This is a genomic window from Duganella sp. GW822-FHT06D06, from assembly GCF_058799615.1.
The window spans coordinates 505,276-561,987 of the sequence record NZ_JBXALQ010000001.1 but is presented as its reverse complement, the minus strand read 5'-3'; the positions used below and the strand labels follow the sequence as shown (position 1 = coordinate 561,987).

Genomic DNA, 56,712 nt, shown 5'->3' with positions numbered 1-56,712 from the left:
GCAGCGGATCGTCCTGGCGTTCGATCGGGTGGCGGAACACGGTGTTGAAACCCTTCTCGTCGCCCAGCAGGCCCGGCAGCAGGAAGTGGAATTGCGACCACAGCTCGCCCAGGTGGTTTTCCAGCGGCGTGCCGGACAGGCACAGCCGGTGGCGCGCGCGCAACAGGCCGGCGCTTTGCGCGGCCTTGCTGCGGGTGTTCTTGATGTAGTGCGATTCGTCCAGGATGACCAGGTGGAAATCATGTTCGCGCAGTTTTTCCTCGTCGCGCGGCAGCAGCGCGTAGGTGGTCAGCACCAGGTCGGCTTCGTCGATCTGGTCGAACTGGACCATGCGGTCCTTGCCTTGCAACAGCAACACGCGCAGGCCGGGGGCGAAGCGCGCCGCCTCTTCCTGCCAGTTGCCCATCAGGCTGGTCGGCGCGATCACCAGCGCCGGCGCGGTCAGGCGGCCGGCTTCCTTCTCGACCAGGATGTGCGCCAGGGTCTGCACGGTCTTGCCCAGGCCCATATCGTCGGCCAGGATGCCGGCGAAGCCGTACTCGCGCAGGAACTGCATCCACGACAGGCCGTCGGTCTGGTAGTCGCGCAGCGTCGCCTGCAGGCCGGCCGGGGTGGCGACACGCTTGACGGCGCCGAACTGGTTCAGGCGCGCGCCCATGTCGCGCAGCTCGGCGCCGCCGGTCCAGTTCAGCTCGACGTTGCGGGCCAGGTCGTCCAGGCGCGCCGCGTCCAGCGTGGCCATGCGCAGCGAGGTCTTGATCTTGTCGCTGAAGTACAGCTCGCCCAGCGTGGTCAGGATGGGCTTGACGCGTCCCCATGGCAGGGCGACGCGGCTGCCGTCCGGCAAGGTGGCCAGCATCTGGTCGTCGTCGCCGTGCAGGGCGATGGTCTTCGGATTGAAGTCGTTCGGCGCGCTGCGTATCATCTGCACCAGCACCGGCAGCAGCGGCACGCGGTCCTGGTCGACCATGATGCCCAGTTCCAGCTCGAACCAGGCGTGGCCGCCGTCGGCCGGGTCTTCCACCACGTCGGCATACCAGTCGCCGACATCGCTGACGTCGTAGCGGTACTTGACGGTTTTCTCGACTTTCCAGCCGGCTTGCTCCAGCGCCTCGATGCCATCGCGGGCGAAGCGCAGCCATTCGGCCTGGGTGGGCAGCAGCAAGCCGCCCTTGACGCTGCTCAACGGCAAGGTCGCGGGCGGCAGGAAGTGGCGTTCGCTCAACAGCGACAGGGCCAGCTCTTCGGCGGCGCTGTCGCGCTGGATGATCTCGGTGACTTCGCCCTTCTGGCGCACCACGCGCTGCGACGGGTCGAAGGAGACGCGCTCGCCGTCGTAGTCGAAGGACAATACGGCGAAGTCGTGCCAGCGTTGCAGCGAGCCGTCGGCCAGCATGGCGGCGTCCAGCGTCAGCACCGGACGCGGCTTGACGTCGTCGCGCACGCGCTGCGGCAGCGGCTGCGGCAGCGGCATCAGCTGCTGCAGGCCGTGGGCCAGCAGCAGTTGCGAGACGCGCATCTTGTCGTTATTGGTCAGCAGCGGGGCTTGCGCCACCAGCGCCTGCAAATCGGCCAGCGGGATCGACGCGCCGCCCTGGTTCAGCAGCAGCACGCCGCAGGAAAGATTGTCGATATACCAAGGCGGATCGGTCGGCAGCATGTAGTCGACCTGGTCGGCGCCGACATGCTTGGCGTTCGGCGCCGCCTGCACCTGCCAGCCCAGACGCAAGCCCTTGCCTTCTTCGCGCCAGGCCAGGTTGGCTTCACGCATCACGCCGCCCTTGAGCGGGTAGACCAGGCCATTGCCGACATCGGCCCAGGAGTTTGCCCAAAGCAATTTATCCTGTTCGGCCAGCATGCTCAGCAGGGCCGCGCCGATCTTGCCGCGCGGCTCGGTGGCGGAGCCGGTCTGGGAATTCTGTCCGCTGCGCATGGCAACGAAGAAACGGATCAAGTCCTCGTCGCCGGCCGCGAGGAAGCTCGGCGGCGCCGACAGCAGCGAAAACACTTCGCTCACCGGGCTGGCCGCGGCGACGTCGCCGTTCGAGCGCAGCCGCGCCTTGTACAGGCACAGCGCCACATGGCGGCCGCCGCTGGTGGGCGCCATCACGTAGATCAGCTTGTATTGGGTTTGTTGCTTCGGATCGGTATCGACCGGCGGCGCGTTCAGTTTGGCTTTGGGATGCGCTGCCGCATCCACACGCTGCAGCCAGGTGGCTACGGCGTACGACAATTGATTCGCGGGCGGCGCAGGGCGGGCAGGAGATGTTGGGGCGGCCGGAGCAGCTGGCTTGGCGGGAACATCGTCGGTGGCGTCGTCGCGGGTAAAATCCATAGGTCGCATTGTTGGTCAAAGATGGTTCAAAAACGGCAACAGGCGATATTATCCGCCATACACGCGTTCGTGTTTGCGGATTCTTCATAAAACCCGCATGTAAACGTGTTACTTGCGTGTTACTTGCATATTACTTGCGCGTTCCAAAGCCGCGCACAGTCCTTTTGGACTGTCAAGACTGGCACATTCGCGCCGATTGCGTATGATTCCGGGCTTGACTGCTTAGGAATCGCCCACATGTTGCCTTCAATCGAACAACGTCTTGCCCTGGAACTGATTTGCAAACCGGTACAGGTTGCCGCCGCCATCGCCCTGCTGGACGAAGGCGCCACGGTGCCCTTCATCGCCCGCTACCGGAAAGAAGCCACCGGCGGCCTGGACGACATTCAACTGCGCCTGCTCGAAGAACGCCTGCGCTACCTGCGCGAGCTGGAGGACCGCCGCGCCGCGATTGTGGCATCGATCACCGAGCAGAATAAGATGACGCCGGAACTGCTAGATGCTGTCATGCACGCGGAAGACAAGACCCGTCTTGAAGACTTATACCTTCCTTACAAGCAAAAACGCCGCACCAAAGCGCAAATCGCCATCGAAGCGGGCCTGGCGCCACTGGCCGACGGCCTGCTGGACAACCCGGACCTGAACCCGGAGATGGAAGCCAACAAATTCCTGCGCGACGCCTTCACCACCGCCGAGGGCAACAATCCCGGCGTGGCCGACATCAAGGCCGCGCTGGACGGCGCCCGCCAGATCCTGATGGAACGCTTTGCCGAAGATGCAACGTTGCTGCAATCCTTGCGCGAATACGTACTGGATCATGGCATTGTCGAATCCAAGGTTATTGAAGGTAAGCAAGACGAAGGCGAAAAATTCGCCGATTACTTCGACTATTCCGAAACCATAGCCACCGTGCCGTCGCACCGCGCGCTGGCGCTGTTGCGCGGCCGCCGCGAAGGCATCCTGGATGTCGCGCTGCGGCTGGACACCGAAGCCGAAAAACCGAAGTGGGACGCGCCGCACAATCCGTGCGAAGGCCGCATCGCCGCCCGTTTCGGCATCAAGAACCAGGGCCGTCCGGCCGACAAATGGCTGGGCGACACCGCCCGCTGGACCTGGCGCGTGAAGAGCTTCATGCACCTGGAAACCGAACTGATGGGCGCGCTGCGCGAGCGTTCCGAGCTGGACGCGATCAATGTCTTCGCCACCAACCTGAAGGCGCTGCTGCTGGCCGCGCCGGCCGGCCAGCGCGCCACCATGGGCCTGGACCCGGGTCTGCGCACCGGCGTCAAGGTGGCGGTGGTGGACGCCACCGGCAAGGTGGTCGACACCGCCGTGATCTACCCGCACCAGCCGAAGAACGACTGGGACGGCTCGCTGCACACCCTGGGCAAGCTGGCCGCCAAGCACAATGTGTCGCTGATCTCGATCGGCAACGGCACCGCCTCGCGCGAAACCGACAAGCTGGCGCAGGATTTGATCAAGCAATTCCCCGATCAGAAAATGACCAAGATCGTCGTCTCGGAGGCGGGCGCATCGGTGTACTCGGCGTCGGAATTCGCTTCGCGCGAACTGCCGGACATGGACGTGTCGCTGCGCGGCGCGGTGTCGATCGCCCGCCGCTTGCAGGATCCGCTGGCCGAGCTGGTCAAGATCGATCCGAAATCGATCGGCGTCGGCCAGTACCAGCACGACGTTTCGCAGACCCAGCTGGCCCGCTCGCTGGACGCGGTGGTCGAGGATTGCGTGAACGCGGTCGGCGTCGATGTGAACACCGCCTCGGCGCCGCTGCTGGCGCGGGTGTCGGGCCTGTCGGCTTCGGTGGCGCAAGCCATCGTGTCCTACCGCGACATCAAGGGCGCGTTCACCTCGCGCGCGGGGTTGAAGGCGGTGCCGCGCCTGGGCGACAAGACCTTCGAACAGGCGGCCGGCTTCCTGCGCGTGATGGGCGGCGAGAACCCGCTGGACGCGTCGGCGGTGCACCCGGAATCGTATCCGCTGGTGGAGAAAATCCTCAGCGACATCAAGAAGGACATCAAGGCCGTCATCGGCGAGACCGCGCTGATCAAGACGCTCAATCCCGCCAAGTACGCCGACGACAAGTTCGGCGTGCCGACCATCAGCGACATCCTGAAGGAGCTGGAGAAGCCGGGCCGCGATCCGCGTCCCGAGTTCACCACCGCCACCTTCAAGGACGGCGTGGAAGAGATCCGCGACCTGCGCCCGGACATGATCCTGGAAGGCGTGGTCACCAACGTGGCCGCGTTCGGCGCGTTTGTCGACATCGGCGTGCACCAGGACGGCCTGGTGCACATCTCGGCCTTGTCGAACACCTTCGTCAAGGATCCGCACACGGTGGTCAAGGCCGGCCAGGTGGTCAAGGTCAAGGTGCTGGAAGTGGACGAGAAGCGCAAGCGCATCGCCCTGACCATGCGCCTGAGCGACAGCGCGCCGCAAGCCGGCTCGCAGCCGCAGCAGCGCGGCGATCGCAACGACCGCAAGAGCATGGGCCAGCACCAGAAGCAGGCCGCCAAGTCCGAGCCGGTCGGCGGCAGCATGGCGGCCGCCTTCGCCAAGCTGCGCGGCTGACCTTCCGGCAGTAAAAATACCGCTGCCGGCGTTTTCTTATAAAATGACGGCATCTATTTACATCTTTTCACTGAGGCAGCTATGAGCGACGTACAAACCTGGATCAAAGAAACCGTGACCAGCACCCCTGTGGTGCTCTTCATGAAGGGCACCGCCCAGTTCCCACAATGCGGCTTTTCCGGCCGCGCCATCCAGATCCTGAAAGCCTGCGGCGTTGAGAACATTGCAACCGTGAACGTGCTGGAAGATCCTGAAATCCGCCAGGGCATCAAGGACTATTCGAACTGGCCTACCATTCCTCAGCTCTACGTCAAGGGCGAGTTCATCGGCGGTTCGGACATCATGAACGAGATGTTCGAGTCCGGCGAACTGAAGGCCCTGCTGGATGCCTGATCGTCCGCGGCCTCTCGTGGCCCGGCGGATTATTATCGCCATCACCGGCGCCACCGGCGCGGTGTATGGCGTGCGTCTGCTGCAACAGTTGCAACATACCTCCGGCATAGAGACGCATCTGATCGTCTCGGATGCCGCGGTCCTCACGCTGCACCAGGAAACCGGCTTGCAGCGGCGCGAAGTCGAAGCGCTGGCCCACGCGGTGCACAAGGTGCGCGACGTCGGCGCCTCGATCGCCAGCGGTTCTTTCCAGTCGGATGGGATGATCGTCGCGCCATGCTCGATGAAGACGCTGGCGTCGGTGGCGCATGGCCTGTCGGACAACCTGATCGCGCGCGCGGCCGACGTGGTGCTCAAGGAGCGCCGCCGGCTGGTGCTGATGGTGAGGGAAACGCCGTTCAACCTGGCGCATTTGCGCAATATGACGGCGGTGACGGAAATGGGCGGGATCATCTTTCCGCCGCTGCCCAGCTTTTATCACAACCCGCAAAGCATTGCGGAGATGGTCGACCACACGGTCGGCCGGGTCATCGATTTGTTCGGCATCGAGCACACGCTGGCCCCGCGCTGGAACGGCATGAAGCCGACCAGCGATTCCAACTAAGACCTGCGGTACCGCACCTGCTCCCCCAGCCTAGCGTTTATCGAACTGCGATCCGCTGGCTTTCTTCAGATCCCGTGCTTCCTCGACCATGCGGCGGTGGGCAATGCGCTTGCGCATCACTTCCGCGTGCTGGGCGGCGGTCATCGGGGGGACGGTCATCAAATCTTTTAACTGCGCGACGTTGCTGTAGTTACTTTTCATAAGACGGCTCAAAAGCTTGGCTCCCGAAGTAAATGCTGCGGCTCAGCGATGGCTGATTGCCTATTGTGCCTCAAATCCGTGTCGAAACTATGACAATTCGTAAAGCCCCCGAAAATAAAAAGGGCGCCCCCTGAGGGACGCCCTATCCGAACAAAAACCGGCCAAACCGTGAAACTAGTTTCACACGGAAACACTTTCGGTCTCAGCCACAAACGGTCAAAATAACTCCGTAGTAGTACTTAAAATGACTACTTTTGGTAATTAACCCGCACCAGCATGCGAATAAATTCGCGTGCAATCTGGCGGTGATGTTCGTCCAGGCGTTGCAAATCCGCGATCAGCTTGACGTCGGCCGACTCGAAACGCGACAGGCCGTTGCCGCCTTCGCCAGTGGGCGCGTCCGCTTCGGCGCCGCCAAAGCGCAGCCATTCGGCCGGCACGCCCAGCCAGTGGGCGATCATGCGCAGCTTTTCCTGGGTCGGAATCGCCTCGCCTACCAGCCATTTGCGGGCGGCGTGGACGGTGATCGGTCGACCATCGAAGCGTATATTGAATTCCCGCGCCAATCGAGTCGGGCTGTCGGGGGAGTAGTGGGCGTTTTTGAGAGCCTGTTGCAAGCGCTGGCTAAAGCTTTCGCGTTCATTAGAAGAATTCATAATTGCACTATTTCACGTTGCGTCATGAAAGTCAGTCTCTTGTTTTTAAGATCTGATTGTGACGTGATGGGATTTTATAATTAACACTTTATCCTCTGTAAGTGCAAGCACGGGCAAGAACCTGTGCCGAACTTTATTCGGTTTCCCGCTGTCAAACGAGCCGATGCCCCGGAGCCGTTTTCAGTGGAAATAGTGAAGTTATTACAATAACACCACTACTAGTTTACGGCCACCCTTTCGACGCTACGCAAGGCGGAAACGTATGATGCCGTCCGCTCCTGTTTCACGGCGCACGATACCGTCGTGCCACAATTTGTGCAAATGCGCCAGCGCCTCGCCCAGCGCAAAGCCAAGCTGGTGGGCGTCTAACGGCCGTTTGAACATCATCGGCACGATGTCGGCCGCCGATTGCCAGTCGCGGCAGGCATCGACCACCTCGGCCAGCCGCTCGACGTGGTGCTGGCGCAACTGGGCTATGCGGGTATGCAGCCCCCGGAACGGTTTGCCGTGCGAAGGCAGCACCAATACATCGTTCGGCAAGTCAACAAACTTGCCCAATGAGTCAAGATACAGCGTCAGCGAGTTGGCTTCCGGTTCCACCGCAAAAACCGACACATTGGTGGAGATGCGCGGCAGCACCATATCGCCGGCGATCAGCACGTTCAGTGTCTCGCAATACAGCGAAGCGTGCTCGGGGGCATGGCCGAAGCCGGTGATCACCCGCCAGCGATGGTCGCCAATAACAACCAACTGTCCATCCTGGATGCGGGTGTAGGCGGCCGGCACCGACGGCACCAGGGTCGGATAGTAGTTTTTTCGGCTTGCCATCTTTTCCAGCATTTCCGGTTGCTGCAGGCCGTGGCGCTGGAAATGCGGCAGCGCCGCCGAACCGTCCACGCCCGGCAGCGCTGCCGACATCATGCGCGCGAACGCATATTCGCCGGTGGTGGTCCACAGCGGCGCATCCCAGCGGCGGCATAGCCAGTCGGCCAGGCCGATGTGGTCGGGATGGCAGTGGGTGGCGAACACGCGCCCGATCGGCAAGCCGTCCAGGCCGTTTTCGAAGATGGCTTCCCAGGCTGCGCGGGTGGCGTCGCCGGCGACGCCGCAGTCGACCACGCTCCAGCCGTCGCCGTCGCGCAGCAGCCACAGATTGATATGATCCAGCGCAAACGGCAGCGGCATGCGCAGCCAGCGCAGGCCGGGGACGATCGGGTGCACGGCGCCGGTGGCCGGGATGGTGTCGCCCAGCGGGTAGTCCAGTTGCAGTTCGAGCGGGTTCATTTTTATACTTTCGGGAAGTCAGGCGCGCTACAATGTGCTTGACGTTGACGTAAACGGAAATTGTACGACTTTACCGCAAACCCAGAGATGCCCAACACTTACACCATCACCGAACTGTCCCGTGAGTTCGACATCACGGCGCGCGCCATCCGCTTTTACGAAGACCAGGGCCTGCTGAGCCCGTCCCGCGAAGGCGCGGGCGGCCGCAACCGCGTCTACACGCCGCGCGACCGCACCCGCCTCAAGCTGACCCTGCGCGGCAAGCGCCTGGGGCTGTCGCTGTCGGAGATCAAGAGCCTGGTCGACATGTACGAATCGCCGAAGGACACCAGCGCCCAGATGAACCGCTTCCTGGGCGTGCTGGCGCAGCACCGCGAAACGCTGGAACAGCAGCGCGAGGACATCGAAATGTCGCTGGCCGAAATCACCGCCCACGAGGACGAATGCAAGCGCCTGCTGGCCGCCATCGGCGAACCCCGGCCGGCCACCATCTGACAAAAATAACAATATTGCGTGGCGGTCCACCGCCACCGCTGCTTTACGTTTACGTTAACGTCACACCGGCGTATTATTGACGCTTCCATCAAAACACAAGAATGAGGACGACATGCTCCATCTCCCAGGCCTGACCTTTGACCACGGCGAAGACATCGCCGCCCTGCGCGAAGCCGTGCAACAGTTCGCCGCCGCCGAAATCGCGCCGCGCGCCGCTGAAATCGACCGCAGCGACCAGTTCCCGATGGACCTGTGGCGCAAGATGGGCGATCTGGGCGTGCTCGGCATCACCGTCGGCGAGGAATACGGCGGCGCCAACATGGGCTACCTGGCCCACATCGTCGCGATGGAAGAAATCTCGCGCGCCTCGGCCTCGGTCGGCCTGTCCTACGGCGCCCACTCGAATCTGTGCGTCAACCAGATCAAGCGCAACGGCACCGAAGAGCAAAAACAAAAATACCTGCCGAAGCTGATCTCCGGCGAACACGTCGGCGCACTGGCCATGTCCGAGCCGAACGCCGGTTCCGACGTGGTCAGCATGAAGCTGCGCGCCGACTTCAAGGGCGACCGCTGGGTGCTCAACGGCACCAAGATGTGGATCACCAACGGCCCCGACGCCGACGTGCTGGTGGTCTACGCCAAGAGCGACCTGGAAGCCGGCCCGAAAGGCATGACCGCCTTCCTGATCGAGAAAGACTTCAAGGGCTTCTCCGTGGCCCAGAAACTCGACAAGCTGGGCATGCGCGGCTCGCACACCGGCGAGCTGGTGTTCGACAACTGCGAAGTGCCGGCCGAAAACGTGCTGGGCGGCCTGGGCAAGGGCGTCAACGTGCTGATGTCCGGCCTGGACTTCGAGCGCACCGTGCTGTCCGGCGGCCCGCTGGGCATCATGCAGGCTTGCATGGACGCGGTGGTGCCGTACATCCACGACCGCAAGCAATTCGGCCAGCCGATCGGCGAATTCCAGCTGATGCAGGGTAAGATTGCGGATATGTACTCGACCATGATGGCGTGCAAGGCATATGTGTACGCCGTCGGTCAGGCCTGCGACCGGGCCAAAACCCCGGAAGCGGTCCGCCAGTTGCGCAAGGATGCAGCGGGAGCCATTTTGTATAGCGCAGAAAAAGCGACCTGGATGGCCGGCGAGGCGATCCAGACGCTGGGCGGCAACGGCTACATCAACGAGTATCCGGTCGGCCGCCTGTGGCGCGACGCCAAATTGTATGAAATTGGCGCCGGCACCAGCGAAATCCGCCGCATGCTGATCGGTCGCGAACTGTTCGCGGAAACCAAGTAAGCATCGCGTGTGCGTGCGCTGGCCCGGCGGCCGTATTCCGCTGATAGCCAGCTAACGCACACCAGGGCTGACCCATGATCCAGGCTGCTTTCCCCAAACTGCTGCGCTCGCAGATCGCGTTCGACATCGCCCGCACCATCCGCGACGGTTTCGACAAGCACTACCGCTTGTTCCGGCTCACCAGCCAGCAGGCCAAGCAGCATTTCGAGCAGGGCGCCTGGCGCACCGCGCAGCAGGCCGCGCGCGAACGCATCGACTTCTACGACCGCCGCGTGCAGGAATGCGTGCAGATGCTGGAAGACGAATACGACCCGGCCGAGCTGACCGACGAAGTGTGGCGCGAACTCAAGCTGCACTTCATCGGCATGCTGTCCGACCACAAGCAGCCCGAGCTGGCCGAGACCTTCTTCAACTCGGTCTGCTGCAACATCCTGCACCGCCGCTACTTCCACAACGAATTCATCTTCGTGCGCCCGGTGGTCTCCACCGAGTACATCGAAACCGAGGAAATCGCGCCGACCTACCGCGTCTACTATCCCGGCACCGATGGCCTGCACTACACGCTCAAGCGCATCATCACCAACTTCCAGCTGGCCACCAAGTTCACCAACCTGACGCGCGACGTGGCGCAGATCGAAGGCCGGCTGCGCACGCTGTTCGGCGGCATCAAGCTCGAGCCCAACCACCAGATCCATGTGCTGTCGAGTCTGTTCTTCCGCAACAAGGGCGCCTACATCGTCGGCAAGGGCATCAACGGCAACAAGGAATATCCCTTCGTCGTGCCCATCCTGCACAACAAGCACGGCGAGCTGATACTCGACACCGTGCTGTTCGACCACGAGCAGATCACGGTCCTGTTCTCGTTCACGCGCGCCTACTTCCTGGTCGACATGGAAGTGCCGTCGGCCTACGTGCAGTTCCTGCGCACGCTGCTGCCGCGCAAGCCGCGCAGCGAGATCTACACCATCCTCGGCCTGCAAAAGCAGGGCAAGACGCTGTTCTACCGCGACTACCTGCAGCACCTCAAGCATTCGTCCGACCTGTTCGACATCGCGCCCGGCATCCGCGGCCTGGTGATGCTGGTGTTCGCGCTGCCGTCGTTCCCGTATGTGTTCAAGGTCATCAAGGATTTCTTCCCGGCGCCCAAGGAAACCACGCGCGCGCTGATCAAGGAAAAATACCTGCTGGTCAAACACCACGACCGCGTCGGCCGCATGGCCGACACGCTGGAATATTCCAACGTCGCCTTCCCGCGCCACCGCTTCAGCGAAGAGCTGATCGCCGAGCTCAAGCATTTCGTGCCGTCGCTGCTGGAAGAGGACGGCGACCAGCTCGTCATCAAGCACCTGTACATCGAGCGCCGCATGGTGCCGCTCAATATGTGGCTGACCAACGCCGACAACGACAATGACGAAGTCCAGATCGAGCACGGCGTGCTGGAGTACGGCAACGCCATCAAGGAGCTGGTGGCCGCCAACATCTTCCCCGGCGACATGCTGTACAAGAACTTCGGCGTCACCCGCCACCAGCGCGTGGTGTTCTACGATTACGACGAAATCGAATACATCACCGACTGCAATTTCCGCGTGATCCCGGAAGCCCGCACGGAGGAAGAGGAAATGGCCTCCGAGCCGTGGTACCCGATCGGCAAGTACGACGTCTTCCCCGAGCAGTTCGGCCGCTTCCTGCTGGGGAACGCCAAGATCCGAAAATATTTCATGAAGCACCACAGCGATCTGCTGACGCAAGCCTGGTGGCAGGCGCGCAAGCAGCGCATCCTCGAAGGCCATGTGGAAGACGTATTCCCGTACCCGCAGCACATCCGTTTTTGCAATCAACACACCACCCCACCGGCGGCAATCCAGCCGCCATTTATGGAGACTCTAGAAAATGAATGATCCTATCGTAATCGTCGGTGCAGCCCGCACCCCCATGGGCGCCTTCCAGGGCGACTTCTCCGGCAAGGTCGCGCACGATCTGGGCGCCGTCGCGATCCAGGCCGCCGTCGAACGCTCCGGCATCGATGGCAAGCTGGTCGAGCACGTCTACTTCGGCAACTGCCTGATGGCGGGCCAGGGCCAGGCGCCGGCGCGCCAGGCTCTGTTGAAAGCCGGCCTGCCGACCTCGACCGGCGCGGTCACGCTGTCCAAGATGTGCGGCTCGGCCATGCAGGCCGCGATCTTCGCGCACGACCAGCTGGTCGCGGGCAGCGCCGAGGTGGTGATCGCCGGTGGCATGGAATCGATGACCAACGCGCCCTACCTGGTGCCGAAGGCGCGCGGCGGCTACCGCATCGGCCACGGCATGCTGTTCGACCACATGATGTACGACGGCCTGGAAGACGCCTACTCGCGCAACGAGAAAACCGGCGAAGGCCGCTCGATGGGCACCTTCGCCGAAGAGTGCTCGGCCAAGTACGAGTTCACCCGCGAAGCGCAGGACAACTTCGCCATCGAATCGGTCAAGCGCGCGCAGGTCGCCACTAACGAAGGCTGGTTCAAATGGGAAATCGCGCCGGTCACCGTGACCAGCCGCGCCGGCGACACCGTCATCGACAAGGATGAAGGCCCGCTCAAGGCCAAGATCGACAAGATCCCGACCCTGCGCGCCGCGTTCAAGAAAGACGGCACCATCACCGCCGCCTCGTCGTCGTCGATCAACGACGGCGCCGCCGCGCTGGTGATGATGCGCGAATCGACCGCCAAGAAACTGGGCCTGACCGTGATCGCCAAGATCCACGGCCACGCCACCTTCGCGCAGGAGCCCAACCTGTTCACCACCGCGCCGATCGGCGCGGTCGAAAAGCTGTACAAGAAGATCGGCTGGGGCAGCAAGGACGTCGACCTGTTCGAGATCAACGAAGCGTTCGCCGCCGTGCCGATGGCCGCCATGCGCGACCTCGACATCCCGCACGACAAGGTCAACATCCACGGCGGCGCCTGCGCGCTGGGCCACCCGATCGGCGCCTCCGGCGCGCGCATCATCGTCACCCTGATCGGCGCGTTGAAGCGCACCGGCGGCAAGAAGGGCGTGGCGGCGCTGTGCATCGGCGGCGGCGAAGCGACCGCCATGGCCATCGAACTGGCCTAAGCGGATGGCGACGGCACTGATCATCGGCGCCTCGCGCGGCATCGGCCTGGAACTGGTGCGCCAGTACCTGGCCGACGGCTGGCGCGTGATCGCCACCGCGCGCAAGGCGGAAGACATCGACGCGCTGGCCGCGATGGGCGCCGAGGCCCACGGGCTGGACGTGACCAACGTCGAAGCCGTGGCGGGCCTGGGCTGGAAGCTGGACGGCGAGGAGCTCAACGTGGCCATCCTCAACGCCGGCGTGTACGGCCCGCGCCACGACGGCTTCCCGCTGCAGACGGACTTCGACACGGTGATGCACACCAACGTGCTGGCGGCGATGCGGCTGCTGCCGATCGTCGCGCCGATGGTGTGCGCGACGCGCGGCAAGCTGGCGGTGCTGTCGTCGAAGATGGGTTCGCTCAGCGAGCGTGCCAATCCCACCGGCTCGCTGTACCGGGCCAGCAAGGCGGCGCTCAATTCGGTGCTGATCGACACGGCGCTCAGCTTCGGCAAGCAGGGCGCCACCTGCGTCGCCCTGCATCCGGGCTGGGTGCGCACCGACATGGGAGGCGGCGACGCCGATCTCCCGGTGGAACAAAGCGCGGCAGGCATACGCGCAACGCTGGCGGCGCTACCCGCGTCCGAGCAGGCGGTGTATCGCAACTACGATGGCACAAGCATCGGCTGGTGATTCAATAACGATAAACGAGACAATATGATACTGAGCGAAGAACACGAAATGATACGCGACGCCCTGCGCACGTTTGCGCGGGAGCGCCTGGCGCCCAACGCCGCCCGCTGGGACAAGGAGCACCACTTCCCGAAAGAGGAGTTGAAGGAGCTGGCCGCGCTGGGCGCGTTCGGCGTCGCGGTGCCGGAGGCGCTGGGCGGCGCCGGCATGGACTACGTGTCGCTCGCGCTGGTATTGGAAGAGATCGCGGCGGGCGATGGCGGCACCTCCACCATCATCTCCGTCAACAACTGCCCGGTGTGCAGCATCGCGATGATGTACGCCAACGACAAGCAAAAAGAACAGTGGCTGCGTCCGCTGGCACAGGGCGAGATGCTGGGCGCCTTCTGCCTGACCGAACCGCACACCGGCAGCGACGCCGCCGCCCTGCGCACCACCGCCACGCGCGATGGCGACGAGTATGTGATCAACGGCGTCAAGCAGTTCATCACCAGCGGCAAGTACGCGGACGTGGCGATCGTCATGGCGGTCACCGACAAGGCGGCCGGCAAGAAGGGCATCAGCGCGTTCTGGGTGCCGACCTCGGCGCAGGGCTACATCGTGGCGGGGCTGGAGCAGAAGATGGGCCAGCACTCGTCGGACACGGCGCAGATCCTGTTCGAGAACTGCCGCATCCCGGCGGAGAACCTGATCGGCGAAGAAGGCCAGGGCTACAAGATCGCCTTGTCCGGCCTGGAGGGCGGCCGCATCGGCATCGCCTCGCAGGCGGTGGGGATGGCGCGCGCCGCGTATGAAGCGGCGCTGGCCTATGCACGCGAGCGCGAAAGCTTCGGCAAGCCGATCTTCGAACACCAGGCGGTGCAGTTCCGGCTATCGGACATGGCGACGCAGATCGAAGCGGCGCGCCAGCTGATCCGCCATGCGGCCTCGATGAAGGACGCCGGCTTGCCGTGCCTGAAGGAAGCGGCGATGGCCAAGCTGTTCGCGTCCGAAATGGCGGAGAAAGTCTGCTCCGACGCCATCCAGGTACACGGCGGCTACGGCTACGTGTCGGACTTCCCGGTGGAGCGCATCTACCGCGACGTGCGCGTGTGCCAGATCTACGAAGGCACCAGCGACATCCAGAAACTGCTGATCGCCCGCGCGCTGTAAAAGCCCGGGGTCAAGTCTGACATTCGGACACGAGCTCTGCCGTAAGCGACGCTTACGGCAGAGCTCGTGTCCGAATGTCAGACTTGACCCCCATGTTAAATCTTCCCCAGTTGTCGGTTGATCGCCTTCACCGAACGCTCGTTGCGTTCGCTGTAGCGGTCGGTCAGGTAGTCGGTGCGGCCGCGCAGGAGCAAGGTCATCTTGTACAGCTCCTCCATCACGTCCACCACCCGCTCATAGTAGCCGGAAGGACGCATGCGACCGGCGTCGTCGAATTCCTTGTACGCCATCGGCACCGACGACTGGTTGGGGATGGTGAACATGCGCATCCAGCGCCCCAGCAGTCGCAGCGTGTTGACCACGTTGAACGATTGCGATCCGCCGCATACCTGCATCACGGCCAGCGTGCGTCCCTGGCTGGGACGCAGCGCGCCTTGCTCCAGCGGTATCCAGTCGATCTGGTTCTTCATCACCGCCGTGATGGCGCCGTGCCGCTCCGGGCTGCACCAAACCTGGCCTTCGGACCACAACGACAAGGCGCGCAACTCCTGCACCTTGGGATGGTCTTCCGAAACGCTGCCCGCCATCGGCAACTCGGTCGGATCGAAAATTTTCACCTCGGCGCCGAAGTGCTCAAGGATGCGCGCCGCCTCCTCGGTCAGGAAGCGGCTGAACGAGCGCTCGCGCAGCGAGCCATACAGCATCAGGATGCGCGGCGGATGATCGAAGTTGCCGACCGGCGCCAGCTGCTCCAGGGTCGGCGTCTCCAGCAGCGCCGGATTGATGTTGGGCAGATCCATATTTTTCCCCTCTCAGTTCAAACGCACAGCCAGCGCCGCCAGCGTGACCAGCAGCACCGGCAAGGTCAGGCAGATGCCGACGCGGAAGTAGTAGCCCCACGAAATCTTGATGCCCTTGTTTTCCAACACGTGCAGCCACAGCAGCGTGGCCAGGCTGCCGATCGGCGTGATCTTCGGTCCCAGGTCGCTGCCGATCACATTGGCGTAGACCATGGCCTCGCGCACCACGCCCTGCGCACTGGACGCATCGATCGACAACGCGCCGATCAGCACCGTCGGCAGGTTGTTCATGATCGACGACAGGATCGCCGTGATGAAGCCGGTACCCAGCGCCGCGCCCCACACACCATGCTGCGCGCAGGCGTTGAGCGCCGCCGTCAGGTAGTCGGTCAGGCCGGCGTTGCGCAGGCCGTACACCACCAGGTACATGCCCAGCGAGAACACCACGATCTGCCACGGCGCATTGCCGATCACCTCGCGCGTCGAGATGCGATGGCCGCGCGCCGCCACCAGCAACAGCATGGCCGCGCCGACGGCGGAAGTGGCGCTGATCGGCACGCCCAGATCTTCCAGCCAGAAGAAGCCGATCAACAACAAACCCAGCACCCACCAGCCGGTCACGAAGGTCGCGCGGTCGTGGATCGCGTCTTCGGGCCGCTTGACCTGCGCCAGATCGTAGTCCGCCGGAATGTCGCGGCGGAAGAACCACAGCAGCACCGCCAGCGTGGCCGCCACGGCGACAAAGTTCACCGGCACCATCACCGCCGCATAACGGGCGAAGCTGACGTTGAAGTAATCCGCCGACACGATGTTGACCAGGTTGGACACCACCAGCGGCAAGCTGGCCGTGTCGGCGACGAAGCCGGCCGCCATCACGAACGCCAGCATGGCCTTGCCGGAGAATTTCAGCTCGCGCAGCATGGCGATGACGATGGGCGTGAGGATCAGCGCCGCGCCGTCATTGGCGAATAGCGCCGACACCGCAGCGCCCAGCAGCACGAACATCGCAAACAGCAGCTTGCCGCTGCCGCGCCCCCAGCGCGCCACGTGCAGCGCGGCCCATTCGAAGAAGCCGGCCTTGTCCAGCAACAGGCTGATGATGATGATCGCCACGAAGGTGCCGGTGGCGTTCCATACGATGTGCCACACCACGGGGATATCGGCGACATGGATCACGCCGGCCAGCAGCGCCACGCAGGCCCCGGCCACCGCGCTCCAGCCTATGCCCAGGCCGCGCGGCTGCCAGATGACGAGGGTCAGCGTCGCCAGGAAGATCAGGAAGGCGACCAGCATCAGGCCACGCTCAGGCCGCCGATGCGGTCCAGCTCCAGCTTGAATGCAGCCTGGTCCGCCGCCAGCTGCGCCAGCGGCAATGCCAGGAAGGCTTCGATGCGGGCGCGGATGATGCGGTAAGCCAGTTCGAACGCGGTCTCGATTTCTTCCTCGGTGCCGACCACATGGCTGGGATCGTCCACGCCCCAATGCGCGCGCAGCACCTGGCCCAGATAGGCAGGGCAGGTCTCGCCGGCCGCGCTGCCGCAGACGGTGATGACGATATCCGGCGTCACCGGCAAATCATTCCACGATTTGCTGTAATAGCCCTCGGTGGAAATCCCCTTGCGGGTCAGCAGCGCCACCGCGCGCGGATGCAAGGCACCCGCCGGCTGGCTGCCGGCGCTGAGCGCGCGCCAGCCCTCGGGCGCCAGATGATTGAAGACACCTTCGCTCAACACCGAGCGGCAGGAATTACCGGTACAGAGAAACAGAACATTCATGGGGAGCACTCATTGACGCCGCAGGGCAGGCCGCCGCAGCAGTTTTCGGTCAGGAATCCGATCAGGCCGTTCATTGCGCCCACATCGGCCGTATAGATAACGAAGCGGCCATCCTGGCGCGAGCCGACCATGCCGGCATGGCTCAGCTCCTTCAAGTGGAAGGACAGCGACGACGGCGAAATCTCGAGCCGTTCGGCGATTTTGCTGGCCGCCATGCCTTCCGGCCCCACCTGCACCAGCAGGCGGAACACGGCCAACCGGCTATCCTGGGCCAGCGACGACAGGGCCGCCAGAGCTTGTTTAGTATCCATGCGCCCATGCTAGCGTAAACGATTCGATATTTCAAATAATATTGAAATGAATCGTCTATAAAAAAAAGCCCGCATCTCAGCGGGCTTTGTTCCAATGTATTACCAATGCTTTAATCGTATGCCGGTGTCCAGTGCTATCTGCAAAGTGACTCCAGAGTCTCGGGCGCCCATGCTATCTGCGTGGTGCCCCCAACGTGTAAATCGACCATCGTATTCGGAATTACAACTCCAGGGCTTGCGTCAACTGCGGTTCGGTCTTACACATATCGAACTGCGGCGCTCCTCTTGGACGTGGGACTGTTCTCCGGGATTCCTCCCCTACAACCTCAACCACGAACGTAGTGTAACACAGATATTTGTGCGGCGCACAAATTATTTTACTTCTGTAGCTTGGGTGGTCATCGGCGTCGGTTCCCTCAGCGTGCGGTGGCGGCCGACCCGCTCGAATTCGGAAATGACCTGGGCGCCGAACAGCAGCAAGGTAGCGCCGATTTCCAGGCTGAACATGACGATGATGGCGGTGGTCATCGAGCCGTACACCACGTTCACCTGCGACAAGGTTGAAAAATACCAAACCAGGATGTGGCGCGCCAGTTCCCACAGCAGCGCCGCCGTCACGCCGCCGATCAGCGCGTGCGACAGCGACAGCCGGCCCACCGGCATCACCAGGTAGATCGACGTCAGCACCAGCACCTCGCCGCCCAGGCCCAGCAGGTAAAGCAGCACGCCGGAAATGCCGTGCAGCGACCAGCTGTAGCCGAGGAATTGCACGCTTTCCTCGCCCATCACCTGCAAGCTGCCCGCCACCAGAGTCACCAGCAGCATGCCGACGCCCAGCGACAGGATGTAGCAGTAGGGCATGATCGCCGAGATCATGAAATGCCGGCGCCGTATCTCGACCCGGTGCTTGAAGATGACGCACATGGCGTTCTCCAGCACCGTGAACGCCAGCGAGCTGAAGAAAATCATGCTGACCACCAGCACGCCGCCCATCAAGTCGCGGTGATCGAGGAAATGTCCGACCTCGGTCACGATGGGCCTGGCTTGTCCCGGCACCAGCCAGTTCAGGTAGCGGCCCAATGTCGCCAGCAATTCGTCCTGCGCGATGAAATGCGACAGCGCCACCACCACCAGCATCACCAGCGGCACGATCGACAACAAGGAGTAGTAGGCGACCGCCCCCGCCAGCAGCAAGCCTTGGTTGGCGCGAAAGCCCTTCAGGCATTGCACCAGGAAGTCCATCGGGTGCGCGCTGACGTGCAGCAGCGCCCTGCGGTTAAATAGTCTCATGCGACCATTGTACGCATGGATCAGCGCGAGTTATGTGCGCCTACGTCCAGATAGCGCCAGTTGGTCAGTTCCACCGGATGACGCTGGTAATGCTTCAGCCAAGGCTGCTGCAGGTCGGCGGAAATCGGGTGCGTCAGCAACACCCACGGCGTGTAGGCGTGGATCAACTGCGCCATTTCATCGTACAGCGCGGTGCGCTGCGGCGAGTCGCCCATGCTGCGGCTCTGCTCGTAGCGCTGGTTGTAGGCGGGCAGGTTGAAGCGCGAATAGTTGGCGCGGCCGCTGTTGGGCCCGTACAGCAGCTGGTAGAAGTTCTCGCCGTCGGGAAAGTCGGCGACCCAGTTGGTTTCAAACATCATCACCGAGCCCAGGCGCGAAGCCTTGATGATCTCGGTTTTCTTGTCGCTCTTGAAGGTCACCTTCAGGCCGATGGCGTTCAGGTTCTTGCGCCACAGCTCGTCGCGCAGGCGGCCGACGGTGGACGATTCGCTGTGCATCACCAAGGTCAGCGGCTTGCCGTCGGGCCGGGTGCGGAAGCCGTCGGCGCCCTTGCGGTAGCCGTAGCGTTCCAGCAGCGCGTTGGCCAGCGCCGGATCGTAGGCGACCGGGCTGCGGTAGGCCGGATCGTAGCCCAGCACGTTCGGCGGCAGCGGCGTGGCGGCCGGCAGCGCCAGGCCCTTCTTCATCAACGCCACATCCTCGCCGCTGTTGTAGCCCAGCGCGATGGCGCGCCGCAAGGCCAGCTTCTCCTTGCCGTAGCCGCCGATCAGCGGATCGTCCATGTTCATCCACATGTAGTACGTTTGCAGCACGGGGAAGGGCGACAGCACCATGCCCTGCCTGGCCAGCGCCGGTTTCAGGGTCGGCTTGGCGTCGTCGGTCAGCACCATGTCCTTCATCGATTCCGGCAGTTGTTCGAGGAAATCGAATTCGCCGTTCAGGAAACCGAGCACGCGCGACTGGTATTCCTCGACGATCTTGATGTCGACCTGGTCCAGCAGCGGCAGGCGCCGGCCCTGGAACATCGTCGGCCGGAAGTCGCGGTTGGCCAGCAGCGTGATCTGGTCGCTGTGCTTCCAGCGGCCCATCATGAAGGGGCCGGTGCCGATTGGATGGTTGCCGGCTTGCGCGCCGTAGGCCTGCATCACCTCGCGCGCGACCACGCCGGTGGACGGCGTCGCCAGGTAGAACAGGAAATTGGGATCGGCCGCGTTGAGTTTGATGCGCAGGGTGAACTTGTCCAGCGCTTGCAGGCCGGCGATGTTGCTGTCGTAGCTGAACCTGGTCTTCAGCGCTTCGTCGCCGGCGATCTTGCCTTCCAACAGAAACAGCCACGGCGATTTCAGCGTCGGATCGTACAGGCGCTTCAGGCTGTAGACGTAGTCCTGCGCGGTCACTTGGCGATGCACGCCCTTGAAGGCCGGATCGGGCGTGAAGTAGATGTCCTGGCGCAGATGGAAGGTGTAGCTCAGGCCGTTGTCGTCGACGGTCGGCATGGCGCTCAGCGTGTTGGCTTGCAGTTTGACGGGGCGGGCCAGGTAGTCGTAGCGCAGCAGCGGATCGAACAGGTTTTCCAGCAGGCTGAGGCTGGCGATATCGGACGCCACCGCCGGATCGAGGCCGGTTTCGCCGGTGCTGAGAAAGGCGTGCAGGACCTTGGGCGCTGCCGCGGCAGGCGGCTCGGCAGCGGCGAGGCCAGAGGATAACGCCAGCGCCAGCAGGGCTGCGGCATAACTTTTGGGCATCAGGTCCATTCCACATCGCATACGTAAAGCGGCAGCTTATAACTTTTTTGGCAGGCTTACCCGCTATACTTTGCAAATCGCCCACTGCTTTCAGGAAAATTTCTAGATATGTCGCTCAATTACATCTGGTCCGGCTTCTTCCTGGTCGGCTTTGCGGCCGCACTGGCGCAGTTCCTCCTGACGGGCGACACCGAAATCTTCAAGCGCATCATCGACGGCACCTTCGACTCCGCCAGGGCCGGCGTGATGGACATCGCGCTGCCGCTGGCCGGCGTGATGACGCTGTGGCTGGGCATCATGAACATCGGCGAAAAAGCCGGCGCCATCGACCTGCTGGCGCGGCTGATCGCGCCGTTCTTCTCGCGCATCTTTCCCGGCGTGCCAAAGAACCATCCGGCCACCGGCCACATGGTGATGAACTTCTCGGCCAACCTGCTGGGCCTGGACAACGCCGCCACGCCGTTCGGCCTGAAGGCCATGGAAAGCCTGCAAACCCTCAACCCCAGCAAGGACGAGCCGACCGACGCCCAGATCATGTTCCTGGTGCTGCACACCTCCGGCCTGACCTTGATCCCGCTGGCGATCATGGCGCAGCGCTCGATCCTGGGCGCGGCCGATCCGTCCGACATCTTCATTCCCTGCATGATCGCGACCTACGTCGCGACCGTGACCGGCATCATCGCCGTCGCCATCCGCCAGCGCATCAATCTGTTCAACGGCGTGGTGCTGAGCTGGCTGGGCGGCATGACGGCCGCCATCGCCGGCATGGTCTTTTACTTCACCCACTACCTGACCAAGATCGAGATCGAACTGTTCTCCAAGGTCTTCAGCAACCTGGTGCTGATGGTGGTGATCGGCGGCTTCATCATCGGCGCGCTGCGGCGCAAGGTCAACGTCTACGAGGCCTTTATCGAAGGCGCCAAGGGCGGCATCCAGACCTCGATCACCGTGATTCCCTACCTGGTCGGCATGCTGGTGGCGATCAGCGTGATCCGCAACGCCGGCGTGTTCGCCTATGTGGTGGACGGCTTCAGCTGGCTGTTCGGCCACCTGGGCATCAACACCGATTTCGTGCCGTCGCTGCCGACCGCGCTGATGAAGCCGCTCAGCGGCAGCGCCGCCAAGGCCATGATGATCGACACCATGCGCACCTACGGCGTGGATTCGTTTGTCGGCCGCCTGGCCTGCGTGTTCAACGGCTCGGCCGACACCACCTTCTACATCGTCGCGCTGTATTTCGGCTCGGTAGGCATACGCAAGACGCGCTACGCGATTTCCTGCGGCCTGATCGCCGACCTGGCCGGCGTCATCGCCGCCATCTTCGTCTCCTACATCTTCTTCCATTGAACAAGGTCGCCATGTTCCGTCGCCTCATCCTCGCCGCGCTGCTTGCTACCAGCATCGCCCACGCCGCCGACCTGCCGGAACCGATCAGCGCCCTGCTGCAAGCGGCGCAAATTCCGCTGGAAGGCGCCGGCATCGTTGTGATGCGAGGCGATACGATGCTGGTTTCGCACAACGCGCAGCAGAGCATGCAGCCGGCCTCCACCATGAAGCTGTTCACCACGATGACGGCGCTGGAGCAGTTGGGGCCGGCCTTCCGTGGCCGCACCGAGTTCCGCACCAGCGCCGAGCTGGTCAACGGCGTGCTGCAAGGCGACTTGATCCTGCGTGGCGGTGGCGATGTCGACCTCAACGAGGACGTGCTGCTGCACATGCTGCAAGCGCTGCGCAACCAGGGCATCCGCAAGATCAAGGGCGACGTGATCCTGGACCGTCAACTGTTCCAGCCGGCGCGGCCGGACGTGGGCCAGCCGCCGTTCGACGAATTCCCGTGGGCCTACTACAACGTGATCCCCGATGCGCTGCTGACCAACACCAATCTGCTGAAAGTGGAAATGCGCTCGACCGGCAACAAGGTCGGCCTGGTGATGATGCCGGAGATGGACAAGGTCAGCATCCGCTCGGACATGAAGCTCAGCGATGCGCCGTGCGCGTCGTGGGAGCAGGGCTGGCGTTCGCCGGACATTGCGCGCCGCGGCGACAGGATCGAGGTGGTGCTGCACGGCAGCTACCCCAAGAATTGCATCAAGTCGACCAGCGTCGATGTGCTGGACCATCACGACTATCTGGAGCGCCTGTTGCGCGCCACCTGGCGCAAGCTGGGCGGCAGCATCGTCGGCGAGGTGCGCGAGGCCGGCGTGCCAGCGGCCACGCCAACCGCCAACGTGACCACCCCGGCCACCGCGAGCGACGCAGCGTCCGAGACCACGTCTGCCGACGCGCCAACGCCGACCGCGGCCCCGGCCACACGCCTGCTGGCCGAACACGTCTCCCGTCCGCTGCCGGAAATGCTACGCGACATCAACAAATTCTCGGACAACACGCTGGCCCGCACAGTCTTCCTGATGCTGGGCAGCCTGCAAGCCGATCCCGTGCTGGGCAGCCGCCCGATCGCGCCCGACGGCAGCCAGGCCAGCACGCCGATGCGCGCCGAAACCGCGATCCGCGGCTGGCTGCACAACCAGCGCATCGACGCCAACGGCCTGGTCTTCGACAACGGCTCCGGCCTGTCGCGCACCGAGCGCGCCACGCCGGCGCAACTGGCCGGCGTGCTGCAAGCCGGCCTGAAAAGCCTGTGGATGCCCGAGTTCCTGTCCAGCCTGCCGATCGCCGCCACCGACGGCACCATGCGCAAGCGCCTCAAGGACAGCCCGGCCGCACTGCGCGCCCGCATCAAGACCGGCAGTCTGAAAAGCGTGATCGCCATCGCCGGCTACGTCACCGACGCCAACAACCAGCCCTGCATCGTGGTCGCCATCCTGAACGACGAGCACGTCGCCAACGGCGCCGGCCGCACCGTGCTGGACGGCGTGATCGACTGGGTGGCCCGCTCCAGATAAGCTTGGCTGAAATCCGCGTAGAATGAATTGAACATCGCGCAGCGGCGAAAATTGCAAGATGTGCTTATCTTCTGGCAGTTACCACCAACATGAATATCGCCTGTCATTACGCCATTGTTCGCTTTACCCCGTTCATCGAGACGGGGGAGTTTGCCAATGTCGGCTTGGTGATGCTGGCACCTGGCATACGCTTCTTTGGGTTTAAGCTTTTGCTCAATCGATATGCTCGCGTTACCAATTTCTTTGAAGGGCTCGACCCCAGGGTTTTCAAAGCTTCGATCGGCGATCTGAACGAAGAAATGAAACGGCTCGATTTGATATTGAACCAGACTGGCAGCTACGACAAAGAAGCTCTGCTGCGCATTTGGACAGAGCTGATTAAGCCCCGTGAGACCAGTTACGCTTTAGCGAACCACGCCTGGTCTTGGCCAAGGACTGCACGTCGAAATTGCAGGAGCTCTATGACTACTATGTCGGGCACAACTTCGCGAACAAGGAATATCAGGAAAAGCTGCTGGAACGCGATGTCAGCGGATGGCTGCGTGATGCCGGGCTCCAAAACAAGTTCCATGCGGCGCGCATAGGCAACGAGGAATATCACGCGCATTTTCCTTTCGTGGCAGGGCCGGAAGAGCATCCTGAAAAAATCATCAAGCCACTCAACCTCAATTACACTGACGCCGCGAAAATCATCGACCACGGCGGCCAATGGCTCTACCGTATTGATTCGCTGAAAAAGCGCGATTTGTTACCACCTCAAGTCCTCTTTGCCGTCAAAGGGCCCGAGGCCAACGAGCCTACGCCGCGCGGCCGCGCCCAAAGGGAGATTGTCGCTGAGTTGAAAGCAAAGAACGTGATCGTGGTTGGCCACGACAACGTTGCGCCGATCTTGGCGTTTGCCCGCTCCCGGTAATCACGTCCCCGGCAATCCTTCCTCCACCAGATAGTCGATAAACGCCCGCACCTTCAACGCCAGGTGCGGGCCAGGCATGTAGACCGCGTGCACCGTGCCGGCATACGGCTCGTCGAAAATCCACTCGGGCAGCACCTGCCGTACCCGCTGCTGCGCCAGCGCCGGGCGCGCCGTGAAGTCCGGCACCAGGCCGATGCCGCCGCCCGCCTCCACCACCGCCATCAGGGCCGCGCTGTTGTTGATCGTCAGCCGCGACGGCACGTTGATACTGGCCGTCTCGCTGCCGCGCCGCAAGCTCCACGCATCGCCGAAGCGCGCGTAGCCCAGGTAGCTGCACTGATGCGCCGGCAGCTCCTGCGGCGATTGCGGCTCGCCATGCGCGTCCAGATACTGCTGCGACGCCACCAGCACATAGCTCACCGGCCCCAGCGTGCGCGCCGCCAGTCCCGGCGCCAGTTCGGTCGCGATGCGGATCGCCAGGTCCATGCCTTCCTCGATCAAATCGATCTTGCGGTCCATCAGCTGCAGCTCGACATTGACCTCCGGATAGCGCGCCAGGAAGCCGGGCAGCTTGGGAGCCAGCCACACCTGTCCCAGCACGATGGGCGCGCTGACGCGGATGGTGCCGTTCGGCCGCGCGCTATAGCTGCCAGCCAGCGCATGCACCTCGCGCGCCGTGCTCACCATGCGCACGCAGGCCGCGTGCACCTGCTGGCCCAGCTCGGTCAGCGACAGCGAGCGCGTGGTCCGATGCAACAGCCGTCCGCCCATGTGCGCCTCCAGCCGCGACACGTGGCGGCTGACCGCCGACGTGGTCAGTTCCAGCTGCCGCGCCGCCGCCGAGAAACCACCGCTATCGACCACCTGTGCAAAGATGGCCATTTCCTTCAACATTTCCATCGCATCGCTCCACCGTTGCAGCTGCATCAACAATGCTTTGCATTGTAAGCGGATTGTGTATTTTTTGTGCAGCGTCGATACTAAAAGCACCACAACACGCAGGATTCATCATGAAACAACGCACTTTAGGCAGCCAGGGTCTGACGGTATCGGCGCAGGGTTTGGGCTGCATGGGCATGAGCAATACCTACGGGCCGGCCGACCAGACCGAGGCGGTCGCCACGCTGCACCGGGCGCTGGAACTGGGCGTCAACTTCTTCGACACGGCCGAGCAGTACGGCCCCTACGACAATGAGGCGCTGCTGGGCCGCGCCTTCACCGGCCGCCGCAGCGAGGTCATCCTCGCCACCAAGTTCGGCTTCGACATCCGCGACGGCAAGACCGTCGGCGTGACCAGCGATCCGGCCCATATCCGCGAACGGGTCGAGGGCTCGCTGCGCCGCCTGAACACCGACTACATCGACCTGCTGTACCAGCACCGCATCGATCCGCTGGTGCCGATCGAGGACGTGGTGGGCGTAATGGCCGACCTGGTCCGCGAGGGCAAGGTGCGCTACCTGGGCCTGTCCGAGGCGGGCGTGGCCAACATCCGCCGCGCCCATGCGGTGCATCCGATCAGCGTGCTGCAAAGCGAGTATTCGCTGTGGGAGCGCAACCTGGAAGCCGACGTGCTGCCGGCGCTGCGCGAACTGGGCATCGGCCTGGTGGCGTTCAGCCCGCTGGGACGGGGTTTCCTGGCCGGCACCGCCAAGCGCGCGGAAGAGTATCCGCCCAGCGACTTCCGCCATCTGGATCCGCGTCTGCAGGGCGAGAACTTCGACCGCAACATGGAAGCGGCCGCCATCGTGCGCGAGCTGGCCGATCATCGACTGGTCACGCCGGGACAGATCGCGCTGGCCTGGGCCATGCACCGGGGCGACGATATCGTGACCATCCCCGGCACGCGCCGTCGTACCTTCCTGGAGCAGAACGTGGCGGCGGCGGAGATCACTCTGGATGAAACCGAGATGGCGGTGCTGAATAACGCGCTGAAACAGGTGTCCGGCCTGCGTTACAGCAAGGAACGCATGGCGATGGTGGATCGCTGAAATTTAGTTACATCCGGGGCCGGATGCACACAGTAATCGTTATAGCACTGACATATATCAAGCAAAATTTAACCAATTAACAATTGATGATTGTATTATGAAAATTAATACCTGTAGTTCCTAGTCGAACCGACAGTCACAGAAGTGACGAGGTGCCTATGGCCGCCAATGCATTAAAAACTATAAAGCCCGCGACTTCGACCAGTAGCTTGTTCAGTACGGGCACTAGTACCACAGCGATGATTACCTCGACTCATACCGAAGAGCTGGTAATCGCCCTGTGCGGCCCGATAGGATCCCCTCTGCACGACGTGGGTGAAGCCGTACGAACCATGCTGTTAGATTCGTTCGGCTACACCGAGTGCACCTACTTGAAACTGAGCGACTTCATCGTCGATCACGCTGCGGGGGTAAGCCTCGCGATACCCTCCCCTCATGGATTTCAGCGAATCAATGCTCTCATAGAGGCTGGCAATAAACTGAGAGAAAAGTACGGAAACGGTATCCTCGCCGAGCTGGCAATTCATAAAATTCGACTCGATCGCGAGCAGCAGAAAACCGCCACCGAGAGCACTAAGTACGCGCCCAGAAGGGTAGTTCATATAATTGACTCCATCAAGAACAAGGAAGAGCTGGCACTTCTACGCCTGGTTTATCGCGACATGCTGTACGTAGTAGGAGTCTTCGCTCCACTACAAACCCGTGAAGCAAACTTGAAGGAGTTTGGCCTCGGTACTGCGCAGATTTACACCTTGGTAGACCGCGACTCTGGCGAGGAGTCGGAGGCGGGGCAGACCGTGAGCGATACCTTCCCGAATTGCGATTTCTTCCTGCGCACCGGTGACGGCACGGATTCCGAACTGAAGGCCAGAGTAGAAAGGTTTCTTCACTTGGTGCTGGGCACAAAAGTCATCACACCGACCTTTGCAGAAACCGCCATGTACTCTGCCGCAATGGCGAGCGCCAATTCAGCGTGCCTGTCCAGACAAGTCGGCGCGTCCGTTACCGATCACGACGGCGACATTCTCAGCATTGGATGGAACGACGTGCCTGCCACCGGCGGGGGGCTCTACGGCCGAAGCGATCACGATCACCGCTGCTGGAATATTTCCGGCGGCAAGTGCTTCAACGATGCGGAAAAGGACAAGCTGGCGCAGGAGATGGTCGATGCCCTCGCTGAAGTGATCGCGCCCGAACATCTTGACCGCGCCAAGACCATACTCAGAGGGGCCAGCAAATTAAAGGGCCTGATTGAATTTTCTCGGGCAATCCACGCAGAAATGCACGCCATTTTGAATGCCGGGAAAACCTCGGGCATGAGAATCGAAGGAGGTAAATTATTCGTCACTACTTATCCTTGCCATTCTTGTGCGCGTCACATCGTCGCCGCAGGGATCAGCGAGGTCTACTACATCGAACCATATCGTAAAAGCCTGGCGATCAAGCTGCATGGAGACGCGATCTCCGAGCAGGAAGTTGACAAGGACAAAGTACGGATACTGGCGTACGACGGCGTGGCGCCCTCCCAGTATTTGGCGCTGTTCCGCGTTCCGCCAAATTCGCGCAAAAAAGATGGAAAACTGATTACAATGGCTTTGAAGGAGTCGACTCCGCGTCTTGAAAAAAGCATGGAGGCACTCCCCGCTCTAGAGGGACTTGTCGTAAAATCCCTGCTCGAAAAAAACCTCCTCGCTGAAAGGGGACCACAACATGACGGACTATCACCGCTCCCAGGAACAACTGAGTCTTGATCTGGAACCAGCGACACAGTCAGTTGTTGATAAAGCAACAGTCGCGCACGCGTTTGCCACTAAGGAACTTCCTGCTACGCCGTCGGCTGCCGTGTACCGCTTCCCTGATGCAAGATCTTCCGCCATACAAAACAATACGGCGCGGCTTTACGCACAAATAATTGAGTCAATCAGCCATATTGGTTGATGATACAGGCCCGTAGCTGTCAAAGTACGCGGATATAGTCGCGGCGCACCTGCACGCGGTCGCCGCAATCGAAGTGCCACCATTCGCTGTTGATGCCGACCCAGCCGGCCTGGAACATGGCGTCGCGCAGCAGCTGGCGGTTGGCGATCTGTTGCGCGGTCAACTCGCCGCGCGCCAGCAGCTTGGCCTCCAGCGCGGGGTGCGAGCGTTCGGACAAGTCATCGAAGCCGGTGCCCATGTCCAGCTCGCGGCCTTGCGCGTCGAGCAAGGTCAGGTCCAGCGCCATGCCGAAGGAATGGATCGAGCCGCGCGCGGGATCGGCGATGTAGCCCAGCAGCTCCGTGCCTTGCAGCGCCAGCCACAGCTGCTCCTGCACGCGCTGCGGACGCAGCGCGTCCAACACCAGCACCTTGCAATCTGGCCGCCGTTCGGCCAGCCATGCGACCACCTTCTCCAGCGCCGCCGCCGCGTTGTTGTGCAGCCAGGCGCAATCGAGCGGCGAGTACAAATCGCGGCCGACAAAATTGTCCGGCGTGGCGTAGCGCAGCTCGACGGCGATGCCATCCAGGCTGTCGAGGCGCCGGAAATCGGGATGGCCGGCAATTTCTTCACAGGTGATGGTGAAAGCCATGCGGCGCTCCCAACGGATTATTCGGTCGGCACCGTGCCTGGCGCCGGTTGCGGCGGCGGCATCACGGTCGGCGGGATCGCCATCTGCATGACCGGCAGCGGGCTGGTCAGCACATCGAGGATGGCGGCCGATTCCGCATCCGGCACGCCGTCATACAGCGACTGGCGATACTTGGACTGGAACACCACCAGCACATTGCTGGTGGCCAGGTCCAGCTCGCCCGTCTGCGGCACCGCGTAGCCGTGCTGGGCCAGCTTGCGCTGGAACCATGCGATATCCGGCAACTGCTGCTGGAAGCCCGGCAGGCGCGCCGCCACGCGGCTCGCTTCCGGCCACGCGACCAGGCCGGCGTCGGCCAGCTGCTTCCACGGGAACATCGGACCGGGATCCTGCTTGCGCTGCGGCGCGATATCGTTGTGGCCGAGGATGTTTTCCGGCTTGATGTCGTGGCGCGCGACGATCTGCTTCAACAGCAAAATCAGCTGGTCGATCTGCGCCTGCGGGAACGGCGCGTACACGCGGCCCTGCGGCGTTTCGACAAAGCCCGGATTGACGATCTCGATGCCGATCGACGCCGAGTTGAGCTGGTTGTAGATCTTCCAGCTGCTCAGGCCGGCGTGGTTGGCCTGGCGCGACTCGTCCACCAGCGTGTAGAAGAAGGGCTGCTCCGTATCGGTCAGCAGGTAGTGCGCGCTGACTTCCTGCTGGGTCAGGATCTTGATCGAACGCGGCAGGTCGCTGACCGTGTAGTGGATGATGATGTACTTGACGCGGTCGCTCTGGCTGCGCGCGCTCAGCGTGGTATCGAGGCGCGGTCCGGCGGGCGGTGCGGTGGCGCAACCGGCCAGCAGGGCGACGGCGGTGGACAGGGCGGCAAGCGGAAGGATCTTCATCATTGGCGTTCTCGGCAGCGGTTCAATTCCGTGAGTGTAGAGCAATGCGGGCCGCAGCGTGGTGCGACTGCGCTTCTTTTTGCCGCAGCGACAGTTCCGGCGGCAGCGCCGCGCGCATCGCCTGCGCGATCAGCGGATGCAGCATGGCGGCCCGGCCGCTCAGCACCAGCGGCCGCGGACCGTAGCGGCCCACCAGCGCCAGCGCGATGCGCGCCAACTCCTGGCCGGCCCGTTCGAGAATGGCGCGCGCCACCGGATCGGCATCGGCGCTGGCGGCCACGGCCAAGGCCAGGCGGCCGATGGCGCCCCGGTCCTGGCCGTAGATGAACTGGCGCGACAAGGCCCAGTCGCTGCCGCCGACCTGCTCGAACACCGCGCGCGCCATCGGCGATCGCCGCCACGCGTCGGGTTGCTCGTCCTCCAGCCGCCAGATGTGGCGCATCGCTTCGCGCGCGATCCAGAAGCCGCCGCCGCCGTCGTCCAACGTGACGCCGCGTCCGCCGGCGCGGTGGAACTCGCCGTCCTCGGCGATCCAGGCGGCGATGGAGCCGGTGCCGGCGTAGACCAGGTAGCCTTCGCCGGGCGCGAAGCTGTCGAGGTAGGCGATCTCCACGTCGTTGCGCAGCATGACCGCCGGCGGCGCGACTTGCAGCAGTTCCGCCAGCCATTGCGCGGGCAGCGTGGCCATGCCGTCAAAGCCGGTCAGGCCGGCGCACACGCCGTACGGCTTGCCCACCGCCAGCACCTGCGTCGCCAGCATCGAGAAGATGCCGCGCACCGCATCGCGGCCGGCGGTGTTGCCCATCTGCGTGGCGGACATGCCGGCCACCGCGCCTTCGGCCACGATCGCACCTGCCGCGTCGGCCAATGCCCAGCGGGTTTGCGTGCCGCCCGCGTCGATGCCCAGTCCCAGCTCGCCCATGTTTCGCTCCGTAATGGTCAATGACGGTCAGCGCATGACGCTGATACGTTCGCTTTCATTGCCCAGGCGGTCGATGGCGCTGACCACCACCGCCTGCGCCGCGCCGGCCGTCGCATCGTCCGGCAACAGCAACACCGCACGCGAGGCGGGCGCCACCGCGAAGCGCCATTCCGAACCGTAGCGCGACCAGATCGCATAATGCGCGACCGGCTTGCCGGCGCCGGCCGACAGCCTCAGCCCCACGCCATTGCCTTCGCGCCGCACTGCCACGCCCGGCGCCAGCGGCAGGTCCGAACCCAGCCACGGACTGGCCGGGGACAGCGCGGCCGTTTGGTACGACTGCGCCTTGAGCTGATCGGCGATGCCCTTGCGGTTGTCCATCAGCGCGGCGATGCTGAAATGCAGGTGGCCCTGCACGCCGGCGCGGCTGCGCGTGACGCCTATCTGCTTGACGATCTCTTCCGGCGCGATCGCCTTGGCGCTGTTGTCGATGCGGCTGGTGTTCAGGCCCGGCCAGACGTGGCGCGCGCGGGTGTTCTGCGCCAGCCAGTAGTCGAGCAGCACGTCGAACGCTTGCGGCGCCTGCGCCACCGGCCAGTACAACTGCGGCGCCAGGTAGTCGAGCCAGCCGTTGGCCAGCCACAGTTCGGCGTCCGCGTACAGCTTGTCGTACTGGCTGAAGCCGACGATGCCGGCCGGGCGCCGGTCCGGGCGGCCGATGCCGAACGGGCTGATGCCGAAGCGCACCCAGCTCTTTTCCTTGTGGATGCCGAGGTACATCGCCTCGATCAGCGCATTGACGTTCTGGCGGCGCCAGCCGGCGCGGTCCAGCGTGCCGCCGCCCAGCAGATAGTGCTGCCATGACGGCTGGTCCGGGAACTCCAGCTCCTGCTTCTGGCCGACGCCGGCGTCCAGCGCCACGCCTTCCGGGCCGGCCGTGCCGGCGGCCGTGTCGATCGGGTAGGGATAGAAATAATCGTCGATGTGGACGCCGTCGATATCGTAGCGGCGCACCACGTCCAGCACCACGTCCAGCGTGTGCCGCGAGGCGACCGCTTCGCCCGGATCCATCCACAGGTAGCGGCCGTAGGACTTGACCACCTCGGGATTGGTGCTGCCGATGTGGTTGCGCGCCAGCGGCGACTTGGCCGTGGCGTGGCGGGCGCGGTAGGGATTGAACCAGGCATGCAGCTGCAGTCCGCGCGCATGGGCCTGCTCGATCCAGTATTGCAACGGATCCCAGGCGGTGGCGGGGGCGCGGCCCTGCTGGCCGGTCAGGAACTCGGACCACGGCTCCAGCTCGGACGGGTAGATCGCATCCGCGCTCGGCCGCACCTGCAGCACGATGGCGTTCAAGTTCAGCGCCTGCGCGCGGTCGAGGATGGCGAGCGCTTCGGCCTGCTGCTTGGCCATGCTCAGGTTGCTGCGGCTGGGCCAATCGATGTTGGCCACGGTCGACACCCACGCTGCGCGGAACTCGCGCGGCGCCGGCGGCGGCATGTTCATATCGAAAGGCGCCGCCGGGGCCACAGGCGCGGTCGCCCCGGCCGCCGGCGGACGCGGCGCGGCGGCGGTGGGCGGGACAGGCGCGATCGGTGTGCTGGAACAACCGTCCAGCAGCGCGGCCAGGGCGCCGGCCATGCCGGCGGACAGCGTCAGCCGCTTCTTTACGTTAAAAACCAAAACCATTCCCCGAATCTGTTGAGCACCGTATTGTAATGCGCTGGGCGATTATTTTTTGCCGAACTCTGAATCGATCCGTACCAGCGCCGTCATCGCGAACGCCGGCAGGGTGGAAATGCAGGCCCAGATGAAGAAATATTGATAACCCAGGTGCTGCTGTATCCAGCCGCTGACCATGCCAGGCAACATCATGCCGAGCGCCATGAAGCCGGTGCAGATCGCGTAATGGGCGGTCTTGTGCTCGCCGTCCGCCACCAGCACCATGTACAGCATGAAGGCGGCGAAGCCGAAGCCGTAGCCGAACTGTTCCACCGCCAGGCAGGCGGAGATCAGCACGGTGCTGGTCGGCAGCGCGGTGGCCAGGTAGACGAACACCAGGTCCGGCACGTGCATGATGAACACCATCGGCCACAGGCTGCGCTTGAGGCCGAAGCGGGAAATCACCACGCCGCCGGCCAGCCCGCCCAGCACCAGCGCGCACACGCCGACGGTGCCGTAGACCACGCCGAAGGTCTCGGTGCTCAGGCCGAGTCCGCCTTGCGCGCGCGGATCGAGCAGGAAGGGCGCGGCCATCTTCAGCAACTGCGCCTCGCCGAGGCGGTACAGCAGCAGAAAGCCCAGCGTGGCCTTGATGCCCGGCTTCTGGAAGTAGCTGTGGAAAGTGCGCAGGAAATCCTTCCACAGCGCGTCGCCGCCGGCATGGCTGCGGTCGGAATCGGGGCGGGGCAGGATGAACTGGTGATAGCCGCTCAAGGCCAGCATCAAGGCCGCCATCAAGCAGAACACCACCGACCAGGCCCAGGCGGGATCGCCGCTGGACCTGGCCAGCTTGCCGGCCAGGTAGACCAGGCCGCCTTGTCCGGCGATCATCGCCAGCTTGTAGAACGCGCTGCGCACGCCGACGAACGCGGCCTGCTGGTGCTGGGTCGGCAGGCCGAGCATGTAGTAGCCGTCGGAGGCGATATCGTGGGTGGCCGAGCTGAACGCCATCAGCCACAGCAAGGCCAGGCTCATGCGGAAGAAGTCGGGCAGGTGCAAAGTCAGCGCCACCGAGGCCAGCGCCGCGCCGGTCAGCAATTGCAGCAAAACGATCCAGCGCCGCTTGGTGCCGAACAACTCCACGATGGGCGACCACAGCGGCTTGATCACCCACGGCAAATACAGCCACGCGGTATAAAATGCCAGATCGGTATTGGACACGCCGAGATTCTTGTACATCACGGTCGACAACATCATCACCGCGACGTAAGGCACAGCCTGGCTAAATGAAATACTAGGCACCCAGGCCCAGGCACTGCGTTGTTGCGCTCGATCCATACATCCTTCGATTTTGTTCGGCAAAATTCGGACTACAATACAGACAGCCATCGGAGATCGAGACATGTCCACGCCAGCCGATACCCAAAGCAAGCCAGAAACGCTCACCATACGCATGGGTTCGGAAGAACGCAACCTCATCGAGCGCGCCGCCAAAGCCTCTGGCAAAGATCGCAACGATTTCATCCTGGATGCCTTGCGGCGTGCAGCAGACGACGCGTTGCTGGACCAAGTCAATATTATCGCAACGCCGGAAGCCTACGCGGAGTTCCTGGCAAGGCTGGACATGCCCCCTGCGCCCAACGCGCACTTGCTTAAAACCATGCAAACCAAGGCGCCTTGGGACAAAAAATGATCATACGGCCACCGGAGCCGATGACCAGCCAGCATGCTGCCAATCGCTTTTCGTGCGGAGTCGATAGCCTGGATGTGTGGCTTAACCGTCGCGCCATGCCAAACCAGGTTAGCGGTGCATCACGTACCTTTGTCATCTGCCAGGGGAAAAGCGTGGTCGCATATTACGCGCTAGCGGCAAGCGCCATCAACGCCAGCGCAGCCGCAGGATCTTTTCGTCGCAACATGCCTGATCCCATTCCAGTCGTGTTGCTCGGACGCCTCGCCATCGACCGGCGCCTTCAAGGAAAAATGCTGGGCCGGGCATTGGCTCGCGATGCCAGCCATCGCGTTCTTCAAGCCGCCGAAGCGATCGGCATCCGCGGCGTCATTACCCACGCGCTGACACCGGCGGCCAAATCGTTTTACGAGCGAGTCGGCTTCGCTGTTTCGCCGCTGGACGCTATGACGCTGATGATCACGCTGTCGAATCTAGCCGCAGCGATGACGGCGCCCCGCAGTTAAGCATAATCACGGCTTCAAGGCGCGGCGGACGTTGCCGTCCGAGGCGTCGAGCAGGTTTTGTGCGTCTTCGATGGAGGTGTTTTTCAGCAGCGCGACGATGGCGACTTTGACGTGGAAGTGGCAGCGCTCCAGCACGCCGCGCGCGATGTCGGCTTCGACGCCGGTGGCGTGCATGGTCAGCCGTACCGCGCGCTCGACCAGCTTGACATTGGTGGCGTGCATGTCCACCATCAGGTTGCCGTAGACTTTGTTCAACCTCACCATCAAGGCGCTCGACAAGGTGTTCAGCACGATCTTCTGCGCCGTGCCCGCCTTCAGCCGCGTGCTGCCGGAGATCACTTCCGGTCCGGTGTCGATGGTAATGCCGATGTCGGCGCCCGCCGTCAGCGGCGTGCCGACGTTGTTGGCGATGCCTACCGTCAAAGCGCCCACCGTGCGCGCCGCCTGCATGGCGCCCAGCACATACGGCGTGGTGCCCGATGCGGCCACCAGCAACACCACGTCGTTGTAGACCGGATAGAGCAGCCGCAGGTCGGAAGCGCCCTTGGCGCGATCGTCCTCGGCCCCTTCCACCGCCTCGAACATGGCGCCGAGGCCGCCGGCCAGCAGGGCAACGGCGCGCTCATGCGGCCAGGAGAAGGTGGGGAACAGCTCCACGCTGTCGAGTATGCCCAGCCGTCCCGACGTGCCGGCGCCGACATACACCAGCCGTCCGCCGGCGGCGATGCGCGGCGCCATCGCCTGCACGGCGGCTGTGATGCTGGGCTCGGCGGCTTGCACCGCCCGCAGCGCGTGGGTCTGGTCCTCGACCAGCGCCGCCACCAATGCCTCAACCGAATATTGATCCAGCTGCGCGTGCTGCGTACTCGGCGTTTCGGTTTTTAGCATAAGTAGTTGTGTTACGTTGCGCGACGCATCTCCGCGACGAAATCATAGTGATCGCTGTGGCAATACGAATGCGTCAGCTCCATCGCCTCGCCCGATTCCAGATAGGCAATACGGGTAATGTACAACACCGCCTGCCCCTCGGGTACACCCAATTGCTTGGCCAGCTCGGCCGACGCGTTCATCGCGCGGATGTGCTGCAAGGCGCGCGCCGGCGCCTGGCCTATGCTTTCCAGGTACTGGTAGAGCGAGGCGCCGACCGCGTTCGGGTCGTTGAGCACGGTCTGCGGCAGCACCGACACTTCATACGCCATCACCACATCGTCGGCCAGGCGCAGACGCTCCAGCCGCGCCACCTTGGAATACGGCGACAGGCCCAGGCTCAGCTGTTCTTCCGGCGTCGGCGTCACCACCGCGCGCTTGAGCCAGCGCGAACCGGGGATGTGGCCGCGCTGCTGCAATTGTTCGGAAAAACTGGTCAGGTTGGACAGCGGCTGCTCGATGCGCGGCGCAATATAATTGCCCGATCCGCGACGGCGCACCACCAATCCCTGGTCCACCAGCTGGTCGATCGCCTTGCGCGCGGTCACCCGCGACACGTTCAGCAACTCCGACAAGGTCCGTTCGGACGGCAACGCCTGGTCCACCTGGTAGCGGCCGTTATGCACATCATCGCTTAATTTGCGGGCAATTTGCATGTACAGCGGCGTACTGTCATTGGCATCCGCCTTGAATTCAAAACTGGTCTGGCTCATTCAAATCTCCTCACGCCTCTAGTGTAATAGCGTTACAGAAAACATGTACGCATCAGGACGTTGAAAATAACAATATTTGTACACATAGCATAACGGCAAGCCCGGCGGAATGCGGCTATTTGGCGGATAATGCTGGATCGCCACACCAGCCCGACCACCTGAATTCATGTCCAAGAAGTCCACCGCACCCGTGGCCTGCCCCTGCGGCGGCCCCTCCCTGGCAAGCTGCTGCGGCCCGTATATCGACGGCGCGGCCATCCCGCCGAGCGCAGAAACGCTGATGCGTTCGCGCTATACCGCCTATGTGCAGCGCAACGAGCCCTACCTGATGGCCACCTGGCACGCCAGCACCCGTCCGGCCGAGCCGATTATGAGCAACGAAGAAAAATTGCAGTGGCTGGGACTTGAGGTAAAATCTGCTTTACGTTTACGTCAACGTAAAGTCGAAGTTACTACGGATGATGCCGATCTGACCACGGATACGGTGGAGTTTGTCGCCCGGTTCAAGACCAATGGCAGGGCGCAGCGTCTGCACGAGATCAGTAATTTTGTCCGCGAGCCGGCCGAAGGCGGGCTGCGCTGGTTTTACGTTGACGGTAGTTTTCCAGAATAAATCATCAGGACGCGGCGGAGACACCGCGCAGAAAAAGGAAAAGCAATGCCGCAGATCGAAAGCAAACTCAATCCCCGCAGCGAGGATTTCAAAGCCAACGTGGCCGCCATGCAGGCCGTCGTCGACGACCTGCGCGACAAGGTCGCCAAGATCGCCCTCGGCGGCGGCGAAGCGGCATCGGCCAAGCACGTCGCCCGCGGCAAACTGCTGCCGCGCGACCGCGTGCAGATGCTGCTCGATCCCGGCACGCCTTTCCTCGAACTGTCGCAGATGGCCGCCTACGGCATGTACCAGGACGCCAACGGCGCCGACGCCGCGCCGGCGGCCGGCATCATCACCGGCATCGGCCGCGTGGCCGGCCAGGAGTGCGTGATCGTCTGTAACGACGCTACCGTCAAGGGCGGCACCTACTATCCGATCACGGTCAAGAAGCACCTGCGCGCGCAGGAGATCGCCGACCAGAACAACCTGCCGTGCATCTACCTGGTCGACTCGGGCGGCGCCAACCTGCCGAACCAGGACGACGTCTTCCCGGACCGCGACCACTTCGGCCGCATCTTCTACAACCAGGCCAACCTGTCGGCCAAGGGCATCCCGCAGATCGCCGTGGTGATGGGCTCCTGCACCGCCGGCGGCGCCTACGTGCCGGCGATGAGCGACGAATCGATCATCGTCAAGGAACAGGGCACCATCTTCCTCGGCGGCCCGCCGCTGGTGAAGGCCGCCACCGGCGAAGTGGTCACCGCTGAAGACCTGGGGGGCGGCGACGTCCACACCCGTTTGTCCGGCGTGGCCGACCACCTGGCGCAGAACGATCTGCACGCGCTGTCGCTGGCGCGCACCATCGTCTCCAATCTGAACCGCACCAAGCCGCAGCAGGGCGCGTTGCGCGAAGCGGCGGAACCGAAGTACGCCACCGAGGAACTGTACGGCGTGATCCCGGTCGACACCCGCAAGCCGTTCGATGTGCGCGAAGTGATCGCCCGCATCGTCGACGGCAGCGAGTTCGATGAATTCAAGGCGCGCTACGGCACCACGCTGATCTGCGGCTTCGCCCACATCTTCGGCATGAAGGTCGGCATCATCGCCAACAACGGCATCCTGTTCTCCGAGTCCGCACTGAAGGGCGCGCACTTCATCGAGCTGTGCGCGCAGCGCAAGATCCCGCTGGTGTTCCTGCAAAATATCACCGGCTTCATGGTCGGCCGCAAGTACGAAAACGAAGGCATCGCCCGCAACGGCGCCAAGATGGTGACGGCTGTCGCCACCGCCGCCGTGCCCAAGTTCACCGTCATCATCGGCGGCAGCTTCGGCGCCGGCAACTACGGCATGTGCGGCCGCGCGTTCTCGCCGCGCTTCATGTGGATGTGGCCTAACGCCCGCATTTCCGTCATGGGCGGCGACCAGGCGGCGTCGGTGCTGGCCACGGTCAAGCGCGACGGCATCGAGGGCAAGGGCGGTTCGTGGACGGCGGAAGAAGAAGCCGCGTTCAAGCAGCCGATCAAGGACCAGTACGAACACCAGGGCCACCCTTACTACGCCACCGCGCGCCTGTGGGACGACGGCGTGATCGACCCGGCCGACACCCGCATGGTGCTGGGCCTGGGCCTATCGGCCGCGCTCAATGCGGAAATCCCGGACACCAAGTTCGGCGTCTTCAGAATGTAAGCGGACGATGACCATGCAGACCCGATACCGTCACGGACTGGCAGCGCTGCTGCTGGCGGCGCCTTGCGCCTCGGCGCAGGCCGGCCCGTTGCCGGTGGTCGAGGCGAGCATGGGCGAGCAGGTCATCGCCATCTCCGCCAGGATAGCCGGCGCCGACATCGGCCTGCAAACCACCATCTACAAACCGCCGGGCGACGGACCGTTTCCGGTACTGTTCATGAACCACGGCAAAGCCGCCGGCGACGCGCACCAGCAGCAACGGGCGCGCTACCCGGTCATCAGCCGCGAGTTCGTCAAGCGCGGCTACGCGGTGGTGATCCCGATGCGGCTGGGTTTTGCCGGCTCGGGCGGCACCTACGTCAACTCGCACTGCCGCGCCAGGGAAAACGGCGAGGACCAGGCCTCGTCGCTGTACTCCGCGATGGCCTACGTGATGAAGCAACCGTGGGCGGACCAGCAGCACGTGATCCTGGCCGGCCAGTCGCACGGCGGCCTGACGGCGATCGCCGCCGGCAGCCATAACATCAGCGGCGTGCAGGGCGTCATCAACTTCGCCGGTGGCGTCAACAGCCGCTCGCACTGCGACTGGAAGGCCGCGCTGGTCGACGCCTTCAAGGCCTACGGCGCGGTCAGCACCACGCCGAGCATCTGGTTCTACGGCGCCAACGACCGGCACTTCGGCCCCGCGCTGGCGGCCGATATGCATGCGGCCTACACGGCCGGCGGCGGCAAGGCGCAGCTGGTGGCCTACGGACCGTTCAAGCGCGACGCGCACGGCATGAGCTCCAGCCCGGACGGCGTCGCCATCTGGCTGCCGGAGACCACGCGCTTCCTGCAAAGCGTCGGCATGCCGACCGAAATCAAATACACGATCAAGGACTAGAGATGAGCTTTACCACGCTGACCATCAGCCGCGAAGGCAAGGTCGCCACCGTCACGCTGAACCGCCCGGACGTACGCAACGCCTTCAACGAAACCACCATCGCCGAGATCACGCAAGCCTTCGGCGAGCTCGGTGCGGAGGAAGACCTGCGCGCGATTGTGCTGGCGGCGAACGGCCCGGCCTTCTGCGCCGGCGCCGACTTGAACTGGATGAAAAAAATGGCGGGCTACACGCACGCCGAAAACCATGCCGACGCTCTGCAACTGGCGGAGATGCTGCGCACGATCTATCTGTGTCCCAAGCCCGTGGTGGCCAAGGTGCAGGGCGATTGCTACGCCGGCGGCATGGGCCTGGTCTCCGCGTGCGACATCATCGTCGCGGTCGACCAGGCCAATTTCTGCCTGAGCGAAGTGAAGCTGGGACTGATCCCCGCCACCATTTCGCCGTATGTGATCAAGGCCATGGGCGAGAACGCTTCGCGCCGCTACTTCCTGACCGCCGAGCGATTCGGCGCGCAGGAAGCGCTGCGCATCGGCTTCGCGCACGAAGTGGTGGCCGCCGACGCGCTCGACGCCAAGGTGGCGGAGATCGTCAAGGCGCTGGTCAACAACAGCCCGAACGCCGTGCAGCAAGCCAAGGTGCTGGTGCGCGACGTGGTTGGGCAAACCGTCAACGATGCGCTGCTGGCCGATACCGCCGAGCGCATCGCCCATATCCGCGCCTCGGAACAGGGCCGCGAAGGCGTGGCCTCGTTCCTGGAGAAGCGCAAACCGTCATGGTTGAATTGAGTCTGGAGCAGTTTTGGAATTGAATAAACAAAGCGACTGGGTCGCGCGCAGCCTGCGCAGCGTATGGCATCCGTGCACCCAGATGCAGCACCATGAAACCATCCCCCTGATCCCGGTCAAGAGCGGCAAGGGTGCGTGGCTGTACGACCATGAAGGCCGCCGCTACCTGGACGCGATCAGCTCCTGGTGGGTGAACCTGTTCGGCCACGCCAACCCGCGCATCAACGCCGCGCTGAAGGACCAGCTGGACACGCTGGAACACGCGATGCTGGCCGGCTTCACGCACGAACCGGTGATCGAGCTGTCGGAAAAACTGTCGGCGCTGACCGGCCATGTGCTCGGCCACAGCTTCTACGCCAGCGACGGCGCATCTGCGGTGGAAATCGCGCTGAAAATGAGCTTCCACTCCTGGCGCAACAACGGCAAGAGCGGCAAGCAGGAATTCGTCTGCCTCAAAGGCAGCTACCACGGCGAGACCATCGGCGCCCTGGCCGTGACCGACGTCGCCCTGTTCAAGGACGCCTACGGCCCGCTGCTGCGCGCCTCGCAAACGGTGATGTCGCCGGACGCCCGTAAAGCCGGGGATGGCGAAACCGCCGAAGACGTGGCCCGCAAAGCCGCCGCCGACGTCGAGCGCCTGTTCATCGAACGCGCCGACCAGATCGCCGCCATCATCATCGAACCGCTGGTGCAATGCGCCACCGGCATGGCGATGCACGACCCGCTGTACCTGAAGCTGGTGCGCGAACTGTGCGACCGCCACTCGGTACACCTGATCCTCGACGAAATCGCCGTCGGCTGCGGCCGCACCGGCAGCTTCTTCGCCTGCGAGCAAGCCGGCATATGGCCGGACTTCCTGTGCCTGTCCAAGGGCATCAGCGGCGGCTACCTGCCGCTGTCGCTGGTGATGACGCGCGACGAGATCTACCAGTCCTTCTACAGCAACGACGTCACGCGCGGCTTCCTGCACTCGCACTCCTACACCGGCAATCCGCTGGCCTGCCGCGCCGCGCTGGCGACGCTGCAGATCTTCGAGGAAGACGATGTGCTGGCGGCCAACCGCGTGAAGGCCGCGCGCCTGACCGCCGCGCTGCAACCGCTGGCGCAGCACCAGCAGGTGCGCAACTTCCGCCAGCGCGGCATGATCTGGGCCTTCGACGCCATCGACGCCGCGCCGGACTTCTCGCGCCGCTTCTTCGCCACGGCGGTGGAGCACGAGCTGCTGATGCGCCCCATCGGCTCCACCGTCTACATGATGCCGCCGTATATCCTCAACGACGAGGAAATCGACGGCCTCGCCGCCAACACGCTGGCCGTGTTCGACAAAGTGATGGCGGGCTGACCATGGAAATGCTGAACCAACTCAAGCAGCAGCTGCAAGCGCTGGAAGAACAGGACCTGATCCGCACCCGCCGCACGGTCGACACGCCCTGCGGTCCGCGCGTGTCGGTCGGTGGCCGCGAGCTGCTGGCCTTCTGCACCAACGACTACCTGGGCCTGGCCAACCACCGCAGCATCAAACTGGCGCTGCAGGAAGGCGCGGCGATGTACGGCGTCGGCAGCGGCGCCTCGCACCTGATCAGCGGCCACGGTCGCGCCCACGCCATGCTGGAAGAGCGGCTGGTGGAATTCGTCGGCGACCATCTGGTGTCGCCGCGCGCGCTCACCTTCTGCACCGGCTACATGGCCAACCTGGCCATCGTCACCGGCCTGACCGCCGCCGACCGCGACGCCGACATCTTCTCCGAATCGCTGAACCATGCCTCGCTGATCGACGGCGCCCGCCTGTCGCGCGCCAACGTCCAGGTCTACCCGCATGCCGACCTGGAAGCGCTGGCCCGGCTGCTGGCAGCGTCCAAGGCCGCTACCAAGCTGGTAGTGACGGACAGCGTCTTCAGCATGGATGGCGACCTGGCGCCGCTGCCGCAGCTGCTGGCCTTGTGCGAGCAACACGGCGCCTGGCTGGTGGTGGACGACGCTCACGGCTTCGGCACCTTGGGCGACAACGGCCACGGCGCGTTGGAGCACTTCAAGCTGCGCTCGCCCAACCTGGTCTATATGGGCACGCTGGGCAAGGCGGCCGGCGTCAGCGGCGCTTTCGTCGCCGCGCACGAGACGGTGATCGAAACGCTGATCCAGAAGGCCCGCCCCTACATCTTCACCACCGCCACGCCGCCGGCGCTGGCGCACGCGCTGCTGACCAGCCTTGAGCTGCTGGAAGGCGACGAAGGCCGCAACCGCCGCGCACAGCTGCAAGCTTTGGTGGCACAATTGGACGATGGCCTGCGCCTGAAGCGCTGGCAGCGCCTGCCCTCGATGACTGCGATCCAGCCCATCCTGATCGGCGATAATGCCGAGACCATGCGCGCCGGCGCGGCCCTGTACGAGCAGGGCCTGTGGGTCGGCACCATCCGTCCGCCGACCGTGGCGCCGGGCACCTCGCGCCTGCGCGTGACACTGTCCGCAGGGCATAGCAGCATGGAAGTCGCGAAACTGATAGCCGCGATCAATGCATTGGAAAGGACTTGATATGAGTCTCGACGATCCCGTCATAACTGTGGACACACCGCGCACGCAGGTGCAACCGGCGCCCGCCGCCACCGGCATGCCGCCGCGTTTCAGCTGTTTTGTCACCGGCACCGACACCGAAATCGGCAAGACGCTGGTCTCATCGGCGATGCTGCATGCGCTGGTGCAGGCCGGCGTGCGCGCCTGCGGCATGAAGCCGGTGGCCGCCGGCACCGAACTGCGCGACGGCGCCTGGCGCAACGACGACTGCGACCAGCTGGCCGCCGCCGGCAATGTCCACCTGCCGCAATCGATCACCACGCCGTTCCTGCTGAAGGAACCGGCCGCGCCGCACATCGCCGCCGCGCTGGAAGGCGTGACGATTTCGCCGGTGCCCATCCTGGCGGCCTACGTCGAAATCAACGCCGCCTCCGACGCCACGGTGGTGGAAGGCGTGGGCGGCTTCCGCGTGCCGCTGAACGACGATTTCGACACCGCCGACCTGGCCGAGCAGCTCGACCTGCCGGTGGTGCTGGTGGTCGGCCTGCGGCTGGGCTGCATCAGCCACGCGCTGCTGACGGTGGAAGCGATCGAAGCGCGCGGCCTGCGCCTGGCCGGCTGGGTCGCCAACGAAACGCAGGACGACATGGCCTTCGCCGACGAAAACGTCGCCGCGCTGGAACAACGCATCAGCGCACCGCTGCTGGGCCGCGTGCCGCGCCTGGCCGAACCCGGCGCGCAGGCCGCCGCCGCCCATATCGATTTTACGCAGCTGCCGAATTGGCCAGCTCAAAACAAACTTTGAACGAAGAAGGAATCACGATGTCCCAGAACACCCTCCAAGAACCGAAAATCGTAGCGCTGCACCGTCCGACGGCCGCCATCACCTTGCCGCCTGCCGCAACGTGGCCGCTGGAAGACGTGATGGCATTGTTCGACCTGCCGTTCAATGACCTGATGTTCCGCGCCCAGCAAACCCACCGCACCAACTTCCCTGAGGGCGACGTCGAATTGGCCACGCTGCTGTCGATCAAGACCGGCGGCTGCGAGGAAGACTGCGGCTACTGCCCGCAGGCGGCGCGCTACGACACCGGCGTCGAAGCCAAGAAGATCCTCGACATCGACACCGTGCTCGATGCGGCCCGCCAGGCCAAGGACAACGGCGCCACCCGCTTCTGCATGGGCGCCGCATGGCGCAGCCCTAAGGACCGCGACATGGACAAGGTCGAAGAGATGGTGCGCGAAGTGAAGGCGCTGGGCCTGGAGACTTGCGCCACGCTGGGCATGCTGGAAGAAAAACAGGCCGAACGCCTGAAGGCCGCCGGCCTCGATTACTACAACCACAACCTGGACACCGCGCCTGAGTTCTACGACAACGTGATCTCCACCCGCGAATACCAGGACCGCCTGGATACGCTGGGCCGCATCCGCGAAGCGGGCCTGAAGGTCTGCTGCGGCGGCATCGTCGGCATGGGCGAGTCGCGCCTGCAGCGCGCCGGCTTGATCGCGCAGCTGGCCAACCTGAATCCGTATCCTGAATCGGTGCCGGTCAACCACCTGGTGCAGGTGGAAGGCACGCCGCTGTACGGCATGGACCCGCTGGACCCGTTCGAATTCGTGCGCACCATCGCCGTGGCCCGCATCACGATGCCGAAGGCGCGCGTGCGTCTGTCGGCAGGCCGCCGCCAGATGGGCGAAGCGGTGCAAGCCATGTGCTTCCTGGCCGGCGCCAATTCGATCTTCTACGGCGACAAGCTGCTGACCACCGACAACCCGGAAGCGGAAGACGACCGCGCGCTGCTGAACAAACTGGGCCTGAAAACCCGCGGCGCCGTGCTGGACTCGGCACCGAAGGAGAAGTGCGGCTGCTGATCCAGCCTGCGGTACCACCACACGATAAAAAAACTTCCAGCCACAAGCTGCAAAGAGAGAGACCATGTTTACAAAAATACTGATCGCCAACCGTGGTGAAATCGCCTGCCGTGTAGCCGCCACCGCGCGCCGCATGGGCATCAAGACCGTCGCCGTGTACTCGGAAGCGGACGCCAATGCCAAGCACGTCGCGGTATGCGACGAAGCGGTGCTGATCGGCCCCGCGGCCGCCAAGGAAAGCTATCTGCGCGGCGAGAAGATCATCGCCGTCGCCAAGGCCACCGGCGCGCAAGCGATCCATCCCGGCTATGGCTTCCTGTCCGAGAACGCCGAATTCGCCGACGCCTGCGCCGAAGCGGGCCTGGTGTTCATTGGCCCGCCGGCATCGGCGATGCGCGCGATGGGCTCCAAGTCCGCCGCCAAGCAGCTGATGGAGAAGGCCAATGTGCCGCTGGTGCCCGGCTACCACGGCGAGCAGCAGGACGCCGACTTCCTGCACGCGCAGGCCGACAAGATCGGCTACCCGGTGCTGCTGAAGGCTTCGGCCGGCGGCGGCGGCAAGGGCATGCGCGTGATCGAGAACTCGACGCAGTTCAAGGACGCGCTGGCATCGTGCAAGCGCGAGGCGATCAGTTCCTTCGGCGACGACAAGGTGCTGGCGGAGAAATACCTCCAGCGTCCGCGCCACATTGAAATCCAGGTGTTTGCCGATACCCTCGGCAACTGCATCTACCTGTTCGAGCGCGATTGCTCGGTGCAGCGCCGCCACCAGAAAGTGCTGGAAGAAGCGCCTGCGCCAAACATGCCGGCAGAACGCCGCGCGGCGATGGGCGAGGCGGCGGTCGCCGCCGCCAAGGCCGTCGGCTACGTCGGCGCCGGCACGGTGGAATTCATCGCCAACCAGGACGGCTCGTTCTACTTCATGGAGATGAACACCCGCCTGCAGGTTGAACACCCGGTCACCGAAATGATCACCGGGACCGACCTGGTGGAATGGCAGCTGCGCGTGGCCGCCGGCGAGCCGCTGCCGAAGCAGCAGCACGAACTGGCCATCAACGGCCACTCGATCGAAGCGCGTATCTACGCGGAGAATCCGGAGAAGGGCTTTCTGCCGTCGATCGGCACGCTGCGCCACATGGAAACGCCGGGTGCGGTCGCCTTTGAGCTGGGCGGCGCCGTCAACCTGCCGGCCGGCGTGCGCATCGATTCCGGCGTGCGCGCCGGCGACGCGATCTCGCCGTTCTACGATCCGATGATCGCCAAACTGATCGTCTGGGGAGCGGACCGCAAGCAGGCCTTGGCCCGCATGGCGCAAGCGCTGTCGCAGTACCAGATCGTCGGCCTGGCCACCAACATCGCCTTCCTGAAACGCCTGGTCGAAGGCCAGGCCTTCTCGACGGCCGACCTGGATACGGGCCTGATCGAACGCAATCACGACGCGCTGTTCCCGGCAGCGCAAGCCGCGCCGGATGCAGCACTGGCGCTGGCCGCCGTGTCGCTGATCGAATCCGAGAAGGACCGCTCCGCCGCGCAATCCGGCGCCAACGCCGCCGACCCATGGGGCCAGGCGCTGGGCTGGCGCATGAACCATCCTTATGTGCGCGCGCTGTCCTTCGGCGACGAGTTCGCGGCGGCCAAGCCGTACGGCGTCAACGTCAGCTACCGCGCCGCCGACTGGCTGTTCAGCGTCGGCACGGCGCAGCCGCAGGTACTGAGCCTGATGTCGCAGGATGGAAATGACTTCAGCATCAAGTTGGGCGAGCGCGCCGTGCACGGCACCGTGCGCCGCGACGGCGACATGCTGCACGTGTTCACCAACGGCGCGCACTATCCGCTGGCCTACAACGATCCGATGGCGCACGCCGGCGAGACCGAGGCCGAAGGCGGCCGCCTGACCGCGCCCATGCCCGGCAAGGTAGTCGCGGTGCTGGCCGCCAAAGGGCAGGAAGTGAAGAAGGGCGACGCCCTGGTCATCATGGAAGCCATGAAAATGGAACACACCATCGCCGCGCCGCACGATGGCGTGGTCGATGAAATCCTGTACAGCGTGGGCGACCAGGTGGCCGACGGTGCGCCGCTGCTGGCATTCAAGACGGCGTAAAGGAGGACATCATGCGTATTCTTTTACATCGGGCGGACGGCAAGACCGAGCCTTGGATCAAGGACTTTGCCAAGTACCTGCCGGAAGCAGAAGTCGAAATCTGGCATGCCGGCGAAAGGTGCCAGGCCTGCGACTACGCGGTCGTCTGGTCGCCGCCGGAAGCGATGCTGCCGGACCTGGCGCAGGTGAAGGCGATCTTCGTCACCGGCGCCGGCGTCGACGCGCTGCTGAAGTTCAGCGACGCGCTGCCGCCGCACATTCCCATCATCCGCCTGGAGGATGCCGGCATGGCGTTGCAAATGGCGGAGTATGTGACCTACTCGGTGCTGCGCTATTTCCGCCGCTTCGACGAGTACGAAACCCAGGCGCGCGCCGGCCAGTGGCTGCCGCTGCCGCAGCATCCGAAAGAAGACTTCGCGGTCGGCGTATTGGGCATGGGCGTGCTCGGCACGCGCGTGCTTGAGGCGCTGGCGCCGTTCGGCTTCCCGCTGCGCGGCTGGAGCCGCACCGAGAAGAGCATGGCGGGCGTGCAGTGCTTCCACGGCGCCGATGGCCTGGACACCTTCCTGCGCGGCAGCCGCGTGCTGGTCTGCATGCTGCCGCTGACGCCGGACACCAACAACCTGCTCAACCGCACCAACATGGGCAAGCTGCCGCAAGGTTCGTACCTGATCAACGTGGCGCGCGGCGCGCATGTGGCCGAGCCGGACCTGCTCGCGCTGATCAAGTCCAACCACATCGCCGCCGCCACGCTGGACGTGTTCCGCAACGAGCCGCTGCCAACCCAGCACCCGTTCTGGCAGGAGCCGCGCATCACGATCACGCCGCACATCTCGGCGCTGACCTTGCGTCGCGAGAGTGTGCAGCAGATCGCCGAAAAAATCCGCAAGACCGCGAAGGGCGAAACAGTCGCCGGCATGGTCGACCGCAAAAGAGGATATTGATATGAACAGTTTGCCGAAGCAGGTAAAGATCGTCGAAGTCGGCCCGCGTGACGGCCTGCAGAATGAAAAAGAAAGCGTGCCCGCCGAGGTGAAGATCGAGCTGGTGAACCGCCTGACCAACGCCGGTTTCCAGAACATCGAAGCGGCGTCGTTCGTGTCGCCGAAGTGGGTGCCGCAGATGGCCACCAGCAAAGAGGTGATGGCCGCGATCACGCGCAAGCCGGGCGTGATCTATTCCGCGCTGACGCCGAACATGCAGGGCTTCGAAGCGGCGCTGGCGGCCAAGGCGGACGAGGTGGTGATCTTCGGTTCGGCCTCGGAAGCGTTCTCGCAAAAGAACATCAACTGCTCGATCGCCGAATCGATCGCGCGCTTTGAAGGCGTGGCGAAAGCGGCCAAGGATAGCGGCCTGCGCCTGCGTGGCAGCATCAGCTGCTCGTTCGGTTGCCCGTATCAGGGCGAGGTGCCGCTGGACGCGGTGGCCGACGTGGTGGGCCGCATGCGCGACCTGGGCTGCGACGAGATCGACATCGCCGACACCATCGGCGTCGCCACGCCGCGCAAGACGCAGGCGGTGATGGAGACGGCGATCCGCGCCTTCCGCCTGGACGGTTTGTCCGGCCACTTCCACGACACATATGGACAGGCGCTGGCCAATATCTACGCCAGCCTGGAGCTGGGCATCACGATTTATCACTCGTCGGTATCGGGCCTAGGCGGCTGCCCATACGCCAAGGGCGCCACCGGCAACGTGGCCACCGAGGACGTGCTGTACATGATGCAGGGGCTGGGAATTGAAACCGGCATCGACCTCGATATCGTGGTCGATGCCGGCCAGTTCATCTCGCAGTTCCTGGGCCGCAAAGGCGCCAGCCGCGCCGGCAACGCCATCGCCGCCAAGCGCGCTGGATAAGCATCACTCGCGGACCAGTTTGTCCGCGACGTACATGCGGTACTGCCTGATACGCCCGGTGACGGTGTCGGGCCCCTGGCGCGGCATGTAGCGCACACCCGCCACCTCCACCTGCTGACCCAGATCGATGATCAGCTGGTGCGGGTGGCCGGTCCCGCCGGAGAACGCCGTGTGCCAGTGATCCGACGCCTGGCCGTTGATGGCGTTGAGCGCCGAGCCATCCTCCTTCTTCAACTCCTCGCTGCTGGCGTAGGCGATCGTCCACGATTGCTGGTTGATGGTCTTGCCATCCTTGCCCAGCAGAGAAATCTCGGCCACCGCCGCGTACTGCTTGCCGTCGAAGGCATTCAGCGATTCAAGACAGAACTGGCGGCCTTTGACCGGTGCGGCGAACAACACATCCTGGGTCGCGCCACCGGCGGCAAACTCGCCCGCCTGCGCTGGCGTGACGCCCTCCAGCGCCGGCCTGACCGTGCTGGCTGGCCGCGCCAGGTCCAGCTCAGGATTGAGCTGGTCGAGTATCGGCTCCGTCAGGCCCGCGATACGAGCACTGCGCGGGCCGGTCAGGTCGAGCACCACGATCTCGTTGCGGCCCTTCCTGATCCACGGGCCGGGCAGGTACATGGTCTGCGTCGGTCCGATGCTCCAGTAGCGGCCCAGGCAGCGGCCGTTGATCCACACGATGCCCTGTCCCCAGCTGGACATGTCGAGGAAGGTATCGGCCTGCCTGCCGGCCTCGAAGCCGCCGCGCCAGAAGGCCGGGCCTTTGGCGCGTCCGCGTTTGAACGACAACGGCGGCAGCACGCCGTCGGCATCGAAATCGATGGCGCGGATTTCCCAGTTCTCCAGCGTCTGCGCCGCGCCGTCCTTGGTGGTGAACGTCACCGGACCGTGCAGGCCTTTGCGGTCATGGACCTCCAGCCCGAAGTTCACCCGCGCGATGGTGTACAGCAGGATCTCCACCGTCACGGCCTTGCTGCGCGCCGGCACGGCGACCGAGAAACGGCGATGGCGCGTATCCAGCGTTCCCACCTGCTTGCCGTCGATGTAGACCCAGGCCAGGTCGCGCACCTTGGCGGCGGCCAGCAAGCCCGCCGGACCGGCCGGCAGCTGCACGCGATAGGCGACCAGGCCGCGGCTGATGTCGTATTGTTCGATCGGTTCCGGCGACACGGCCTTGATCGTGCGCGCCGGCAGATTGGCCAGCACCGGCGCCGACTCGCTCAATGCAAACGCGTCGATACGCATGACGGGATTGCGCGCCGGCGGCTCGGGCAGCACTTCGCCCGCCGCCAGGAACGGCCGCATGCCTTCGCGGTAGGCGTTGAACTTGGCGCCCATCCATCCCGCTTCGCTGATCGGCGCGTCGTAGTCGTAGCTGGTGGTGTCCGGCCGGAAGGGACGGTCGCAGCCGCCCCACAGGCCGAAGGTGGTGCCGCCGTGCGCCATGTACAGGCTGAACGAACCGTTCGCCTTCAGCATGGCCTGGATGTCGATGACGGCGCTGGTGTTGTCGCCACGGCGGTGCGGATTGCCCCAGGTGTCGAACCAGCCGGAGTAGTATTCGCCGCACATCAACGGCGCCTGCTGCACCGCTGCCAGCGCCTTGAAGCCACTGGCCGGATCGCTGCCGAAATTGGCCACCGAAAGCATGCCGGCAATGTGCGTCTTGGCGACCGCGTTGGTCGGATTGCACTGGAACAGCGGCACGTCGAACCTGGCGTCGAGCAGCGCCTGGCGCAGCACGCGCATGTAGTCCAGGTCTTCGCCGAAGAAACCGTACTCGTTCTCCACCTGGACCATCAAGATCGGCCCGCCCTGCGTTACCTGCATCGGCCCGAGCACGCGGCCGACTTCATTCAGGTAGCGCCGCGCCGGATCGATAAAGGCCGGGTCGCGGGTGCGCAGGAAGGCGTCGCCCGGATTCTTCTTCAACAGCCACCACGGCAGGCCGCCCATCTCCCACTCGGCGCAGGCATAGGGACCGGGACGCAGGATCACCCACAGCCCTTCCTGCTGCGCGAGCCGGCAAAACTCCACCGCATCGCGCTGGCCGCTCCAGTCGAACTTCCCTTCGCGCCACTCGTGGTAGTTCCAGAACAGATAAGCGCACACCGTGTTCAGGCCCATCGCCTTGATGGCCTTCAGGCGGTGCGTCCAGTATTCGCGCGGCACGCGGGCAAAATGCATTTCGCCGCAGCGGATCTGGAACGGTTTGCCGTCGATGAGAAAATCGCTGGCGCCGACCGTGAAGCGCGGCGCGGCTTGCGCGTCGGCGTGGATCGGCAACAGGACGCCGCCGGCGACGGCAGCGGCGCCTTGCAGCAGGCGGCGGCGAGGCAGGTTCGCTCGCATCATTTAGAACGCCACTCGCAGGCCAACGTTGGCGCGGCGGCCGACATCTTCCAGGGTGAGGAACTGCGATTCGTTGTTTGCATATTCGTGCATCCGCGAGTTGGCCAGGTTGATGAAGTCGGCGTAGAGCGCCATCCTCGGCGTCAGATTGTAGCGCAGGCTGGCGTCGGTCTGACCGTAGGCTGCGCGGTTGCGCGGCAGGGTGCTGCCGCCGCCGCAATCGACGGAGAAGTGGTTACGCCAGTTGTAGCTGACCCGCGCCATGAACTTGTCGTTCTCGTAGAACACCGAGCCGTTGTATGACTGCGGCGACAGGCCAGGATAGCCGCAAGCCGGCGTGCTGCTATCGGTCTCGCGGGTCGCGCTGGCGTCCACGTAGGTGTAGTTGGCGGCGACGCCGAAGCCCTTCAGCCAGGAGATGTTGTTGTCGAAGGCGTACTGGCCGGCCAGTTCCACGCCCTTGATCTTGCCTTCCTGTCCGTTGCGCACGCGGGTGTCATGCACCACTTCCGTGTACTGCGGGATTTTCATCTCCACCATCTTGGTCTCCAGGAAGTTGGAGACGTCCTTGCGGAAGACGGCGAGGCTGACGTAGTTGGTCTTCGACAGATACCATTCATACGACAGGTCGTAGTTCTTCGACTGCATCGGCTTCAGGTAAGGATTGCCGCCGCCGGTTTGCACGTCGCCGTAACGACCGCCGTAGGAATTACTCACACCCATCTGGTTCAGGGTAGGACGGGTCTCGGTCTTCGATGCGGCCAAGCGCAGCAGCATGTCGGAGGTCAGGTCGAACTTCAGATTGGCGGACGGCAGGAAGCTGTTGTAGCTGTTGCTGACGGTGTTGACGGCGGTCGGGCCCCAGTTCAGGATGTAGGTGGTGTCGTTGGGGCTCTTGGTTGCCGACAGCAGGACGCGGCTGATGCCGGTCGACGCCGAGTTCACGTGCACCACGCGCATGCCGGCATTGGCCGACCAGCCGGCGCCTTCCCATTTGGTGTCCAGGTAGAAGCTCGATACTTTCTCCTTCACGCCCCACATGTCCGGCTTGGTGTAGTCGATCGCCATCGGGCCGCTCGGATACTTGCTCTTGTCCAGATACAGCGCCGGATCGTTGGATTGCGCCAGCAGCGACGGCTGGTTCAGATAGTTCATGTACTGGTACGGATCGAAGCTGAGATAGGCGCCCGGAATCTGTGCGCCATTGCCCAGGAAATTATCCATCGGCGTCACCGTGAACAGCGACGACGGCAGGCCAACGTGATAGCCGCTGAAGGCATTCCAGGCGTCGTTGTTCCACTGGGTGCGCTCGACGTTGCGCTGCGAGTGGGCCATGCCGGTATCGATGCCCTTGAAATAGCCCATCTCGTGATTCCAGGCCAGGCTAAAACGTCCTTCCTGCAAATCGTCGAGATTGCGGATGTCGCCGTACGAGACGGCGTGGGCGCGCACCGCGGTCGGATCGGCGATGCCGTCGCCGAACACCAGGCCGGGCGTGGCGCCGAAGGTCAGCGTGTCGCCATTCTTGGGCACCATGCCGGCCACGATCCACATATTCGGCGACTTGGAGGTGGTGCGCGAATTGGAGATATCGCCTTCCAGTTTCAACTCCGGCGCCAGCGCCCATTTCGAGTTCAGGCCAAACGCCTGCGTGGTGGACAGGCGGTCGCCGCCCTTGACGATCATGTCGTTCGAATTGGCTTCGCCCAGCAGCTTGCCGCTGCCGGCCAGCGCCGGGTTGTTGGCGTAGAAGATCGAGCCCGGACGCAGGAAGCTGGTGACCTGGTTGTTGGCGTCGGTCTTGACGCCGAGCTGCTGGGGATTGTTCCAGTCGCTGAACGCGATCACGGCGTTCTTCTGGTCGAGGCGCGAGTACAGGGCGTCCGCCGTCAGTTTCCAGGTCGGCGACGGGTTGTATTGCACCGTCAGATTGCCGACCAGGCGCTTGCGGCTTTCGTTCTCCTGCTGGAAGCCATAGCTCTGCGGCATGTAGAGCTTTTTGGTGGTCACGTCGGCCATCGTCAACCCTTTGGAGTTGAGGTCGCCGTTGATCATGGAGACGTCGCGGTAGTTCCAGGCGTCGTTGACGGCCTTGTTCTGCTTGGAGGCGCGGTCGGTGTAGGAGAGCGAACCAGTCACGCCCAGGGTGCGGTTCTCATTGGCGAAGGAATACATGCCGCTGATATTGGGCGTGTTCTTTTTGGAGTTCGTATCGTAGGAATCCGACACATTGACCACCGAGGTGTGGCCCAGCTTGCCCGACAGCGGACGCGCGGTCTGGATATCCACCGTCGAGCCGATGCCGCCCTCCGGCAGGAAGGCTTGCGACGTTTTGTAGACCAGCGCTTTCGAGATCAGGTCGGAGGACAGCAAGTCGAAGGAGAACTCGCGGCCGCCGGTGTCGCTGGTCATGGTGCGGCCGTTGACCAGCACGTTGTTGAACTCGGGGCCCAGGCCGCGCACAGAGATGTAACGGCCTTCGCCGTTGTTGCGCTGGATCTGCACGCCGGTAACGCGCTGCAGGGATTCGGCGATATTCGTGTCCGGGAATTTGCCGGCATCCTCGGCCGACACCGCGTCGACCACGCCGTCCTGGATGCGCTTGGTCGTCAGCGACGACGACAGCGAGGCGCGAATGCCGCTGACGACGACGATCGACCCGGCATCGAGCGGCTTGGCCTCGCCGGAGGTTTGCGCGGACGCGCCCATCATCATCAGCATTTCAGCCACGACAGCGGCGATGATTGTTTTCGATGTATTCAATTTCATTGTGTCTCCAGTGTTTTATTTTTAGGAATGAATGAATGTGCGAATGCCTGCCTGACACGGCGCGAAGCTCTAATAATTGGAAACAGGCGCTCGCCGGATGCGGCGAGCTAGCAGGCGATGGGCCAGTTGAGCGTTGTCGGTTGCATGGTCTCTCCGTAATTTTTTAATGCGCGTTTTACCACGCGCTCATTTCATATTACGCATGTGCTTGTTTGCCAACCAATTGCATATTCAACCGGATCTATGAACTATTCGTATAGCTCGCTGGCTGCGCGAACGCGCGGAGCATAAAAAAAAGACCCAAGAGCCGAAGCTCTTGAGTCTTTTTTCTTGAATCTTGGTCGGAGTACAAGGATTCGAACCTTGGACCCCCTGGTCCCAAACCAGGTGCGCTACCGGACTGCGCCACACTCCGAAGAAGCAACATAATACAAGCTGCTCCAGTATCCGTCAAGTGCCTCTATGAAATCAGTATGGACCATGGCGATTTTTTTTCAATGTGAGATTATGGCGGTGTGCACAAATTATCGAAAAAGCCATGAGCGCGACTCTCACCCAATTCCAGCCCGCGCCGATGCGGCGGCCGGGCATCGTCGCGGGCGTCGCCGTCTCGCTGGTGCTGCATGCGGCGCTGATCTTCGGCTACCGGCTGGCGGCGCCAACCACGCCTGACGCACAGCGGCCGGCCAAGACCATGACGGTCTGGCTGCGGACACCCGAGCCGGCCAAAGCCATCGTGGCCAAGGTGGAGCCGCCGCCCAAGCCGAAATCGGAGCCGGTCCAGGCGCGCAAGCGCGAACGACCGCAGCTGGCCGACCGCGCCAGCCGGCCTGCGCCAGCCTCCGAGCCAGCCCCGGTTACCGCGCAGGCGATCACGCTGCCGGCGCCGGCCAGCAGCGCGCCCGATCCGCTGCACCCGGAATTGGAACCAAAGAAATTCGACATGAACGCGGCGCTGAAAACCGCCCGCAAGGAAGCCAACGCCAAGGACCCGGCCCGCGCCGGCCTGCCGGTGGCGCAGCTGGACGACCATCCGCTGTATCCCGAGCGGGAAAGCAAGCTGGCGCGCGACATCCAGGGCGCTGCCCGTCCCGACTGCAGGAAGGGCGGCGGTGGCCTGCTGGCTCCGCTCATCTGGATGCTGGACAAGAAGGACAGCGGCTGCAAGTTCTGATTAGTCGTCGCCCTTGAGCTGCAAGGCGCGGTCGTACAGCGCGTTCTTCTTGCGGCCGGTGATCAGCGCCGCCAGGTTGGCCGCCTGCTTGACCGAGCATTCGGTCAGCAGAATCTTGAGGATGCGCTCGGCTTCCACATCCTGTTCATCCTCGGCCGCCGGCGCGCCGGCCAGCAGCACCACGAACTCGCCTTTTTCGCGATGCGCGTCGGCCTTGATCCACGCCTCCGCCTCGGACAGCGGGCAACGGTGGATTTCCTCGAACATCTTGGTCAGCTCGCGCGCGAACACCACCTGGCGCTCCGGCTCGAACACCGCCGCCAGCGCCGTGGCGCAATCGAGGATGCGGTGCGGCGCCTCGTAGAACACCATGGTGGCGGTCACCGCGCGCAAGGTGCCGAGGAAGTTCTCGCGCTGCTTGGCCTTGGCCGGCAAAAAGCCGACGAAATAAAACTGGTCGTTCACCAGGCCGCTGGCCGACAAGGCCGTCACCGCCGCCGAGGCGCCCGGCAGCGGCAGCACGCGCAAGCCCGCCGCCCGCACCGCGTCGACGATGCGCGCGCCCGGATCGGACACGGCCGGCGTGCCGGCGTCCGACACCAGCGCGATGCGCTCGCCGGCCTGCAGGCGGGCGATCAGCGTTTCCGCCACTTCGCGCTCGTTGTGCTGGTGGGCGGCGATCAGCGGCTTGTGCAGGCCGAAACGGGTCATCAGTTGGGCGGTGTTGCGGGTGTCCTCGCAGGCCACGGCGTTGACCAGGCTCAAGACGTGCAGCGCCCGCAGGGTTATATCCGTCACATTGCCGATCGGGGTCGCCACGACGTACAAGGTTGCGCTAGGATAGGTCTGGTGCGCCATTTCGCCCATCACGGGCAGGGTGGCGATGGAGCTGGATTCTTGTGCGGTCATTGGGGGTAGGATGAAGAGTGTGAGGTTGTCGCTGCTGTGTACGGTTGCGGCCCTGGTCAGTGCGTGCAGCACGCCGTTCTGCAACGCGCCCGGAGGATTGTGCGCGCCCGGCTCATCAAATACAAGTGCGGCGGGCCCGCTGCCGCCGGCTGCGCAGCCGGCGCCGCTGCCCAAACCGCCGCCGGAACCGCCGCCGCCGCCCGCCGAAACCTTCGCCGTCACGCTGCCGGGCGTGGCCCCACCGGCCAGAACCGCCCCTTCCGCCCCTTCCGCCGCGACCGGCGCCGGCCTGACCGTCACGCCGGCGCCCGCCCCGGCGCGCGCCGCCGACGAGGCGGCGCAACCGTCCAACGCGCCCATCCGCATGACCTTGCTGCTGCCGCTGCGCTCCGAAACGCTGGGCCTGGCCGCGTCGTCGGTGCGGGCCGGCTTCCTGGCGGCCTGGGAGCGCGACCGCGACAACATCACCGTCACCGTGGTGGAAACCGGCGACGTGCCGCAGGACGTGCTGGCCAGCTATGCCCGCGCCCAGCAGCAGGACGATATCATCATCGGCCCGCTGGCGCGCTCCGCCGTGGCGGCCATCGCCGCCAGCCCCCTGCTGCAAAAGCCGACCATCGCGCTGAACTATCCGGAAGGCTACGGCATGGCCGGCGCCGCGCCGCTGCCGCCGCTGATGCTGGCCATGGGCCTGTCGATCGAAGAGGAAGCGCGCCAGGCCGCCCAGTGGGCCGCCGCCGACCTGCCCGGCAGCACCGCCGTTATTTTGAGCACCAGCACGCCCTGGCAGCGCCGCGTGGCGGCCGCCTTCGCCGCCCAGTGGCAGCGCCACGGCCTGCCGG

General features: G+C 63.9%; 50 protein-coding genes, 1 tRNA gene and 1 pseudogene (2 of these 52 cut by a window edge). 30 read left to right on the top strand and 22 right to left on the bottom strand.

The genetic code is table 11. From position 1 onward, the window contains the following. Nucleotides 1-2,335 carry the 5' portion of a DEAD/DEAH box helicase gene (locus AC1RMD_RS02625; protein ID WP_492923362.1) on the bottom strand. Its footprint begins 815 nt before the window's first position, so the window shows 2,335 of its 3,150 coding nt (coding positions 1-2,335); its start codon is at nt 2,333-2,335; its stop codon lies beyond the left edge, outside the window. A gap of 237 nt (nt 2,336-2,572) precedes the next feature. Here AC1RMD_RS02625 and AC1RMD_RS02620 point away from each other — a divergent pair, with 237 nt between their 5' ends. The 3 genes from AC1RMD_RS02620 (at nt 2,573) to AC1RMD_RS02610 (ending at nt 5,918) form a co-directional block, all read left to right on the top strand. After that, entirely contained in the window at nt 2,573-4,921 is a 2,349-nt protein-coding gene (locus tag AC1RMD_RS02620; RefSeq protein ID WP_492923360.1) for a Tex family protein, read from the top strand. A gap of 81 nt (nt 4,922-5,002) precedes the next feature. Continuing rightward, the gene (gene grxD, locus AC1RMD_RS02615) at nt 5,003-5,314 is read left to right on the top strand and encodes a Grx4 family monothiol glutaredoxin (RefSeq protein ID WP_492923359.1); all 312 of its coding nucleotides are present in this window, start codon (nt 5,003-5,005) and stop codon (nt 5,312-5,314) included. Continuing rightward, a complete protein-coding gene (locus AC1RMD_RS02610) occupies nt 5,307-5,918 on the top strand; it encodes a UbiX family flavin prenyltransferase (protein ID WP_492923357.1) in 612 nt (203 codons plus the stop codon). The genes grxD and AC1RMD_RS02610 overlap by 8 nt, the downstream gene beginning before the upstream one ends. Before the next feature lie 30 nt (nt 5,919-5,948). Here AC1RMD_RS02610 and AC1RMD_RS02605 read toward each other — a convergent pair whose 3' ends face one another. The 3 genes from AC1RMD_RS02605 to AC1RMD_RS02595 all read right to left on the bottom strand — a co-directional run bounded on the left by AC1RMD_RS02605 (nt 5,949) and on the right by AC1RMD_RS02595 (nt 8,059). Further along, nucleotides 5,949-6,119 carry a hypothetical protein gene (locus tag AC1RMD_RS02605; protein WP_020703835.1) on the bottom strand — a complete coding sequence of 57 codons (171 nt, stop codon included), beginning with the start codon at nt 6,117-6,119 and terminating at the stop codon, nt 5,949-5,951. Nucleotides 6,120-6,367: 248 nt separating this feature from the next. Then, nucleotides 6,368-6,775 (bottom strand): hypothetical protein, encoded by a 408-nt coding sequence (locus AC1RMD_RS02600; protein ID WP_492923355.1) that lies wholly within the window; start codon nt 6,773-6,775, stop codon nt 6,368-6,370. Nucleotides 6,776-7,018: 243 nt separating this feature from the next. Next, a complete protein-coding gene (locus AC1RMD_RS02595; protein ID WP_492923353.1) occupies nt 7,019-8,059 on the bottom strand; it encodes an MBL fold metallo-hydrolase in 1,041 nt (346 codons plus the stop codon). 87 nt (nt 8,060-8,146) lie between these two features. On the opposite strand from AC1RMD_RS02595, the gene AC1RMD_RS02590 reads away from it, so the two are divergent. From AC1RMD_RS02590 to AC1RMD_RS02565, 6 genes are all read left to right on the top strand, one after another. Then, complete coding sequence (locus AC1RMD_RS02590) at nt 8,147-8,554, top strand: MerR family transcriptional regulator (protein ID WP_492923351.1); 408 nt, start codon at nt 8,147-8,149, stop codon at nt 8,552-8,554. A gap of 112 nt (nt 8,555-8,666) precedes the next feature. After that, nucleotides 8,667-9,851 carry an isovaleryl-CoA dehydrogenase gene (locus AC1RMD_RS02585; RefSeq protein WP_116991384.1) on the top strand — a complete coding sequence of 395 codons (1,185 nt, stop codon included), beginning with the start codon at nt 8,667-8,669 and terminating at the stop codon, nt 9,849-9,851. Between the two features lie 74 nt (nt 9,852-9,925). After that, nucleotides 9,926-11,749 (top strand): bifunctional isocitrate dehydrogenase kinase/phosphatase, encoded by a 1,824-nt coding sequence (gene aceK / locus AC1RMD_RS02580; RefSeq protein WP_492923349.1) that lies wholly within the window; start codon nt 9,926-9,928, stop codon nt 11,747-11,749. Continuing rightward, nucleotides 11,742-12,941, top strand: coding sequence for an acetyl-CoA C-acyltransferase (locus tag AC1RMD_RS02575; protein WP_492923347.1), 1,200 nt, complete (start codon nt 11,742-11,744; stop codon nt 12,939-12,941). Before aceK ends, AC1RMD_RS02575 begins: the two co-directional genes overlap by 8 nt. A 4-nt stretch (nt 12,942-12,945) precedes the next feature. Continuing rightward, nucleotides 12,946-13,614: an SDR family oxidoreductase gene (locus AC1RMD_RS02570; protein WP_492923345.1), complete on the top strand. Its 669-nt coding sequence runs from the start codon at nt 12,946-12,948 to the stop codon at nt 13,612-13,614. Between the two features lie 24 nt (nt 13,615-13,638). Next, nucleotides 13,639-14,766: an acyl-CoA dehydrogenase family protein gene (locus AC1RMD_RS02565; protein WP_492923343.1), complete on the top strand. Its 1,128-nt coding sequence runs from the start codon at nt 13,639-13,641 to the stop codon at nt 14,764-14,766. A 95-nt stretch (nt 14,767-14,861) separates the two neighbouring features. Here the strand turns inward: AC1RMD_RS02565 and arsH are convergent, their stop codons facing one another. The 6 genes from arsH to AC1RMD_RS02535 form a co-directional block, all read right to left on the bottom strand. Further along, nucleotides 14,862-15,566 (bottom strand): arsenical resistance protein ArsH, encoded by a 705-nt coding sequence (gene arsH / locus AC1RMD_RS02560; protein ID WP_492923341.1) that lies wholly within the window; start codon nt 15,564-15,566, stop codon nt 14,862-14,864. 12 nt (nt 15,567-15,578) lie between these two features. Beyond that, a complete protein-coding gene (locus AC1RMD_RS02555; protein ID WP_492923339.1) occupies nt 15,579-16,859 on the bottom strand; it encodes an arsenic transporter in 1,281 nt (426 codons plus the stop codon). Further along, nucleotides 16,859-17,341 carry an arsenate reductase ArsC gene (locus AC1RMD_RS02550; RefSeq protein WP_492923337.1) on the bottom strand — a complete coding sequence of 161 codons (483 nt, stop codon included), beginning with the start codon at nt 17,339-17,341 and terminating at the stop codon, nt 16,859-16,861. The genes AC1RMD_RS02555 and AC1RMD_RS02550 overlap by 1 nt, the downstream gene beginning before the upstream one ends. After that, entirely contained in the window at nt 17,338-17,652 is a 315-nt protein-coding gene (locus AC1RMD_RS02545) for an ArsR/SmtB family transcription factor (RefSeq protein ID WP_492923335.1), read from the bottom strand. Before AC1RMD_RS02545 ends, AC1RMD_RS02550 begins: the two co-directional genes overlap by 4 nt. 372 nt (nt 17,653-18,024) lie before the next feature. Then, nucleotides 18,025-18,942, bottom strand: a complete 918-nt coding sequence (locus AC1RMD_RS02540) for a YihY/virulence factor BrkB family protein (RefSeq protein WP_492923333.1) — start codon at nt 18,940-18,942, stop codon at nt 18,025-18,027. A 20-nt stretch (nt 18,943-18,962) separates the two neighbouring features. Further along, entirely contained in the window at nt 18,963-20,687 is a 1,725-nt protein-coding gene (locus tag AC1RMD_RS02535) for an ABC transporter substrate-binding protein (RefSeq protein WP_492923331.1), read from the bottom strand. A gap of 108 nt (nt 20,688-20,795) precedes the next feature. On the opposite strand from AC1RMD_RS02535, the gene AC1RMD_RS02530 reads away from it, so the two are divergent. The 4 genes and pseudogenes from AC1RMD_RS02530 to AC1RMD_RS02515 all read left to right on the top strand — a co-directional run bounded on the left by AC1RMD_RS02530 (nt 20,796) and on the right by AC1RMD_RS02515 (nt 24,503). After that, nucleotides 20,796-22,034 carry a nucleoside recognition domain-containing protein gene (locus AC1RMD_RS02530; protein ID WP_492923329.1) on the top strand — a complete coding sequence of 413 codons (1,239 nt, stop codon included), beginning with the start codon at nt 20,796-20,798 and terminating at the stop codon, nt 22,032-22,034. An 11-nt stretch (nt 22,035-22,045) separates the two neighbouring features. Further along, a complete protein-coding gene (locus AC1RMD_RS02525; RefSeq protein ID WP_492923327.1) occupies nt 22,046-23,590 on the top strand; it encodes a D-alanyl-D-alanine carboxypeptidase/D-alanyl-D-alanine-endopeptidase in 1,545 nt (514 codons plus the stop codon). 89 nt (nt 23,591-23,679) lie between these two features. Beyond that, nucleotides 23,680-23,979 (top strand): annotated as a pseudogene (locus AC1RMD_RS02520) (DUF3037 domain-containing protein); the annotation flags it as partial. A 35-nt stretch (nt 23,980-24,014) separates the two neighbouring features. Beyond that, the gene (locus AC1RMD_RS02515) at nt 24,015-24,503 is read left to right on the top strand and encodes a hypothetical protein (RefSeq protein WP_492923567.1); all 489 of its coding nucleotides are present in this window, start codon (nt 24,015-24,017) and stop codon (nt 24,501-24,503) included. On the opposite strand, the gene AC1RMD_RS02510 is transcribed toward AC1RMD_RS02515, so the two are convergent. Next, nucleotides 24,504-25,430 (bottom strand): LysR family transcriptional regulator, encoded by a 927-nt coding sequence (locus AC1RMD_RS02510; RefSeq protein ID WP_492923325.1) that lies wholly within the window; start codon nt 25,428-25,430, stop codon nt 24,504-24,506. Nucleotides 25,431-25,513: 83 nt separating this feature from the next. On the opposite strand from AC1RMD_RS02510, the gene AC1RMD_RS02505 reads away from it, so the two are divergent. Together AC1RMD_RS02505 and AC1RMD_RS02500 are read left to right on the top strand one after the other, a co-directional pair. After that, on the top strand, nt 25,514-26,491 hold the full coding sequence (locus AC1RMD_RS02505; protein ID WP_492923323.1) for an aldo/keto reductase: 978 nt from the start codon (nt 25,514-25,516) through the stop codon (nt 26,489-26,491). A 158-nt stretch (nt 26,492-26,649) separates the two neighbouring features. Beyond that, nucleotides 26,650-28,242, top strand: coding sequence for an anti-phage dCTP deaminase (locus AC1RMD_RS02500; protein WP_492923321.1), 1,593 nt, complete (start codon nt 26,650-26,652; stop codon nt 28,240-28,242). A 206-nt stretch (nt 28,243-28,448) separates the two neighbouring features. On the opposite strand, the gene AC1RMD_RS02495 is transcribed toward AC1RMD_RS02500, so the two are convergent. Genes AC1RMD_RS02495 through AC1RMD_RS02475 form a run of 5 tightly spaced genes read right to left on the bottom strand, consistent with a single transcriptional unit; the run spans nt 28,449 to nt 33,875 of the window. Next, the gene (locus AC1RMD_RS02495) at nt 28,449-29,060 is read right to left on the bottom strand and encodes a M15 family metallopeptidase (protein ID WP_492923319.1); all 612 of its coding nucleotides are present in this window, start codon (nt 29,058-29,060) and stop codon (nt 28,449-28,451) included. Nucleotides 29,061-29,077: 17 nt separating this feature from the next. After that, on the bottom strand, nt 29,078-29,953 hold the full coding sequence (locus tag AC1RMD_RS02490) for an N-acetylmuramoyl-L-alanine amidase (protein ID WP_492923565.1): 876 nt from the start codon (nt 29,951-29,953) through the stop codon (nt 29,078-29,080). A gap of 22 nt (nt 29,954-29,975) precedes the next feature. Continuing rightward, nucleotides 29,976-30,875, bottom strand: coding sequence for an N-acetylglucosamine kinase (locus tag AC1RMD_RS02485; protein ID WP_492923317.1), 900 nt, complete (start codon nt 30,873-30,875; stop codon nt 29,976-29,978). A gap of 27 nt (nt 30,876-30,902) precedes the next feature. Further along, nucleotides 30,903-32,564, bottom strand: coding sequence for a glycoside hydrolase family 10-like protein (locus AC1RMD_RS02480; protein WP_492923315.1), 1,662 nt, complete (start codon nt 32,562-32,564; stop codon nt 30,903-30,905). A 42-nt stretch (nt 32,565-32,606) separates the two neighbouring features. After that, nucleotides 32,607-33,875 (bottom strand): AmpG family muropeptide MFS transporter, encoded by a 1,269-nt coding sequence (locus AC1RMD_RS02475; RefSeq protein ID WP_492923313.1) that lies wholly within the window; start codon nt 33,873-33,875, stop codon nt 32,607-32,609. Between the two features lie 64 nt (nt 33,876-33,939). On the opposite strand from AC1RMD_RS02475, the gene AC1RMD_RS02470 reads away from it, so the two are divergent. After that, on the top strand, nt 33,940-34,230 hold the full coding sequence (locus AC1RMD_RS02470) for a type II toxin-antitoxin system TacA family antitoxin (RefSeq protein ID WP_492923311.1): 291 nt from the start codon (nt 33,940-33,942) through the stop codon (nt 34,228-34,230). Between the two features lie 20 nt (nt 34,231-34,250). Then, nucleotides 34,251-34,733: a GNAT family N-acetyltransferase gene (locus AC1RMD_RS02465; RefSeq protein ID WP_492923309.1), complete on the top strand. Its 483-nt coding sequence runs from the start codon at nt 34,251-34,253 to the stop codon at nt 34,731-34,733. Between the two features lie 6 nt (nt 34,734-34,739). Here AC1RMD_RS02465 and murQ read toward each other — a convergent pair whose 3' ends face one another. Beyond that, nucleotides 34,740-35,621, bottom strand: coding sequence for an N-acetylmuramic acid 6-phosphate etherase (gene murQ, locus AC1RMD_RS02460; RefSeq protein ID WP_492923307.1), 882 nt, complete (start codon nt 35,619-35,621; stop codon nt 34,740-34,742). An 11-nt stretch (nt 35,622-35,632) separates the two neighbouring features. Further along, complete coding sequence (locus AC1RMD_RS02455; protein ID WP_008443158.1) at nt 35,633-36,373, bottom strand: GntR family transcriptional regulator; 741 nt, start codon at nt 36,371-36,373, stop codon at nt 35,633-35,635. Nucleotides 36,374-36,539: 166 nt separating this feature from the next. Here AC1RMD_RS02455 and AC1RMD_RS02450 point away from each other — a divergent pair, with 166 nt between their 5' ends. From AC1RMD_RS02450 to AC1RMD_RS02400, 11 genes are all read left to right on the top strand, one after another. Beyond that, a complete protein-coding gene (locus tag AC1RMD_RS02450) occupies nt 36,540-36,986 on the top strand; it encodes a YchJ family protein (protein ID WP_492923305.1) in 447 nt (148 codons plus the stop codon). A gap of 45 nt (nt 36,987-37,031) precedes the next feature. Then, nucleotides 37,032-38,654: a carboxyl transferase domain-containing protein gene (locus AC1RMD_RS02445; protein WP_020703867.1), complete on the top strand. Its 1,623-nt coding sequence runs from the start codon at nt 37,032-37,034 to the stop codon at nt 38,652-38,654. Between the two features lie 13 nt (nt 38,655-38,667). Next, a complete protein-coding gene (locus AC1RMD_RS02440) occupies nt 38,668-39,537 on the top strand; it encodes a dienelactone hydrolase family protein (RefSeq protein ID WP_492923303.1) in 870 nt (289 codons plus the stop codon). 2 nt (nt 39,538-39,539) lie between these two features. Beyond that, a complete protein-coding gene (locus tag AC1RMD_RS02435) occupies nt 39,540-40,325 on the top strand; it encodes an enoyl-CoA hydratase/isomerase family protein (protein WP_492923301.1) in 786 nt (261 codons plus the stop codon). Nucleotides 40,326-40,338: 13 nt separating this feature from the next. Next, nucleotides 40,339-41,667, top strand: a complete 1,329-nt coding sequence (bioA, locus tag AC1RMD_RS02430) for an adenosylmethionine--8-amino-7-oxononanoate transaminase (RefSeq protein ID WP_492923299.1) — start codon at nt 40,339-40,341, stop codon at nt 41,665-41,667. A 2-nt stretch (nt 41,668-41,669) separates the two neighbouring features. Next, the gene (bioF, locus tag AC1RMD_RS02425) at nt 41,670-42,854 is read left to right on the top strand and encodes an 8-amino-7-oxononanoate synthase (protein ID WP_492923297.1); all 1,185 of its coding nucleotides are present in this window, start codon (nt 41,670-41,672) and stop codon (nt 42,852-42,854) included. Nucleotide 42,855: 1 nt separating this feature from the next. Beyond that, complete coding sequence (gene bioD, locus AC1RMD_RS02420) at nt 42,856-43,638, top strand: dethiobiotin synthase (RefSeq protein ID WP_492923295.1); 783 nt, start codon at nt 42,856-42,858, stop codon at nt 43,636-43,638. Between the two features lie 17 nt (nt 43,639-43,655). Continuing rightward, entirely contained in the window at nt 43,656-44,705 is a 1,050-nt protein-coding gene (gene bioB, locus AC1RMD_RS02415; RefSeq protein ID WP_492923293.1) for a biotin synthase BioB, read from the top strand. A gap of 64 nt (nt 44,706-44,769) precedes the next feature. Next, nucleotides 44,770-46,806, top strand: a complete 2,037-nt coding sequence (locus tag AC1RMD_RS02410) for an acetyl/propionyl/methylcrotonyl-CoA carboxylase subunit alpha (RefSeq protein ID WP_492923291.1) — start codon at nt 44,770-44,772, stop codon at nt 46,804-46,806. An 11-nt stretch (nt 46,807-46,817) separates the two neighbouring features. Further along, nucleotides 46,818-47,750, top strand: coding sequence for a 2-hydroxyacid dehydrogenase (locus tag AC1RMD_RS02405; protein ID WP_492923289.1), 933 nt, complete (start codon nt 46,818-46,820; stop codon nt 47,748-47,750). Between the two features lies 1 nt (nt 47,751). Beyond that, the gene (locus tag AC1RMD_RS02400) at nt 47,752-48,663 is read left to right on the top strand and encodes a hydroxymethylglutaryl-CoA lyase (RefSeq protein WP_492923287.1); all 912 of its coding nucleotides are present in this window, start codon (nt 47,752-47,754) and stop codon (nt 48,661-48,663) included. 3 nt (nt 48,664-48,666) lie between these two features. Here the strand turns inward: AC1RMD_RS02400 and AC1RMD_RS02395 are convergent, their stop codons facing one another. The 3 genes from AC1RMD_RS02395 to AC1RMD_RS02385 all read right to left on the bottom strand — a co-directional run bounded on the left by AC1RMD_RS02395 (nt 48,667) and on the right by AC1RMD_RS02385 (nt 54,202). Next, the gene (locus tag AC1RMD_RS02395) at nt 48,667-51,021 is read right to left on the bottom strand and encodes a beta-galactosidase (protein WP_492923285.1); all 2,355 of its coding nucleotides are present in this window, start codon (nt 51,019-51,021) and stop codon (nt 48,667-48,669) included. Beyond that, nucleotides 51,022-53,787 (bottom strand): TonB-dependent receptor, encoded by a 2,766-nt coding sequence (locus AC1RMD_RS02390; RefSeq protein ID WP_492923283.1) that lies wholly within the window; start codon nt 53,785-53,787, stop codon nt 51,022-51,024. It lies immediately after the preceding gene. A 338-nt stretch (nt 53,788-54,125) separates the two neighbouring features. Continuing rightward, nucleotides 54,126-54,202 (bottom strand) — tRNA-Pro (locus AC1RMD_RS02385). A gap of 123 nt (nt 54,203-54,325) precedes the next feature. Between AC1RMD_RS02385 and AC1RMD_RS02380 the strand changes: the two genes are divergently transcribed. Next, entirely contained in the window at nt 54,326-54,961 is a 636-nt protein-coding gene (locus AC1RMD_RS02380) for a hypothetical protein (protein ID WP_492923281.1), read from the top strand. On the opposite strand, the gene rsmI is transcribed toward AC1RMD_RS02380, so the two are convergent. Next, nucleotides 54,962-55,870 (bottom strand): 16S rRNA (cytidine(1402)-2'-O)-methyltransferase, encoded by a 909-nt coding sequence (gene rsmI / locus AC1RMD_RS02375; RefSeq protein ID WP_492923279.1) that lies wholly within the window; start codon nt 55,868-55,870, stop codon nt 54,962-54,964. It abuts the gene before it with no gap. Between the two features lie 10 nt (nt 55,871-55,880). On the opposite strand from rsmI, the gene AC1RMD_RS02370 reads away from it, so the two are divergent. After that, on the top strand, nt 55,881-56,712 hold the 5' portion of the coding sequence (locus AC1RMD_RS02370) for a penicillin-binding protein activator (RefSeq protein ID WP_492923277.1). 605 nt of this gene lie beyond the right edge of the window; 832 of the gene's 1,437 nt are visible here — the first part of the coding sequence; the start codon lies at nt 55,881-55,883; its stop codon lies beyond the right edge, outside the window.

What these genes read in the sequence shown, in the direction of transcription:
- AC1RMD_RS02470 (WP_492923311.1), top strand. Translation starts at nt 33,940, where the DNA reads ATGTCCACGCCAGCCGATACCCAAAGCAAGCCAGAAACGCTCACCATA.
- AC1RMD_RS02600 (WP_492923355.1), bottom strand. Translation starts at nt 6,775, where the DNA reads ATGAATTCTTCTAATGAACGCGAAAGCTTTAGCCAGCGCTTGCAACAG.
- AC1RMD_RS02610 (WP_492923357.1), top strand. Translation starts at nt 5,307, where the DNA reads ATGCCTGATCGTCCGCGGCCTCTCGTGGCCCGGCGGATTATTATCGCC.
- AC1RMD_RS02555 (WP_492923339.1), bottom strand. Translation starts at nt 16,859, where the DNA reads ATGCTGGTCGCCTTCCTGATCTTCCTGGCGACGCTGACCCTCGTCATC.
- AC1RMD_RS02440 (WP_492923303.1), top strand. Translation starts at nt 38,668, where the DNA reads ATGCAGACCCGATACCGTCACGGACTGGCAGCGCTGCTGCTGGCGGCG.
- AC1RMD_RS02445 (WP_020703867.1), top strand. Translation starts at nt 37,032, where the DNA reads ATGCCGCAGATCGAAAGCAAACTCAATCCCCGCAGCGAGGATTTCAAA.
- bioD (WP_492923295.1), top strand. Translation starts at nt 42,856, where the DNA reads ATGAGTCTCGACGATCCCGTCATAACTGTGGACACACCGCGCACGCAG.
- AC1RMD_RS02480 (WP_492923315.1), bottom strand. Translation starts at nt 32,564, where the DNA reads ATGGTTTTGGTTTTTAACGTAAAGAAGCGGCTGACGCTGTCCGCCGGC.
- AC1RMD_RS02530 (WP_492923329.1), top strand. Translation starts at nt 20,796, where the DNA reads ATGTCGCTCAATTACATCTGGTCCGGCTTCTTCCTGGTCGGCTTTGCG.
- arsH (WP_492923341.1), bottom strand. Translation starts at nt 15,566, where the DNA reads ATGGATCTGCCCAACATCAATCCGGCGCTGCTGGAGACGCCGACCCTG.
- AC1RMD_RS02500 (WP_492923321.1), top strand. Translation starts at nt 26,650, where the DNA reads ATGGCCGCCAATGCATTAAAAACTATAAAGCCCGCGACTTCGACCAGT.
- AC1RMD_RS02595 (WP_492923353.1), bottom strand. Translation starts at nt 8,059, where the DNA reads ATGAACCCGCTCGAACTGCAACTGGACTACCCGCTGGGCGACACCATC.
- AC1RMD_RS02455 (WP_008443158.1), bottom strand. Translation starts at nt 36,373, where the DNA reads ATGAGCCAGACCAGTTTTGAATTCAAGGCGGATGCCAATGACAGTACG.
- AC1RMD_RS02475 (WP_492923313.1), bottom strand. Translation starts at nt 33,875, where the DNA reads ATGGATCGAGCGCAACAACGCAGTGCCTGGGCCTGGGTGCCTAGTATT.
- AC1RMD_RS02565 (WP_492923343.1), top strand. Translation starts at nt 13,639, where the DNA reads ATGATACTGAGCGAAGAACACGAAATGATACGCGACGCCCTGCGCACG.
- AC1RMD_RS02405 (WP_492923289.1), top strand. Translation starts at nt 46,818, where the DNA reads ATGCGTATTCTTTTACATCGGGCGGACGGCAAGACCGAGCCTTGGATC.
- AC1RMD_RS02485 (WP_492923317.1), bottom strand. Translation starts at nt 30,875, where the DNA reads ATGGGCGAGCTGGGACTGGGCATCGACGCGGGCGGCACGCAAACCCGC.
- AC1RMD_RS02525 (WP_492923327.1), top strand. Translation starts at nt 22,046, where the DNA reads ATGTTCCGTCGCCTCATCCTCGCCGCGCTGCTTGCTACCAGCATCGCC.
- AC1RMD_RS02620 (WP_492923360.1), top strand. Translation starts at nt 2,573, where the DNA reads ATGTTGCCTTCAATCGAACAACGTCTTGCCCTGGAACTGATTTGCAAA.
- AC1RMD_RS02540 (WP_492923333.1), bottom strand. Translation starts at nt 18,942, where the DNA reads ATGAGACTATTTAACCGCAGGGCGCTGCTGCACGTCAGCGCGCACCCG.
- AC1RMD_RS02590 (WP_492923351.1), top strand. Translation starts at nt 8,147, where the DNA reads ATGCCCAACACTTACACCATCACCGAACTGTCCCGTGAGTTCGACATC.
- AC1RMD_RS02535 (WP_492923331.1), bottom strand. Translation starts at nt 20,687, where the DNA reads ATGCCCAAAAGTTATGCCGCAGCCCTGCTGGCGCTGGCGTTATCCTCT.
- AC1RMD_RS02435 (WP_492923301.1), top strand. Translation starts at nt 39,540, where the DNA reads ATGAGCTTTACCACGCTGACCATCAGCCGCGAAGGCAAGGTCGCCACC.
- AC1RMD_RS02490 (WP_492923565.1), bottom strand. Translation starts at nt 29,953, where the DNA reads ATGAAGATCCTTCCGCTTGCCGCCCTGTCCACCGCCGTCGCCCTGCTG.
- AC1RMD_RS02585 (WP_116991384.1), top strand. Translation starts at nt 8,667, where the DNA reads ATGCTCCATCTCCCAGGCCTGACCTTTGACCACGGCGAAGACATCGCC.
- rsmI (WP_492923279.1), bottom strand. Translation starts at nt 55,870, where the DNA reads ATGACCGCACAAGAATCCAGCTCCATCGCCACCCTGCCCGTGATGGGC.
- aceK (WP_492923349.1), top strand. Translation starts at nt 9,926, where the DNA reads ATGATCCAGGCTGCTTTCCCCAAACTGCTGCGCTCGCAGATCGCGTTC.
- AC1RMD_RS02570 (WP_492923345.1), top strand. Translation starts at nt 12,946, where the DNA reads ATGGCGACGGCACTGATCATCGGCGCCTCGCGCGGCATCGGCCTGGAA.
- bioB (WP_492923293.1), top strand. Translation starts at nt 43,656, where the DNA reads ATGTCCCAGAACACCCTCCAAGAACCGAAAATCGTAGCGCTGCACCGT.
- AC1RMD_RS02575 (WP_492923347.1), top strand. Translation starts at nt 11,742, where the DNA reads ATGAATGATCCTATCGTAATCGTCGGTGCAGCCCGCACCCCCATGGGC.
- grxD (WP_492923359.1), top strand. Translation starts at nt 5,003, where the DNA reads ATGAGCGACGTACAAACCTGGATCAAAGAAACCGTGACCAGCACCCCT.
- AC1RMD_RS02605 (WP_020703835.1), bottom strand. Translation starts at nt 6,119, where the DNA reads ATGAAAAGTAACTACAGCAACGTCGCGCAGTTAAAAGATTTGATGACC.
- AC1RMD_RS02390 (WP_492923283.1), bottom strand. Translation starts at nt 53,787, where the DNA reads ATGAAATTGAATACATCGAAAACAATCATCGCCGCTGTCGTGGCTGAA.
- AC1RMD_RS02395 (WP_492923285.1), bottom strand. Translation starts at nt 51,021, where the DNA reads ATGATGCGAGCGAACCTGCCTCGCCGCCGCCTGCTGCAAGGCGCCGCT.
- murQ (WP_492923307.1), bottom strand. Translation starts at nt 35,621, where the DNA reads ATGCTAAAAACCGAAACGCCGAGTACGCAGCACGCGCAGCTGGATCAA.
- AC1RMD_RS02545 (WP_492923335.1), bottom strand. Translation starts at nt 17,652, where the DNA reads ATGGATACTAAACAAGCTCTGGCGGCCCTGTCGTCGCTGGCCCAGGAT.
- bioF (WP_492923297.1), top strand. Translation starts at nt 41,670, where the DNA reads ATGGAAATGCTGAACCAACTCAAGCAGCAGCTGCAAGCGCTGGAAGAA.
- AC1RMD_RS02495 (WP_492923319.1), bottom strand. Translation starts at nt 29,060, where the DNA reads ATGGCTTTCACCATCACCTGTGAAGAAATTGCCGGCCATCCCGATTTC.
- AC1RMD_RS02505 (WP_492923323.1), top strand. Translation starts at nt 25,514, where the DNA reads ATGAAACAACGCACTTTAGGCAGCCAGGGTCTGACGGTATCGGCGCAG.
- AC1RMD_RS02465 (WP_492923309.1), top strand. Translation starts at nt 34,251, where the DNA reads ATGACCAGCCAGCATGCTGCCAATCGCTTTTCGTGCGGAGTCGATAGC.
- AC1RMD_RS02410 (WP_492923291.1), top strand. Translation starts at nt 44,770, where the DNA reads ATGTTTACAAAAATACTGATCGCCAACCGTGGTGAAATCGCCTGCCGT.
- AC1RMD_RS02400 (WP_492923287.1), top strand. Translation starts at nt 47,752, where the DNA reads ATGAACAGTTTGCCGAAGCAGGTAAAGATCGTCGAAGTCGGCCCGCGT.
- AC1RMD_RS02550 (WP_492923337.1), bottom strand. Translation starts at nt 17,341, where the DNA reads ATGAATGTTCTGTTTCTCTGTACCGGTAATTCCTGCCGCTCGGTGTTG.
- AC1RMD_RS02380 (WP_492923281.1), top strand. Translation starts at nt 54,326, where the DNA reads ATGAGCGCGACTCTCACCCAATTCCAGCCCGCGCCGATGCGGCGGCCG.
- AC1RMD_RS02510 (WP_492923325.1), bottom strand. Translation starts at nt 25,430, where the DNA reads ATGCAGCTGCAACGGTGGAGCGATGCGATGGAAATGTTGAAGGAAATG.
- AC1RMD_RS02450 (WP_492923305.1), top strand. Translation starts at nt 36,540, where the DNA reads ATGTCCAAGAAGTCCACCGCACCCGTGGCCTGCCCCTGCGGCGGCCCC.